Source organism: Bacillus sp. 2205SS5-2, assembly GCF_037024155.1.
Lineage (GTDB): Bacteria > Bacillota > Bacilli > Bacillales > Bacillaceae_K > Bacillus_CI.
Genome location: NZ_JAYKTS010000001.1, coordinates 1 through 57,671 on the forward strand (window position 1 = coordinate 1; position 57,671 = coordinate 57,671).

The following is a 57,671-nucleotide window of genomic DNA, read 5'->3' on the forward strand; positions in this document are numbered from 1 at the left end:
AGCTATCATTTATCTCATTTACAAGACTTCTTTTAATAAATGATCTCCCAATTGATTGGTTATCCGAAATGAGTGTAGTTTTAAAAAACGCCCGGATTTTCTACGGGATTAGTTTGCCTGAAAATGGATAATCAACACGCCTGACCAAAAAGGACACTTTTCTTGTAGAATGATGTTTGCTGACAAACAAACTACAGAAGAGGTGTCCTCATGAAGAAGAATACCACATTTCACAATTTGTTCCAAAAATGGTTTCAGATAAAGAAGTAGCCATCATTCAAGATACCATTGGCTATAAGGATACAGCTCGTAAGCTCGATGTATTAACGCTGATTCATTATTTTCTTTGTGCTTCCATGAATGAGCTTAAAAGTTATCGAGACTGTGCGGATGTAGGCGATAAATATGGGCTGCCTAAAGTTAACCACTCTACGCTTTCAAACAAGGCTGTCCATATGGACTACAAGAATATGAAGAAGTTATTCCAGTTAATCGTGTCTAAATGTAATAGAATGACACGTCGAGCGTTAAAGATACCAAAGGATCTTCTTTTAATAGACTCCACCACGATGACAGTGGGAAAGTTGCGCCATCCTTGGGCCCTTTATCATGGAGAGCGTGCAGGAATCAAATTGCATGTCAGTTATACTCCACTTACGGAAATGCCCCTTCATGTCGTTGAAACGACTGGACTTGTACATGATGGCTTGATGACAGGGTTCTTGCTGTAGACCGCAAAGTAAAGTAGCCATGATGTTGGTTTGAAAGAAAGTTGTACCGTTTATAAAAAAGATGTATCGTTTTGAAGAAAGGCGTACCGTTAATAAAAAAGTTACACCGTTTTACCCCTTCGGACATGGTTGTCTAAAGGGGATTTTTTATAGGGAAAAGAAAAAGAAGATCCTGAATTGAAAACTAGCTTAAGAAGAGACAATAAGTTGTTCCGTTAAAGGGGATAGTTTAACAAGAAAAGCGTTTTTTTGTAGTTCGATCGAAACTGTGCAGGATGATTCAATGATGGGAGGGAATTGTGACGAGGGTTAATCCAAAAGAATTTTCTATTAATGATTTACGTTATATTGTAAGGTCTGCAATAGAAGAGGATGCAAAAAAATTTCTGAAATAAGACTACAGATTGATGGCGAAACAGAAAATTTAGATAGAGAAAAGGGCGAGGCATACATAGATAAATCAGGTTTTAAACAACTAATAAAAGATGATACAGAAAGTACTAGTAATTTATTTTTAGTTGTTGAAGTTAATGAGAGGATTGTAGGTTTTTCCAGATGTGAAGGGAACAAATTGAAAAGGTTTTCTCATAAAGTAGAGTTTGGCGTCTGTGTCTTAACAGAATATTGGGGATATGGAATAGGAAAAAACCTTTTAAAAGAATCTATATATTCGGTAAAAAATATTTAGAATTACATGCACAGCCGATTCATAGTGACTTCTGGCGTTTTATTGATGTGACGAACAAAACCTTGAACAGCTTTACGTATTTTTTGAACAGAATCAAAGAATACATTGTTGATGACAGATGATTTTAACCAACACCAAAGTTCTTCAATCATATTAAGGTTTGGACTGTAAGGAGGAAGGTAGACCAAAGTAAGAAGGTTCTTATGTTGTTCTAAAAACGGTTGGATACGTTTTGCATGATGAATTCTCGCGTTATCTAAAATCATGACAATCTTTTCTCCATTATATTTATCGATTACTTTTTCGAGAAAGGACAGGAATTCCTTGGCCGTATAGCGCTCTTCCTGGATACATAATACCTCTCCTGTCTCGTAATCCAACGTACCAATTAACTTTGTTATTATAGCCTAGTTAAATAAAACGTCTAAATCTCCGCTAACCCTAAGAGCAAACAAGAATCAGATCTTCCATTCGGAACACCAGGAAGATTTGAAGGGAAAGTGGATGTACTGTTGATAGTTTTTGATGAAGAAAAAAGTTCTTTTAAAAAATACCATGGAATTGAGGGAGGAATACTACACGCATTTTTTCTAGAAGACATATACCTCTTTGCAGCTGCCAATTTGCTTTTTATTGAGGATGCATTGGAAATCAAAAAATATTCATGAGATCTCAAGGTGTAAAAGCAAATATGATTAGTTGTGGAATTGAAATAAAATCGTACCGTTTTGAAAAGTCGTACCGTTTATAAAAAAAGTGAGCTGTTTTGAAAAAAGTTTAACCGTTTTGAAGGTGAACATTTAAGCAAACTTTGCTGTATGAAGAGATAGGAAAACTTTTGATCAAACTTTTTTATAAAAATTGTACACTAATTCACAATGAAAGAAGCCATTTTGATCAATCTTTTTTCAAATTGGCTTCTTTTTGTTAGCGATATTATTAAGGAATGTCAGTTGTTTTGATCAAACTTTATTCCAAACCAACAGTTTATCTTACATTTATTGTAATTCTTATGACGGACTAGAGCAGTAACCCTGTGATCGAGCCTTTTAATGAAACTTTATCAAATCGCCAAGTGTTTTAGGTTTCTATCTTATTTTAATTAATATTCATTCAGGATAGTATTATATTGGATATAGTTCAATATTGGATAAAATACAAAGAGTCTGGGACTATAGTATTCAATTCTGAGGAAGATCTAAACAATCATGCAACTATTTGATAGGGTTATATGCGTTCGGATGCTTTTTTTCTTTGGTGGAGAATGCGTCTAGTATGTGGCGCAGTTCCAACAGTACTCTGCCACTATTTTGCTAGAGTATGGGCAAAGTGGAGAACCCCAGGGTGTACAAATTCATAAAATATGAAAAAGGGGGTTTTTCAATATGGGCTTAAAATGCGTCTGTTCTCCTGATGAGAATGGTGGAACCACAGTCAGGCCGATTTTATCAGATTCATTTTGCGGTATTTTTGACTTAGACTGTAATAACCAATTGGACGACGATCGATTTGTATGGAGATCCCGTCAGATGGGGACGACTTTTCCAGTAGCAGGTACAGTAACCATTAAATATGAAGGGGGCTGTGCAAATATATTAACAGTAAATTTGCGATTAAACGGGGATGCAGGAGCGATAGTCGGCACGTTGACCATACCAGAACAGCCAGGGAATAATCTCAATAGTCAATCTATCACAGTACAGAGATTTGATACTTTGGAAATCATCTGTGCAGGGGGCGGTGGGAATACATGCGAAGGCGAGTATTGTCTGAACATCCACTATCCTTCACCATTTGATCTTACTTAGTATTCTCTTAAACTAGTTCAATACATTGATGCAGGAAGAGCAAGATTCTCCTCTTTTCGTATCAATAACTGTGAGAGTCCAATCAAAGATGTAGCAACAATCATCTAGATTTCAGGCTGTTTTTGCAAAGTCTGTGGAATTTCGAATCAGTTGATCATCTATGATATAGCTTTATATCGGGCATCATTTATGAAATGCGGAAGTGGCTGCCCTGCAGCGTCAGGCAAATGAAGAACTCGGAGGTGATGCCTGCATCGCTGGAGGGTTATTCATTTGACCCCGAGCCGCAAGCCACTACATTAGAGATGCTTAAAAAGGCCTTTTTTCATACAAAGAGACATATTTAAAAAAGAAAAGACCGGAGAGGATACAATTGATTCCACTCCGGTCTTTTCTTTTTCATCTCAATACTTAAGTTAGAAGGACTATGCTAATACACGTTTATAAAGAGTGATACAGAATTTCCCACTGCCTCCTGCTGGAACATCAATGGTAAAATCAGTTGGGTTTAGAACAGTTTGCGCCATAGAAAACCCTGGAGGTACGGGCCCAATGGCAACAGCCCCTGGATTTACAGTTCCTGTTGCATCTCCAGGACTGGTTGCAGAGTTAAAAATTTCAAACGTCCCTTCGAAATAATCCCCTAAAGGCGCTTGCCATACAATTTGTGTTTGGCCAGCTTCACCGCCATAAAAGTTCCCGCAAAGCTGCTCCTGGAAAATCTGACCTGGTGGACAGCATGCATCATTAAAACCTTTTGAACCACACATAAAAATCTCTCCTCTTTCATTTAAGTAGCTTGGATAAGCCCTTAATACTAGTAAATGGAGAGCCTTCTATTTTTGACACATATAAATGCGGAAAAAATAGAAATTAATGAAATCATCTAGTTATTTCTTTTAGATGGAAGTGTTCAAGCCGGTGCAGATGAGCCTCTTTCATTCTTTCATGATGACTTACCAGTAATTTAGGGAGAGACTTTAACGAAAACTTCTTATTCTTCTAAATAAACTCTTTTTATACGAAAATGGGTTTTGATGCAGATTTTGACACCAAAAAGCACCCTATCTAAAATGACTACTGAATTTTTTTGGAAAAGTAGACAGAATTCTTTTTTGTAGGTCTATTGTATTTCACCAGCACTTTCATAATTTGTATATTGAAATTGAACATAGTCATAACAATACATAATTCCGCTAGATGCACCGGCACGGAACCAGTTTTTGGATTTTTAAAGACGGATTCGCGTATCAACCGAATGTCCGTAAGTTGCAGAGCCAAGGTTGACAATGAATTATTATTCGCTTTCATGGCGATGAACTTGAAAATGGTACACTGCCATGATCAATAAAAAAACCATAGAAAGTCGGGCATCCCAACAGAAAAAGGGTCCAATCAGAAAAAATTTCTGATTGGACCTCTCTTTTAATTACTTCTGGCTAGTATTATCACAGCCTTTTTTAATTCGATAAGATAAATAGAAAGTTTTAGAGGTTAGGCAAGCTGAAACTCTATGCGCACACTTTCTACTGATAGTCTGTTTGAAAAAAATTAACTACTAACCCTTTCCGATTGCAAATCGGCTAATCTTTGAAATTGAGGTTTCAGCACAGCGTACAGGTCTTTATAAATCGGATACAGATCCTGATACACTTTATGATTTCGATCATTTGGTAAAAAAGATTGATCCATCGGAATGGAACGTTTAATTTGATAAAAAGAGTTCACTTCATTTAAAGCATATAGAGCTGTCCAGCAAGCACCCCAAGCAGAACTTTGATGACTCCTTGGTACTTTTACTTCTTTGCCGAAAATGTCAGCTAGAATTTGCAACCAAAGGGGAGAACGAGCAAATCCACCAGAGGCTAATAGCGTTTGAGACGGACCTCCTAAACGCTCTAATGTTTCGGAAATGGTATAGATATTGTAGATGACTCCTTCTAATCCCGCCCGAATTAAATGTGGTTTTTGGTGTGATTCTGTCAATCCGATATAGCTTCCTCTAGCAAACGCATCCCAATGGGGAGCGCGTTCTCCGTTCAAATATGGAAGAAACAACAAGTCATTTGAGCCTGGCTTTGCTTTGGCCGCTAGTTCAGATAATAGTTCGTACACATCTTTTTCTTGTCTTAGTGCGAGATCGGTTTCTTTTTCTCCTAGGACTGTTTTTAACCAACGGAAAACAATGCCACCGTTATTTGTAGGACCACCCATCACCCACAGGTCTTGGCTAAAGGCATAGCAAAAAATATCTTGATTGGAATCGGTTTGGGGCCTGGAAGTCATTTTACGAATCGCTCCGCTTGTACCAATCGTAATAGCGACGTCACTTTCATCAATTGCTCCGATTCCCAAATTAGCAAGCGGTCCGTCACTACCTCCAATAACAAACGGTAGGTCTAGAGGAATTCCCATTTCTAATGCAATATTTTCTTTCATACCTTGAAAGATTTCCGTAGGCGGAACGGGTTTAGATAATTGCTCCTCTGAGATTCCAGCCAGTGCAAGTGCACTAGGCTCCCACATTAGTTTATGAATATTGAACAAACCAGTAGCGGAAGCAATTGAATAATCAACCACCATTTTTCCAAACCACTTTAATAATATGTATTCTTTAATCGATATAATTTTGGCTGCTTTTTGATATGGTTCATACTTAGTTTCTTTCATCCATAATAATTTGATAAAGGGAGACATTGGATGAATGGGGGTACCTGTTTTTAAGTAAATCGAAAGTCCTTCAGTGTTTTTCATCTTATTAGCTTGTTCGACACTTCTTCCATCCGCCCAAATAATAGAAGGTGTGAGGGGCGTATGATTTGCATCTAACAGAATTAGCGAATGCATCGCGGCTGAGATTCCTACACCAATTAGTGTTCCGTTTGCGAGATTGCTTTTAGAAAGTACGATTTTTATTGCTCTTTTCGCAGCTTGCTCAATCTCATCAGGATCTTGTTCCACCCATCCAGGTTGAGGATGAGAAAGAGGGTATGGAATTTCATGTTCAGTATGAACATTTCCATTCCGATCAAAAATAATCGCTTTCGCACTCGTCGTACCGATATCAAGTCCAAGAATATAGTGTTTTTTCATAATAAATCTCCTTACTTGCATCATTTGAGAATAGTGTTCATAACTCTAAGTTCAACCACTAGTTTTGAGAATAGGCTTTTATCGTAAACATATTGCTATTTAGCCGAAATTCAGATGGAAACCTTCATTTTGGGTGATTCGCAGCAAAGATAAACGGAAAAATTCCCCGAAAAAGAGCTATATCATCGCTTAAAGACTATTCGAAAAGCAACAAACTTTGCGAAAACAACCTAATTAATAGAGATGAAAAATGACGATATTCTAGTTTTAATTAATCCTGTTTTTGTTCGATGAAAGAATTTATCTATTTTTATGTTTATTCACATTTATCTTAGCATAGGGGCTAATAGAGTAATAGTATTCTAGAAGTATGTTCGAAATTTATTTATTTGATTAATGTCCTGAGTGAGCAGAGGATTTCAACGAAGTAAAAAGGAGATGCCCCGATTGAGGCATCTCCTGAATGTAGTATTATTTAGCGAATCGATGATTCCCGATGGTTACCGTTACCTCACGAGAAAAAATCCAAGTGCTTTTAGCTGTAGAAGGGTTATAAAAATAAACAGAACCTCTACCTTGACCACGGAACGCTAAAGCTTCGTTTACAGCTTTCATGTCTTGTGCATCAGCCTGTTCGTTGATTGATCCATTTTTAACAGGTGAAAAGGCATAATAACCACCTGCAGAACGCTCATAGATAACACCCTTAACTGTATTAGGGAATTCAGCAGAATCAACTCGATTTAATAAAACCGTTGCAACAGCGACTTTACCGGCATAAGGTTCACCCTTTGCTTCTGCATGAACAAGCTTTGCCATTAACTCTTTATCAGCTTGAGAGATTGAAGAAGGAATGGTTAAGGTTTCACCAGCATATAGTAAACTTCCAGTTCGATTATTTACTTTTTGTATGCTTGTTTGAGGAACACCATATTGATTCGCAATTTTCCAAAACGACTCTCCACTCTTTACAGTATGGGAAGAAGCTGCACTGGCAGCGTTTGGTACTGATAGCAATCCGAATGTTAAGCCCGCAGTTAGAATGATTTTTTTGAAGTTTTTCATAATGTAGCCTCCTTAGTAGTCTGTGTCTCTACTAAAAATGCTACCAGTTGTAACATAGTTATTCCTTCCCAATTCTTTCCTATGAAACTATGAATCTTGTATTTGCATATGGGTCAAGGAGAAATGAAATGGGTGGGAAAGTTTTCCTGTGAATTTATTTTGGGATATTTTTGTAGGGTTGGTGAAAGCAGGAAGGTTTGTAACAGAGTGATGTTTATATTGTAATCTAGTAATGTATATAATTGACCATGAAATAAATAAAAATTTTAATTTTCAGACAAATGCACCGTTTTCTAGTATAATAATAGAAGAGTAGACAAAAAACAAAAGGAGTTTATCCAAATGCCAACATACAATAAGCTAGTACGCGATAAAATTCCACAGATTATTAAGGAATCAGGAAAATCATGCACTACTTCAGTTCTATCACATGAAGACTATGTCATAGAGCTCAAGAAAAAAAGTAGAGAAGAACTCCAAGAGTACTTAGAAACTCGAGATGAAGTAAGTGCATTAGAAGAACTGGCGGATGTACTAGAAGTATTGTATGCCCTTGCAAATATGCACGGAGCATCGATCGAAGACCTCGAAAAAATTCGACAAGCGAAAGCGGCAGATCGAGGAACGTTTGATCAGAAACTCTTTTTAATGGAGGTCAGAGAATCTGTGTAAAACGAAGGGGTCTTTCCTGAAGGGTTAGAATCAATTCAGATGAAACCCTTTTGATATCGAGGATAAACAGGTTCTAAATGTCAGACATTCAAACTAATAAGTTCATACCCCAATAAGAGGAAATGAACTGAAATAAGGTATATTGTGCTTTTCGTTTAACCAATTAATAATTCTTCAGACATTTTGTGCTTTTTTAAAACTGTAAAAATACAATATCTAATTTTTACAGCCAGTGCAACCAGCTCTTAGTAAGAGGCTCTTTTCCTATCCATTGTGGCTATTTCATCTGATTTTTGATTAAATCACCCATTTCACTGTTGATTTCCATTAAACATAGACGAATCTAGCTTGCAGTGGCTAGGGACTCGGGCATTTGTCAGCCCACTACCGCTTTTCGTGATCTAGCTTGCAGTGAGTACGAAGAATTAAATACCAAAATGCCCTTTTCGCTAAGAAGATGAAAAGGGCATTTAACTTTGTAAAATGAATTATTTTGATAAATCGTTAAATGAAGGCTGTATCAAGTAGCGATTTCCTAGCGGTCGAATGCACTACGTTAATAAACCAAATGGGCAGAGAATTTAATGTGGTTGTTTAGCATTCTTTCTTGTCTCTTTATCATGTCCTGAACCTCTTTGGATCAAATTTGACCTTCGCCTTGTTGAACTTCAAGTAACCGTCATCACATCAAGCCTTTAAAAAAAATGTCGTATAGAAGCTTTTCGATTCAACAATTCTTCGGAAAGTCGAATTGCTTCAGGATTTTGGATGGTTTTTTTGGCTTTTTTGATTCCTTTTTTTAGTTTCATTTTTTATTCTCCTTTGCTATTGTTCTTAATTATAGTGTACGAATTTACAGAATAAGTTGTAACGAACGGAAGGATGGACTTTGCTCCTTCTTAAGTCTGAAATTTACTCAGTCCGATGTTTCAAGCCAGCCCAACATCTCCATATTTCAGTGTTGTGTTTCATGAAAAATAGGTTATTAAGAAACGCACTAATTCCACTATCCTGTCGTTAAAAGAACCAAAACATACAAGAGACCTCGTTTTACCTTATTTTCAGTTATGAATGTAAAGAGACTCGGAGATAATTGTTAAAGTAGTAATAATATAGTCTTTTTATCTCAACTTCATACGTTTAAGGGTGTAAATTACGAAAGATCGTATTGCAGAGTTTGAGGAAGTGAAAAATCTTTTGATGGAGGTAAGTGATGAAAGGGATAAACACAGAAGTAATGGCTACGACCTTGGTCTTGTTTTTTACAATTGGACTGTTATTTTATGTATTTTCATATAGGTTGAAATCTGATGGGAATGTTGAAAAGGAACTAATGCAGCTGGCAACGGAATATACTAAAGACGAATTTCATAGTGAAATAAAAATGAATGAAATAATGCATGATTATATGGGCAACTTTCCTGACTTTGAGTACGCGGTAAAAGCTCATGATGAAGAGGACGGTATCGATTTTTTGATTTATGAGAATAAGAAGAATGAAAAAATAGAAGATACTTATATTGCGAACAAATTCGCGCAGCAATTAAAAGCCACTATTATACCGTTTCTTGAAGAAAAGTTGGGAACCTGGGAGAGATTTTTCATATCATACGACCAAAGAATTGGTTCAACGTTTGAAATCAACGTGAATGAGAAAGTAAACTACACGGAGTTTGCGGCAAAGCCATCAATTTTACTCTTTGTTCCACGAGACGCACAAAAGGGGGATGAAAATATAATGTATGAGATTATTGAATTTTTAAAGAATGGAGCCGGTCTTCATCACGGGCAACTAACCATTGAATTTGGAAAGAATGGTACAGTAAGGAGCAGACAATTTTAGTAAGGATTTTCATTAAACTGATTACGGACCGATCAAAAATTTTCGTTCCGGTAGACATCGGTCACCCGCTCAACCAATATCAAAAAGAACCCTCCGATTGTAGCCAAACTTCACTAGCTACTAAGAAAATAAAATGGGCTTTTTCAAGAAGCCTGATCCATTTTACTCTAATTGTGATTAGATTGATATTTATTCACTTGTTAAGCACATGAAAAAAAGTACCGAACTCGATACTCTTTCTCCTCAGTTGATAATAATTTTGCAATTAAGTAGTCAAAGATTAAAGGCAACCGTATTTTCCAACCGTTTTTCTGTTGATTTCCACCTACAATAATTTCACACATCGTATGGTTTACTTTTTCCTTTAAAATTGAATAAACCCTTTGGCTACTTTGGAGATACATTTCAGATAAAAAAGTGGATGTAGCTTCATGGGTACCAACATCTAAGTGAAATTTTTGAACGAGTGATAAATCGGACTGTTTCATCATAATTCTTTGGCAGCAAAATGACAATATCGCGATCTCGGTTTAGCGCATCAATATGAAGTGTAAGTTTCTGAAGCATTTTATACCACCTCTTGTCCTCAATGGTAACTCAAATTTTTTAAACATGTCGATTCTATCCATTTCCCCTCACCTTGCATAAACTAGAGAAAAGACTGGAACGAGGAGGGACCATGATGGGACCATTTGGAGGATTTAACCCTTTTCAACTGATGAAAGGCATGAATCCACTTAATTTACAATCACAAATGAAGGATATGATGGGTAAAAATATGCCCTTCGATCCAGAAGCAATGTTCGGCAATATGATGAATCCACCACAAAGTGAGCCATTAGAAGAAGCGAAACCCTATAATGTATTTGAAACGCATGATGATGTCTATATCCGCATTCCGATTAATGCAGACGAAATTAATCCTAAAAGCATCAAAGTGTTTTACACTTCAAATAAAGCGACTATAAAAAATTACCCAGAAGAAAATGAACAAGAAATCATCACTCTGCCATGTACGGTGAAACGAACCGGCGGAAAAGCCGCCTATCGCGATGGTATTTTAGAAGTGAGAATGGTCAAAGATTGGGATCATCACTATACAGAAATTGATATTCGGCTGTGAAACGAAACTTTTTATGTCTTCAATCGTTAAATAGGTAGGAAACTAAAATTAAGGGAGTGGTAAATATGTTGTGGTTGATTTTATTTCTGCCATTTGGATTACTATTGTTGTATGCTACTTGGCATGATTTTCGTCAAAAGAAATATAGCGAACAACGAACAGATACTACTAATGAGGACTACTCTTATTCGCAAAGCATGAGCCATTCTGAGCATAATCGTCACGGAGGAGGAGGTTTTGGGAGTGGTGGTGAATCCTAGATTTGGCAAAGAATAAGCTGCGGCTTATTTTTTTTATCCATTTTTCACTTTGGTACCATATCATTAAAACCTAAAAATGAATAATTATTTATGAATAGGTATATGCTTTGGCTTGTTTAGTAACACTATTGAGGTAGCCTGATAGATAGGAGAGATTCTCAAATGGCGAAAGTTGAAGTGAAATGTTCCATCTCAAATTGCACGTTTTGGGGGAGCGGAAATCAATGCAATGCAGAAACGATTCAAGTCGATTTAGACGCTCATGCAAATTTTTCATACGAAATGGCCGTCGAACTTGGTGAGTTTTCACATCAAGATAACGCCGGCACCTCAGCAGAAACCTGCTGTAAAACATTTAATCCGCAAAAATAAACACTCATATTCATGAGTGTTTTTGTATTTTAGTGGATTTCAAACCTACTTTTCGAAGGTGAGAATTGAGATTGTATTCTCTCCAGTATAGCCTGATAAAAGGTAGATATTTATGCATCTTCCGTTTATATTTGAAAGAAATCAATACTAAAGAAAGACTCTATCGATAACAATAATGAATACCAACAATGTAAACGAAAAGAACCTTTCTTATTCAATAAACTTAAAAGAGAAGAGCGATAAAAGTGAATCCAATTATAAAACCGTGTGTAGTGGTTAGAATTATTTTAAGCTGAACAAAATAGATCTTTTTTCAGATCACAATGAAATCTATCCCCAAGTGGTAATCATTTGAAATACTCTCCATTTCCTTTATACTGAAGCTAATCTAAAAAAGGAGTGACAGTATGAATAAATTACAAAACCTACAGAACTATTTAAAAGAAGAACAAGTTCATGTAGCGTTCATTAATTCAAAAGAGAATGTTTTTTACATAAGCAATTTTTACACTGACCCACATGAGCGGTTAGTTGGTATTTTTGTCTTTCCAGAAGTGGAACCTTTCATGATCGTTCCTAGCATGGAAGCAGGACAAGCGAAGGATGCGGGTTGGCCTTATGAAGTGCTAGGTTATCAAGACCATGAAAACCCTTGGGATCTGGTCGACCAAGCGATAAAGAACCGGGAACTAAAAAATGTGACAAAAATAGGATTTGAAAAAGAGACTGTTACTTATGCACGTGGAGAGGCGTTTCAATCGCTGTTTTCAAACACCAATATCGTAAATGTTGAAGATAGATTAAATGATATGCGTGTGTTAAAAAGTGAGGAAGAAGTAGTCATTTTACGTCGTGCAGCTGAGCTTGCTGATTTTGGTGTCGAAGTAGGTGTAGGCGCACTGCAAGAAGGTATCACTGAAATGGAAGTACTCGCAAAAATTGAATACGAATTAAAGAAAAAAGGTGTTCGTCAAATGTCATTTTCAACGATGGTGTTGTTCGGAGAAAAGTCTGGCGAGCCACATGGTAATCCTGGTGAGCGAAAGTTGAAAAAAGGTGACTTTGTTTTATTTGATTTAGGTGTCGTTCTGGATGGGTATTGCTCCGATATAACCCGAACGGTGGCTTTTGGTGAGATCAATGAGAAGCAAAGAGAAATCTATGAGACCGTGTTAGAGGCTCAAATGGCCTCTTTGGCTATTTCAAAACCGGGAACCCGGGTGGGGGATCTCGATATCGCTGCTCGCACTGTAATAGATGAACGAGGATACGGTGACTTATTTCCTCATCGCATTGGTCATGGTTTGGGCATTAATGTGCACGAATACCCATCTATGAGTCATAACAATGATAATGTCATAGCTGAAGGTATGGTGTATACACTTGAGCCAGGTATTTATGATCCAACCATCGGCGGTGTTCGCATAGAAGATGACGTTCTTATCACGAAAGATGGATATGTAACCCTAACCAAATATCCGAAAGAATTACAAATTATTTAAAGACTAATGCAAAAAGGCTTAGAAATTCTTTCTAAGCCTTTTAGGTGTTGGATATAGGCTGCATTTGCTAAGATTATACAGACCGCTATAAAGATGGTTAGTTTTTTTAAAAATAGGCTCTGTTAAAGCCTGTTGTTGATAATTTGATTTGCGGGAACTTATGTTCTGCAATGGATTTATATATATAAGTTGGTGAAGACCGTGAGAGCAACTGAAATTCTAAAAGCTATTCAAAAAAGTGAGTATGCCGTTAGTTCAGAAAGACTCACTGTTTCAGTTGATATAAGATTCTCTTACTGACTTGCAATATCGTTGAACTTTCAATTTCAAACTAGGTTATAGATTTCCGCTCCAGGCACTCGCTTTCCGCGGGGCGGGCGGTGAGCCTCCATGGAAGGTTCCGTTCCAGTGGGTACGGCACCTGGGTCTCACCTGTCACGCTAATCCCGCAGGACATTGAAAGAGCATCTAGAATTCACATCGCACGAAGGAAATGACACGTCATTTTCGAGGAGTCGAGTGCCTTCCGCTCCAATTTTTTAAGTATACAAATTAGTAAAGGCTTATATAAGGTCCTATTTCTCGTAGATTTTCATTCGCATCAAGTCCATAGGTTGAAAGAAATAGACTATCCATCTGTCTCTTAAAGGGGGGATGTACAATCAAAGTTTTACTTCTTTCAATTCATATTCAGAAGGATCATACTTTCCTTTCTCACAAGTAACTCAAACCTATCTTACTTGAGTCTTGGTAACAGTGTCAGCAGTATCTATCAAAATAACGAATCGCTTCCTGAAGTAAATCATAGAAATAATTGAATTTGTCTTCTTTTTTGAACAAAGTTAATCCAATTGGAGTCATGTACCATTTCTGTGAATGATGGTGCGCTATCGGATTTCCATTACGATTCCAAATGTGACTTGATAAGAGTTTTTTAGCTGTGCTAACGGATTCACTACAAGTTCGATAAAATGAAAAACTTTTATTAAAGCGATTAAATAAACTTGTTCATAGTAAACTTCTTCAAGTACTAGACTAGCATTGCTTTCGTCAACAATCTGGACATCTTTTTGGACGTCCTTACAAAATTCTGAGCAAAAGGGATACTCATTTTCAAAAATTAAATTCAGCAGAGAAACATCGATTGCGTGAGTATTTAATTGATGCTCTTACTGGTTCTTCCTCCACTGGTACTGTTCTACAAGAAATCTCTGAGCGTAAGAACAAAGGAGGATACCGTTGTCCTGATTGTGAGTCAGAGCACATTGTTCGGTACGGGAAATATCCACCCATAGTTGATGGTGAGGAAGTTAAAAAACAACGTTATCGAAGTAAGACGTGTAAAATGACATTTTCCTATTAAGGAGGTTCCTAATAAAATGAGGTAACTACTTAAAAAGGGGGATTATATGTATAATTTGCTTGTTGTCTTAACGATAGCTTTAATTGGAATAATACTATATTTAACGATTACAAAAAGGAAGCCGTGGAAATTCATTGTAATAATAATGGTAATAATCATAGGTGTTCTATTACTAATCGGCTTTCGCTTTACTGCATCAAGTGCTTTACCTAATGGTACTAAACAAGTAGAAAGTATAGAAACAATTTACGGGAAAGCAATATTATATGAAGATGTAAATAACCATACATTTGGCTTGGCAAAAATACATCGAAGTATTGGGTTGCTGTATCATTACTCAGGCGGCTCTTCTGACTATATACTTGAAGGGAATGAACCATTCCAAGCTGCTGGTTTTGGAAGTGATGAAGAAGATGGTTTTATGGTTGGAGTTAGAACTGGTAACCCAAATATAAAGTATATTGTGGTTGGTAACCATCTGGAAAATTCAACGCAATCAGACCCTTATAACTTCAATATGGAAACAGTAAAGAAATATCCCGATAGCTACTATGTCAAAGAGATAGTTGATTATCACGCCTTCTTCGTACTAGATGAATATTCTGAGGCAACATGGACAATAAGAGCGCTAGATAAAGATGGTAAGCTAATTGCAGATAAATTATTTGGAACAGGTGAAGCAAGATATATTGAATGGTAAGCATCTAAACTTCTTTTTCTAAAAGTGTAGTGCGAGCTAAAAGCGACAATAATTTAAAACGAAACTTCCAATTATGTGGAAATTTCGCTTTTCTACTTTTATCAACATTAAACTTTAACAGAGCCTAAAAATAAGAGCCTCTCAACTTAATGAAGGATTACAATGTCACTTCTGTCCAATATCAACAATGAATATCAATAAAGCAATACTAATTGAGTTGATATCAGATCTTAGCTAACATATTTGTGGTGGGTTCTTAACCGAGCCACCGTTTTAATCAATTTCATCATACCTATATAACGCCATTAGGAGACAATATATAGTTGAATTTCATCGTCTTCAACTATTTGCTGTCACGATATGGCTAGTTAATGTAATGATGAAATCGACTCCTTCACAATATTTTTAGAAAATCCCCGCTCAAGCATTCTACCAAATCATAATCTCTGCATTTGTTCCAATAAATAGGCTCTACGTTTTTGGATGAATTTTGAGATGTAAGTAGGTTCCTTATCCAAAAGTTCCAGACTTGATTTCACATAAGGGTCTTTTTCAAGATAAGGTCTAATTTGCGCATGAGTGTCTTGAATGATCGGTTCCATATAATCGGTTGTAAAGATATTATTGAGAATGGAGGACATAATTTCCCTATACATTTTTCGATAAGTAGGTACAGCTAGTAGGCGACCTGTTAACGTATTAAACCCTTCAATCCTGACATATTCATGATGCATTATTTTTCCATTCACATCTCGACCCCAAGTGGCATCATAATCCCAGGGAATAATGTGGAATAACCTTGTTTTACGGTTGTAGTACAAGGCGTAGTTATGAACAAAACCGTCAAAATTCTGTAGACAGACGATTCCAGCTAGCCAAGTTAAATAGTCTTGAACATGTAGAGATTGTGAAATCATCTGTTCAAATTCAGCCGGTTTAGTGGAGTTGATTTTATATATAAAATCCTCTAGGGCAACAGCATCCTCCTTAGTACCTATCTTTTGTTCGTAACCAAGCAGAAGGTTTTTCTTAACATCTCCATCGATTTCACTCATTAACGAGAAGTTTGCATCATCATCCACTGCGTAATAAATCGCTCCTTCATCTAAACCTCTTTTATTGAGAAATTGTTCATCTACAGATTCTAATTCCAAGTAAACACCCTCATATTTCGTGTTGATATAAAGAGTGATAAAACGAGTAGCAGGAGACAGGATGCCAAGCTTCTCAAAAAAGTCGAGGGAGAGTTTATTTCTCATCATTGAAGGGTCTTTAAATTCGGCGTTAAGATGTAGTTCTCTAGTACCTTGTACGATTTTTGGTCTACGATATTGGAGATTATACGATTTTTTTTCTAACTCTCGAATATGAGATCCGCGATACACAAAATCAACGTGAACGTTTTTTTTGTTTTTTTTCAATATAGCTGGAACGGGTTCTTCACACCAAATATCTGACCGAAGCTCCTTTAAGTCTGCTGGATGTATCAAGAGGTGATGAGATGTCAAACGATGATCAATCATGGATAACCTCCTATTATAACGACCTTTCTCTTATTTTTATGAAAGAAACGAAAAATTGCCACCTAAACAGGCAGAAATATCCTGAAATATCAGCGTTTGTCACAATCAAAATAGGACATCTCAACGTAAACTATCTCAAGGATAGGCTACAGTTAAAGTAGTTGACTCCGATAACACTGAAAATGGAGGTGTTACGATGAGTAAATATCGTGAAGATGATATTCGTGAAGCAGTTGATGAAATGAAAGAAGGCGGATTTCACTCTTTCTTATATGGTGAACCTCGAGGGAATCGTCGGTCTGAACGCCGTAGTCGGAAATCCGGTCAATCCAAAAGATCTCGAAGTGGTGTGTCTAGAACAGAAAGATCCAAAAAGTCTCGACGTGGTTTTTTCGGTTCTGACAGATCCAAACGGTCATGGAGTGATATTTTAGGGTTTGGTGGTCGAAAGAGAACGAGTGGTGGAGGATTAGGGACCGGACGATCGAAGCGTTCAAAAAGCGGACTACTGGGAACCGGACGTTCAAAACGTTCAAGGAGCGGACTACTGGGAACCGGACGTTCAAAGCGTTCAAGAAGCAGAGGATTTGAAACAGGTCGCTCTCGAAGCTCCGGTCGATCCCATCGATCTGATTTTAGAAGTTGGAAACGAACAAGTGGGAAGCGCAGAAGTTGTGGTTGTGGAAAAAAACGAAGCATTGGCCGTATTTCTCCATCCATGAATGCTAACCGAAAGCGTCCCGTTAGAAAAGACAATGCAAAACGGTATTGGGATGATGGAAACATGTGGAAATACCGAACGAAAATATAATAAAAAAGTGTAGAGGTTTTCTCTACACTTTTACATAAGAAAGAACTAGTTTTGCCATTTTAGCTCACCAGATTGGATGGAGTAATCAATTTCGATCTCAAAATCATGTTTCTCATAAAAGTGAATAAGTCGTTCGACATGGTCCCAATCTCGTTTGGCAATATCGCCTTTAATATCGGTAATGTGAATGGTTTCATCATTCTCAAATTGAGCTTGAATTGAAAAATTCCACTTGCCGGAAAAAGAGGATTCACAGTCTGTCAGCATGATTTTACAACTGTGGTCATCTTGATATGCGTAGACAATCACCTATTTTTCCTGTTTTGTTTGTTCAATCCCAATTATTTCCCATTTTGGTTTTTTCGCGATTTCCTTAACGTTCTCTTGCATCCGAAACAGTTGATATTCTAGCGCTTCTTTTCTTTTTTTAATTGTAGAGGGTCCTTTTCATCCTCCTGTTGAAAAAAAGCACTTCCATCCATCATTTAAGTTAGCAGCCTCCGTTCTTAATTGTTATCTACTCATCTATGTTAAAAGGTTCAATATCAATGCATTCATAAAACGCAATTTAATAGTTTACTGGGTAAGAGTCATTTTTTATAATTGAATTGGCCAATTTCAACCCGTTTGTTGAAAGGTTAATTTGAAAAATTGGCATTAAGATTTTCGAGCGTTAGAATATAATTAACTACCAACTATCATCCTTTTTGTTAGAGGCTGTTTTCGTAAAATTATTTCTTTTCGAATCAGTCTTTTTATCGTGAAAGGGCTTCGTTTCTGGTCATTTTATTGTCAATTCTTGATGGGAATCAACAGCGAATTGGAGGATTTCAGCTGAATTTAGACTAAATAGCTACAATGCATCCGAAATGAGCCTTGTTATAGACAAAGTACAAAGGCATTCACATAATTGTCTTATTTTTCATTGTCACAGCATCCTTTTTTTCAAAATGAGACCTTTAATAAAGGGAATAATGTGATGAATGCAGAAATTAGTCACAACAGGTTTTGAGATGTAAATAGAAGTCTAAATAGTAAAGAAGAAAAAGCGAAGGGAGAATGAATATGCTTGAAAACGTGGATTTAAGTAAAAATATTGAAAGTAAAAAGGAATATAAAAAAGAACTGAAAAAGTATCAATTGAAATTGTTGGGACTACAACGGAAATTAGTGGATCATCAAATAGGCTGTATTTTGGTATTCGAGGGCTGGGATGCGGCTGGAAAAGGGGGAGCGATCAAACGGTTAACTGAAAGTATTGATCCGCGCGGGTTTGAGGTGCACGGAACTAGTGCTCCGACTAGAGAAGAAAAACAATTTCCTTATCTACACCGCTTCTGGACAAGAGTCCCTAGATACGGGAAAATTGGCGTTTTTGATCGCTCATGGTACGGTAGAGTCCTTGTTGAGCGCGTGGAGGACTTTGCCACGGAAGAGGAGTGGAGTTCGGCTTATGAAGAGATTAATCATTTTGAGAAATATCTAGCAAACCGGGATTATATCGTCATGAAGTTTTGGTTTCATATATCAAAAGAAGAGCAACTTGTTCGATTTGAAGAGAGACAAGAAAATCCATTCAAACGCTGGAAAATAACAGAGGAAGACTGGCGTAATCGCGAAAAATGGGATCAATATAACATTGCAGTTGAAGATATGCTCTCGAAAACGTCTACAGACGAAGCCAGGTGGCATGTGATGGAAGCGGAAGATAAACGATATGCCCGTGTTAAGTGTTTGAAATTAATTACGGAGCGAATAGAAGAAGAATGTAAAAAAAGAGGCATTTCGTTGGGAGACCAGGAGTCCATTTAATCAATGGCTGTTTTCGCAAAGTTTGTGGCTCTTTGAACCAATTTAAAAACTGTTAGATAGCTTTGCTTCGGGAGTCTTTTCGTCTATTTTGGATGAATACAAACAACAACAATGAAGGATTGAATTTAAAAACAGTTGATGTAGCAACAATTTATTCGAGAAAAGCCTACTAAACAAAGTGTTAGATAAATGAAAGCGTTATAATCTTTAGATTGTAACGTTTTTTTACATAAGGCTGTTTTCGCAAAGTTTGTGGTTTTTCGAATGAGTTGATCATCTATGATATAGCTTTATTTCGGACATCATTTCGTCTATTATTGATGGAAATCAACAGAGAAATGGAAGATTCAATCAAAAAACCAGAGTGTGCCTCCCGTATAATTATGGATACCCCTACGTCTCATCCCCTAAGTATACTAACATTTCACCGGGGCCACTAAGAAGAAAACAGAGTATTACAAATTACATGTTTTTCATCTCGCAGAAATATGTAAAAAAAATTCTCCGCTTGTCCTACATTTTCAGTAAAATAAAGGCATAGGGGGAGAATACCATGATAAAAACCATTTTTCATTTATTATTGCATCCACGAAAAACTCTGGAAGAAGAATTAGAATATGACACGAAGACAAGTATAGTGATTTTATTGAGTATGGTAACCGGGTTCATGTCTATTTTAATGACAGGAATTATTGAAGGAATTGAAAATGATGTAGGTTCTTTTTTGTTAGTTGCACTGGTTGTTTTTAGTATATTAATTGTTATTCCAGGTATTTATCTAGCAGCTGGGATAGCGCTTCTTATCAGTAAGATTTTTCGGGGAAAGGCACTATACAGTCAAATGATTACATCAATCACACTTTCATTAATGCCAATTATTCTTATGTCTGTTTTTGTGATGGTGATTTTCTATCCGATTTTTGGTAATTCTCTTTTTCAATCATCGTTTTCAAGTACTCATCCCAATTTATTTCTTACTCTTTCGGTCCTAATACAAACCTCTGAAATTTGGAGTTTCCTATTGTTTCTCATTGGTTTTTGTATTGCCAATCAATTTAAACTTCGCTATTTCTTAATTCCATATGCGGGATTGGTCGTGGTTAGCGCGATTGTTCTTAGTTGGTTCTATGGTGGAGAAGTATTACGTAAAAATCAACTTTCTCAATTAGTAGATAAAGGACATACTCAGGAAGCCATTAATTATTTGGATAAAAAGCTTGAAAAAAATAGTGAAAATGTAATCTTATTGCACGAGAAAGGATATTTACTCATCGAAGAAGGGAATCCAGAGGAAGGCTTAGAGTTAATTAATCAAGCGCTAGACCTTGCAACACACGAAGACGTTAAAGATGTTTTGTATAACAACAAAGCGTGGGCTCATAATTTACTAGGAGACTTTGAAGAGGCTCATAAAGCCATTATACATGCGATATCGATACACCCCAATGATGCAGCAGAGTATTTGCATTTAGGGAACGCGCTAGTTGGCCTCGATCGATTACCTGAAGCGATTTCTGCTTTTGAACAGACGTTAGAGCTAGACGCGACCTACAGCCATGCTTTTTATGGGCTCGGGACAGTGTATTTTTATTTAACAGAATATGAGGATGCCATCCTTCAGTTTCAACAATACTTAACATTTGTACCGAAGGATGTAGATGCGTTACTTTTTTTAGCTGATGCCTACGATCTAACCGGTCAATATGAATTAGAAATTAATGTTCTTGATCGTGTTATTGAAATGAATCCGCTTGACGAGTATCCTTTAATATACAAGGGAGATGCCTATCGCTTTATGGGTGATTATGAAAAAGCGATCGCTATTTTTGAAGAAGTGAATCTAACTTTTTCAGACCATCCCGATGCCCATTGGTCATTGGCCGATATTTATGTTATTCAAGGGGATAAGGAAAAAGCTCTAAACCATATTAAAATCATGCTAGAGCTCGATCCTTCTTATATCGACTCTATGAAAAATAACCCGAATTTTAAATCCCTGCTAACTTCACCAGAATTTCAACAAATTGAAAAAGAACTAGAGAAATCGGATTCAGTCGTATAAAGTAGAATAAGATAAAAAACAGTAGCGGAAACGTTGCTGTTTTCTTCTTCCATCTGAAAGAAAGAGGTGTCCCATGAAACTGATCATTGCTGAAAAACCCGATCAAGGAGCGACATTGGCCAAGCCGTTTCCTCATAAAAAGGGACAAGGGTTTATTGAAATCTTACCCAATCAATACTTTCCAAAAGGAGCGTATGTCACGTGGGCAGTGGGCCATCTCCTGCAATTGCAAGCACCTGAAAAATACGACGCCTCCTGGAAAAAATGGACGCTCACAAACTTACCATTAATACCTGAGCGCTTTCAATATGAAGTCACAAAATCTAAATTCAAACAATATCAGGTCGTAAAGTCGCTCTTAAGTCGTTCCCAGGTCACAGAAGTGATTCATGCAGGAGATGCCGGGCGAGAAGGGGAACTGATTGTTCGAAATATCGTGAATCAGTCACGAGTGAAAAAACCGATGAAACGACTGTGGATTAGTTCCTTAACCCCCAAGGCAATCACCGAGGGCTTTCAATCTTTAATCGATGAAAAAGAGACCCTCAGTTTGTTTCATGAAGCGTATGCACGTGCATGTGCTGATTGGGTTGTTGGAATGAATGCATCAAGAGTGTATACATTATTATTGAAAAATAAAGGCATGTCAGATGTGTTTTCAGCTGGTCGCGTGCAAACGCCGACTCTGGCTCTTATTGTGAAACGAGAAAAAGAGATTGAACAATTCAAAAGTGAACCGTTTTGGGAAGTATTGGCAACATTCAATATGGACGGTAAAGCCTATGAAGGCAAATGGCAAAAAGAAGATGATTCTCGTTTAAAAGAGAAGGAAATGGCCGATAAAATCGCCGCTTTTTGCAAGGGAAAACAGGCAGAAGTTGCTAAGGTTGAGAAAGAGCGGAAAGAATACCTGCCGCCTCTTCTTTTTAATTTATCTGCCCTGCAAGCAACGGCGAATAAAGCGTATAAATTTTCACCAAAGAAAACGCTAGACATTACCCAAAAACTTTATCAAAAAGGAATTGTGTCCTATCCACGGTCGGACTCTACCCATGTAACACCTGGAGAAGCGGAAATGTTTCCTGAAATTTTAAACAAAATCGCTCAATTTTCAGCATATAAAGAGTTGTTTCCATTACCAAATGAGTCAATTTTACATAATAAACGTTATGTTAATGAAAAAAAGGTCACTGATCATTACGCCATTATTCCAACTGAGCAAGTAAAGGATCCAAGTAAGCTGTCTCCAGATGAAGAAAAAATCTATGATTTACTGGTGCGGCGTTTAATTGCGGCACACTATGAAGCGTCTATTTTTGATTATTCCACCATTACAACGCTTGTTGAAGGACGCGCTGAATTCATTTCAAAAGGAAAGCAGCAAATTAAAGAGGGTTGGCGGAAGGTGATTTTCCAGCAAGGGGGCGAGAAGGACGTAATTTTGCCGCTTGTGGAAAAAGGCGATTCAGGTAAGGTTTCAGACGTGAAGGTGAAAGAAAGCAAAACGCAACCGCCGAAACGATATACAGAAGGACAACTGATTACGTTAATGAAAACGGCAGGTAAGCACTTGGAAAATGATGAACTTGAAAAAGTATTAAAAAAAACAGAAGGGCTTGGAACCGAAGCGACAAGGGCAGGCATCATAACGATGCTACAAGACCGGAAGTATATCTCCATTAAGAAAAATCAAGTGTTCGCCACGGATAAAGCCAAGGTGCTGATTGAGGCGGTAGGAGACAAAATTTTAGCTTCTGCCGAAATGACTGCGAAATGGGAACAACGACTTCATGAAATTGGTGACGGGAAGGCATCGGCTTTAACGTTTATGGAACAAGTGAAAAAATTATCTGCCAAAATCATTGCCGATGCGGTGGAAGACAGCAACTCTTGGACCTTTGCTGGGATCGATACAGAATCCGTTCAAGGAACGAAAAACAAGTACTCAGTCGGTAAATCGGTCGGTGTTTGTCCATTATGTGGTGGCAAAGTATTAGATAAATCTACCTTCTACGGTTGTAGTGAATATAAAACGAAGAATTGCAAATTTAGCTTTTCTAAAAAAATATTAGGTAAGACGATCTCTCAAACCAATGCGAAAAAATTACTTTCAAAGGGCAAAACAGACACCATCAAAGGTTTCAAAAAGGGAGAGAATGTATTTGATGCTAGGCTTGTTTGGAATGCAGGAGAAAAGAAAACACAATTTGACTTTTCTGGTTCTGAGCAGTCAACAACACCAAAATAGATCGGAGGGGTCATCATCGATAATATATCCTATATCGTTCTTTTAGTACTGAGCTTATCTTATTTCTTTTTTTACAGAAAATACCGAAGCTTCTTAGTACCCTATGTGATTTTTGAAAGTGGATTAATTTTGTGGGTTATTAGTTTATTTATCTTGGAAGATTGGACAGGTATCATTGCTGGCATAATAGCTTTAGTCTTGATTACAATCGGGGTTATTTTAGCTGTTAGACAATTGCTTGTGAGAAGATAATCCTTGAGATATTTCATTAAAATGGTATAAAAGGTTCTTTTCGCAAAGATTGTTGCTTTTGAACCAGTCCAAAAATGTTGCTATAGTTTTGTTCCGGGCATGCTTTCGCCTATTTTTCCTGGAAATCAAAAGTGAAATGGGCGATTTAATGAAAAATCTGATGAAATGGCCACAATGTCTACGAAAAAAGGCATTAAAAAAGAACCATTTTTTCCTTCTGGGGAAGAATGGTTCTTGTGCTTTAATCGATAGGTTAGCTCTTTTTTGGTTTTGGTTTTTCTTGTAGTTAAATTTAACTGGCCGTAAGAACTTCTAAAAATCACTGGATTTGGACTACCTTCTCTCGTTCTTTTTTCGCGAATTTTTTTTGCGTTTGATTTCGTCAACCCTACCACTTCATTTCCGTGTGTATTTAACCCTCACCTACAGATGGGAGTTATGCTGCGTACCTAATTATACAATATTATCATCAAAAGGCGAAAATTCTAACTTGTCAATCGTGAGAGAGACGTCTATAATGTATCACAGATACTATAATTTGTGTCTTAATAACTTATGAATACTATATATAGTACTATAACCGATTTTAAAGGTGTCATTTGAGACTTAATAGGGAATTTGGTGAGAAACCAAAACTGTCCCCGCAACTGTAAGTGTGTACGAAATAAGCAGATCCACTGTCACGATGAGATGGGAAGGGCTTAGAGTAGGCGAACACACGAGTCAGGAGACCTGCCTTTTGAAATACGTATTATCTTCTTCGGGAATTGAGAAGGTAGGACGATGGTATATTTGGTAGGTTTTTTGATAGCTTATCATCATATCGACGTTCTAACCCATCCTCCTGAGTGATGGGTTTTTTAATTGGTTCGTTTTCTTTTTTTGATTATTTCCCTTTTTATATATTGGGAAATTGCATGTTTTAAATACGTGATCAGGAGAGTAGGAAACTAGTAAGATAAAAATTCAACTCAGATCTTGTGAGCCCGAAGAGCTAGTGTTCTATAAAATGGAGGAAAATTCAATGGAAAACATCGTAAGCACCGACCAGTCTAGGACGATTCAAACAAGGATCGTATTGCCACCAGATACCAATCATTTAGACAGTATTTTTGGAGGAAAGGTATTAGCTTATATTGATGAAGTCGCTGCCCTAGCAGCAATGAAACATAGTCGATGTCTTGTGGTGACGGCGTCGATTGATTCCGTACATTTTTTGTCGTCAGCAAAGGTAGGCGATATATTAACCCTTGAGGGATATGTCGTGTCAACCGGAAGAACATCGATGGAGGTGTATGTAAAGGTAGAGAGTGAGGACCTGTTAACAGGTCAGAAAGCTATCACAACAACTTCCTTCTTAACGATGGTTGCAATGGATTCAAACAGCATACCGACAGAAGTTCCCAGAGTACTCCCTCAGACCTTAGAGGAGGAAAAACGGTTTGAAGAGGCCCAGCTTAGGAAGAAAATTCGCAAGCAAAATCAGAAAATGACGAAAGGGGAATGAGTATGATTACCAATATTTATCCTGATAAAGAAATATATATGGACTACCTACATTCGCTTGAAAAAAGGTTTCCTCAGCTATCAATCACCGAATTGAGTGAGAAGGTTTTAACGAACATTAACGATTCTGATCATACGTCCTTTTATGATCTTGTTATTCTCGGAGCGCTCGAACGCTTAACGTCAATCGAACCAGACTGGACATTTGTGGCAGCGAAGGCGTACCTAGATCGATTGTACGAACAAGCCTTGGAACACAGACAAATAGGTCAACCTTATGAATCATTTTTTGAATTGATTTCTTCATTAACGGCTCAAGGAATCTATCATGAATCCCTACTTACTTCCTATTCCAAAGAAGAAATCCAGGAGTTAGGACAGCTTCTATCACCAGAAAAAGATCTTCTATTTAACTATATTGGCCTGGTGACATTAAGTGAACGATATTTAGCATCTTCCCACAATGGAGCGACAATGGAGCTTCCTCAGGAGCGATTTATGATTATTGCGATGGACTTGATGAAACTTGAGCCTTCATCCAAACGAATTGCTCTTGTAGCAGAATCATATTGGGCGATGTCGAATTTATATATGACAGTTGCAACACCAACCTTAGCAAATGCTGGAAAAAATCATGGACAATTATCGAGTTGTTTTATTGATACGGTCGATGATTCACTCCGCAGCATATATGACACGAATACAGATATTGCCACATTAAGTAAAAATGGAGGCGGAATCGGGGTCTATTTAGGGAAAATCCGTAGCCGTGGAAGCAGTATTAAGGGCTTTAAAAACATCAGTTCAGGGGTGATTCCGTGGATGAAGCAACTCAATAATACTGCGGTTGCAGTAGACCAACTTGGACAGAGACAGGGGGCAATTGCGGTTTATTTAGATGTTTGGCATAAAGATATTTTCTCATTTTTAGATACCCGTCTAAATAACGGTGACGAACGCCAACGAACGCATGATTTGTTTACGGGAGTCTGTCTTCCAGATGTGTTCATGGAAATGGTGGAGAAACGTGAAAATTGGTATTTATTCGATCCTCATGAAGTGAGTGAAACGATGGGATTTTCGTTAGAGGATTATTTTGATGAAAAGCCAGGATCTGGGGAGTTTTCAGACCGCTATTGGAGTTGTGTTCAGAATACGGCAATATCAAAGGAAATGGTTCCTGCGATTGAGTTGTTCAAACGAATTATGATTTCACAACTCGAAACCGGTACTCCCTATATGTTCTACCGAGATACAGTAAATCGTCTCAACGCTAATCACCACGAAGGGATGATTTATTGTGCCAACCTATGCACTGAAATTACGCAAAATATGAGTCCGACCATTCTTGCTGAGGAATACATTCAAGACGGAAATATTGTTAGTGTGAAAAAGCCAGGTGATTTTGTGGTGTGCAATTTATCCTCACTATCGTTGGCAGTAACCATCCGTGATGATGTTTTAGAACGCTTGATTCCCATTCAAGTTCGCATGCTCGATAATGTGATAGACGTTAATAAAATTCCGCTTCCACAAGCGCAGTTAACGAACCAAAAATACCGTGGAATCGGACTGGGCACATTTGGCTGGCATCATTTCCTTGCCTTAAACGGGGTGAAGTGGGAGAGTGAGGAAGCGATTACTGAATGTGATGAAATCTATGAAAATATCGCTTATTTAACGATTAAAGCAAGTATGAATCTTGCGAAAGAAAAAGGAGCTTATCCCGCTTATGTCGGAAGCGATTGGCATACGGGCACTTATTTTGAAAAACGGGGATATAGAGGAGAAAAATGGGGTGAGTTAAAGGAAGAGGTGCAATCATTCGGAATTCGGAATGGTTATTTGCTTGCGATTGCCCCTAATTCATCGACCGCATTAATAGCTGGATCCACAGCAAGCATCGATCCCATCTTTCGGAAGGAATATTCTGAGGAAAAGAAAGATTATAAGATTCCCGTTACAGCTCCTGACTTAACACCTGAAACCTCATGGTATTACGTTAACGCTTATCGAGTTGATCAGCATTGGAGCATTAAACAAAATGAGAAGAGACAGAAACATATCGATCAATCAATATCGTTTAATTTCTATATTTCTAATGATATTAAAGCGAAAGATCTACTAAACTTACATCTTGATGCATGGCGTTCAGGATTGAAAACAACCTATTATACAAGGTCAACTTCAGGTCAAACTGTTGATGAATGTGAAAGCTGTCATAGCTAAGGAGGGGTAATATGGAAGAGATAAAAAGAAGAGTACTAATGGATACTGATGCGCCCAATCGTAGTACTAGCATTTTAAACGGAAGCAGTTCGAATGTATTAAATTGGGATGATGTTCGTTATAACTGGGCGTATCCGAAATATAAACGAATGTTAGCGAATTTCTGGACGCCATTTGAAATCAATATGAGCAAAGACATAAAACAATTTCCTAGTTTGAGTGAAAAAGAGCAAACATCCTTTTTGAAAATCATTGGTTTATTGGCCTTACTGGATAGTATTCAAACCGATTTTGCCGGAAAAGTCGCTGACTATTTGACAGACTCAAGTTTGAATGCTTTGATGATCATTCTTGCACAGCAAGAAGTAATTCATAATCATTCTTATAGTTATGTACTATCAAGTATCGTGGATAAAACGAAACAAGAAGAGGTGTTTCAATATTGGCGAAACGAACCTACCCTTCAAAAAAGAAATGCTTTTATTACCAGCGGATATGAGGCGTTTATTGATCATCCTTCAGTCGATACCTTTCTTCGAGCAATCATTATGGATGTAATATTAGAAGGTTTGTTTTTTTATAGTGGATTCGCCTTTTTTTATAATTTGGCCCGAAATCAAAAAATGGTCGCTACGAGCACGATGATTAATTACATCAATCGTGATGAACAAATTCATGTCGGTTTGTTCGAAAAAATCTTCAAAGAAGTGCTCGCTGAATACCCAGAATCTGATACTGAACATTTCCAGCAATACGGTACAGAAACCTTTCGCGAAGCCGCCTTATTAGAAATAGAATGGGGCAAAGAAGTGATTGGGGATGAATTCCAAGGAATTCTTTCTTCAGAAGTTGAAGAATATATAAAATTCATGGCAAATAAACGAGCTCAACAGCTTGGTTTTCAACCACCTTTTGAAGGACATCGAACCAACCCGCTTCGTTGGATCATTGCCTATCAAGAAGTAGATTTAGGCAAAACTGACTTTTTCGAGCAAAAATCTAGACAATACACCAAAACATCGGCTGCTAATGGGTTTGATGAATTGTAAAGGCTCTTTTCGCAAACTGTCGATCTTGGCACAAAAAAAACAGGCAGTAAGGGGCTTTCGATTGATTTCCTCCTTTTCATTTAGTATTGAAGAGTTTTTCATTAGGAAAGAGCACGAAGACATAGAAGTCAAAGGTTTTGTTGCTATTTGAAAATCCACAATCTTTTTTATAGGCTCTATTCACAGACTTTGTTGCTCTAGCATATAAAAACCGATGGAAACACACTTCTCTTTCCTCATTTCGATTTAAAAATAATTCGAAAAGATGTTCGAAGTCACTCTTCATCACGAAATAAGGACCAATTCGAAAATCCACAATTTTTGCGAAAACAGCCTTGTTAAAAAAACATTGTAAATGAGAAAAGCCGGAGAGAATACTATCTTTCCGGCTTTTCTCATATTCTTTTCTTGGAAAATTGGGGATAAGAAAGGGGCTACTGCTTTATTTAACAATAGCTTTTACATTTTGAACAAAGATTGATCAAAATGTAGGGGGAGTATTTTTCTCTGCAATAGCATTTTATAAAAAAATTGATAATTTCGGTAAGCGAATCGCTAAAGAAATCCCCCAATTGCGAATTTGACAGCCCACTACGTGAAGCAACAAACTTTGCGGAAAAGCCATTATAAAAAATACAATTTCTTTAATTTTTCAACTTCAAAGTCATCTGATAAATCAATAAAATATTCTGCTTGCCATGATTGAGTCCTAGTAGCATTTGTATTCAATTCTGTTTCCCAATTTGGATAAACTCTAATTGCCATTTTCCCTTTTTGCTTGGGACTTTTCAATATTCCATATTTGAGAAGCACTTTTTTAGGGAAAATAAATTGCCCTCGCCTCTCGTTGTCTATGACAGATACGATTAATTTCTCTGGTGAACTCTCATAGCTATAAGCTTGATTGATTCCCTTAGAATTTTTCTCCCAAAATGCAACAAAATATCCCTTCTTTTTAGGAGTTAATTTAGCAAGTCTACTTCTGTAAACGTGTTTATTTATTATTAAAAGTAAGCCCTCATATTCACTATTTTGAACTTCTCTTTTTAGAACAAAGGTCTCTATACTTCCAACCTCGTTCATAATATTTCTGAACAAACTTTCAGATTTCATTTTAACCCCATTCTCCTATAGATCATTTTTCTTAGACTAACAAATACCGATAGATTAATATTTTTATTATACAAAGAAGTAATTAAAGATAGCAAAAAATCAGTTTCACTCCATTTTTTAAACGACATTCTTCGCAACTTTATTACAAATGATCAATCTTTATTTTAAATTGTCAAACTCTGTATTAAATGATCAATCTTTTTTATAAAACTACACCAGTTGAAGTGGTTTTAGTTGGGGCATTTGCCTGCCGTCCCTGGGCAGCCACTTTCGCTTTTCTTTGTCCAGCTGCAGTGGCTTGCGGCTCGGGGTCAAATGAATAACCCTCCAGTGATGCAGGCATCACTTCCGAGTTCTTCATTTGCCTGACGCCGCAGAGCAGCCACTTTCGCTTTTCGTGATCCAGCTGCAGTGGCTAGGGACTCGGGCATTTGTCAGCCCCCTACGTGAAGCAGGCTTCACTTCGTGTTCTGCCAGATGCCTGCCGTCCCTGGGCAGCCACTTTCGCTTTTCTTTGTCTTTCGAACTTTTTTTGTTTTTTTTCATATAATACCTTATCTTTCGGGTTCTTAGTAAGTGACGTTGAGGAGCGAGGTGTATGCGGAATTTTCTTCTTGCAATTGTTTTATTTTTATGTGGTTTTGCTGTGTACATGCTTTTGGTTTTTTTTTATTGGAGTGATTGGAATCAGACGAAAGTGATTGCACACCGGGGTGCTTCTGGGTATGCGCCTGAAAACACTCTAGCTGCGTTCGATTTAGCTGTAGAAATGAAGGCAGACTACATTGAATTTGATTTGCAAATGAGCAAAGATGGTGAACTTGTAGTGATTCATGATGATTCAATCGATCGAACAACGGATGGTTCAGGAAGGATTGGGGATCTAACATATGAAGAAATCCTTCAATTTGATGCAGGAAGCTGGTTTCATTTACAATTTTCTGGTCAAAAGGTTCCTAGCTTAACTCAGGTTCTTGAGCGATACGCAGGTGAAATCGGGCTATTAATCGAATTGAAAGAACCGGACCGCTATGAAGATATTGAATTAAAGTTAGCAGATGCGTTAGAAGTATACCTAGATATCGAGGCAGAGCGCCATCCAATTGTCGTTCAATCCTTCGACCTGCCTTCACTTTTATTGTTTCATGAATACTCACCACGAGTTCCAGTTGGAATTGTCATAACTGACTCTACCTTTGAAGGTGAGGAACAATTAACAGAATATGCGGAGTATGTGGATTTTGTGAGCCCCAAAAAATCAGTATTAAATGATCGTTTCATAAAAAAAACGAAGATGCTCGATCTAGAGTTGTATCCTTGGACAGTGAAGAATCAAGAAGTCTTTCAGTGGGTGTATCAAATAAAAGTAAACGGTATCATTACAGATTTTCCGAATTACGAGCAAAAATCTCCGTTACAGCAAAATACTATTATTGTAGGACTCCTAATTCTCCTAGTTCTCCCTTTAGGAATGACAATTACACTTAGCATACTGCTCTCCAAAGGAAATACCTTAATTACTAAACTAATGAAATTCTGTTTGAAGCCTTAAAACGATTTGGAAATTATTACTTTATTAAGTGAGATGTCAATGCTGTAGAGAGAAACGAGTCAATACACTCATAGTTCTTGATGGAGGGAATTGTCCAAAACGTCATCCGAGATTATATCATTTTATGCCTATCATGATCATCTATCTAGGGCCCAAATCGCATGAACTTTGAAAAAAACTAACATCCTCTATCAAAGAAATTGAACAAAGACAAGAGGTGTTTTATTTTAATAGGGATCGTTTTAAATGAGGTACACTAGGTCGTGATATCAGCGGTAAAATGTTAATAGTATTGGGAAAAGGACTACGTGAGATTGTTGTTGAGAAAAATGGTTTTTTTGGCTCGGATTGGAAGGGACGATTTTGCGGCGTTTTTAGTCGGTGATTCAATTGTTGAGAAAAGCAATTCGGTTGCCAGAGCCAGTCATACTATGTTGAAAGAGAACTTTCTATTTCAAAATTATGAATTATTCTAAACGACGAGAATAGAGGGATTGGTCTATCTTCCCAAGAGACGAAGCGGATCTGCATCTATTGATGAAACACGTCGACATCGCAATCATTTACAGCAAAAGAACAAGGTACAAATATATTTCGTTATTATTCTTCTTGAATGCAATATGACTCCGATAAAATTGATAAATCCTTTATTAATGAGATTAAGATTGATAGAAGCACAGATGAGATTTAAATATGTAGTATAAATTTATCCAAGGAGCTGACACTTGAAGTGGTTGCAGAAGGGCTAGTAACCAAGGGCCAACTCCATTTTTTAGAAGTATTAGCTTGTTATCAAATGGTTTTTTTCGTATCCATTGGGCTATTTCATCTAATTTTTGATTAAATCTTTTATTTCACTATTGAATTCCATTAAAAATAAACGAAAAGTGTTTACTCTCAATACATAATGAACAATCAGATTAGGATAATATGGTGATTAAGTTAAAGAGCTAACCAAACTGATGCGATCCACAATGGTTTGATTAGCTTTTTTGTTAGAATATAGGAATTTCCAAATAGCATTTTTAGGTTCATCGTGTTTAATATTGGGGTTTACGCACATAATATGCGTAATACATATTTCATTTTATAAGGGTGAATATTTTGACTACAGAAATTATTTTATGGGGAGTATTAATACTTCCATGGTTTACTTTGTTTCTATTACCTCAATCGGAAGTAAGGCGGTATATGCCCGTTGCCATTTTCGCATCAAATATTATGATCTTGTATAATATCTTCGCCTTTCATCAAAAGCATTGGACTATTAATATTTCAATCATTCCCGTGCTAAAACCATTATTTGTTTCGGGAGTTTTAGGTGGGTTTTTAATCGTCACTATATGGATTTTCCACTTTTCATATGGGAACTTAAAAAAGTATATTCTGGTGAATATTGTTGCTGATTTTTTATTTTCCGTATTTCCCTTTCATTATTGGTTTCAAAATATTTTAGGGGTGTACGATTTAGTGAATATATCAAAATGGGAGCGCTGGGTGTTGTTTGTGTTATTTTCCTTTGTTCTCTACCTTTTCCAAAAATGGTTGGAAGGAAACAAACTGAAAGATACCTGAGAGAAGGTTTGGATTAGTAAATAGAACTACCATCCAATCTTGGTAGTTCTATTCATAAGCAAAGGCTCATTCAGAATGATTGGTTATTTCAGTTACAAAGAAAAAACAACCAATAAGGTTTTTTGTGTTTTTTTTTAACTTTTTGTCTAAAATTGAAAAACTTTTCGTTTGGAAAAGAACACGACGTCATACCAGAAAAAAATTTATCCCTATGCGAATAAGTAGTTCAGTTTTTGTGAAGAAACATTAGAATTAGCATATTAATTTTAAGACCAAATCGCATAGTGATATGGTCTTTTATATTTGCTGATATAATGTTTATGCTGAAATAAGCATTAGCTATTCTAAGAACATTATATAATTTTTCTGAAACATACAAATCGGCAGATGGAAAGAAACTCACCCCTGCACAACGATTAGGTATTACAGATGAAGCATTTGAATTAAAAAATATTATCTATATGAGGTAGGTTCTTCTAAAATTTCCAGACGAACTTTTTCATTTTTTAAAGGAATATTGTGAATTTATGTTAAAATAAGCCAAAGACTTTTATAAAGGCTTTTTTTGCAAAGATTGTAGCTTTTCGAAATAGCTTTTATTCGTGATGAGGAATGACATCGGGTATCTTTTCGCATTTTTTTTAACTCGAAATGAGGATAGGTAAGAGTGGTTCCATCCGTTTTTCTTGCTAGAGCAACAATGTATGCGTAAAGAGTCTTAATAAATGAAGGAGAGACATGATGAAATTTGTTCTAGTATTTGGACCTCAAGCGGTTGGTAAAATGACAGTTGGACAAGAATTAGCAAAAATAACAGGTTTAAAACTCTTTCATAATCATATGACGATTGATTTGGTTAGTAATTTCTTTGACTACGGTACTAAAGAAGGAAAGAGATTAGTCGGTATGTTTCGTCAAGAGATATTTGAAGAAGTGTCAAAGAGCAGTTTGGGTGGAATGATTTTCACTTATGTGTGGGCATTTAATATGCAAGATGACTGGGATTATGTTAATCAAGTCTCTCAATTGTTCGAGTCCAGGGGAGGGACTGTTTACTTTGTGGAGCTTGAGGCTGATTTGGAAGAAAGACTTGAGCGAAATAAAAGTTCTAATAGACTTGAACATAAGCCATCAAAAAGGGATATTGAATGGTCTGAAGGTGATTTGAAAAAGTCGATGGAGCAATACAGATTGAATTCTTTTGAGGGTGAAATTAAATATTCAAACTATATCAAAGTAAACAATACAAACTTGAGTGCCGATGAGGTAGCCGAGATAATCAAAGAGAAATTCCAATTATAGTATAGAAAAAACGCTTGGATGCCCAAGCGTTTTTTGATGGTAAATTTACTGCTAATTTAGTTGTTATTCGATATAACTTTTGGACTATTGATTTGAATTTTCTCCACATTATCTGAACTACTTACTATGAGAAAACATCCCTATTAAAAGGCTGTTTATGCTGATTTGTTTCAATCTATATTCCTTTAAAAACGGATTCGAGACATTCATTTGTCTATTTTTGAACGACTTCCATTCCAAATATGAGAAGGCGATCAATAATTAAATCAATTTGCAACCATTCAGGATTAGAGATCATCATGTTATTTTATGTCCATCCCTAGTACTTACTTAGTTCATTTTTCATCTTTGACAGAGTTATCCCTTCAATTTACAATAAGGAATGCATAAATTTATGAAGAAGTCGAGGGTATGTATGAAAAAATGGTGGATGATAATAGGACAAATGGCTTTTCTGTCTGGATTATATGAATTTGGAGTGTTTCTTGTTCAACACTTTTCGCTTCCCATTCCTGGAAATGTATTAGGAATGGTTCTTTTGCTTTTGTTGTTAGCAGCAGGGGTTGTTAAAGTAGAATGGATTGAAGAAACTTGCACGCTATTGTTGAAGCATATGGCCTTCTTTTTTGTACCAATTTCCGTTGGGATCATGACCTTAGGTGGATTGATTAAACAAAGCGGTTCAATTTTACTGTTAATTTTACTTTTTAGTACTAGTATCGGTTTAATTGCTACGGGTGCTTCATCCCAATATGTTGCACGAAAAAAAGAGGAGGTTCGTCATGGCTAATTTACTCATGACGATATTTACTTTATGTCTCACAGTTTTGGCGTATTGGTTATCGATTGAATTAGCCAAAAAATATCGATATCCCTTTACGACACCGCTTTTTTTAAGCACGCTTATAATTATCGGCCTCTTTATGGTGATGGATATTTCATATCAAGATTACAGCACTGCGAACACACTTCTAACATACTTGTTAGGTCCTGCTACGGTCGCCTTGGCTCTCCCTATATACAAAAATAGAAAAATAATCATTACTTATTTTCGACCTGCTTTGGTCGGAATACTAGTGGGTAGTTTGGTCACAATTAGTTCGGCGATATTTTTAGCTCATATATTACATTTAGGAAATGAAATAGAGTTATCACTAAGCTTAAAATCTATCACGACGCCTGTAGCAGTTGAAGTTGCCGAAGTGATTGGGGCAAATATTTCATTATCAGCGGCCTTTGTTGTGGTAACCGGAATTCTTGGTGCAATGTTTGGGCCTTGGTTACTTACGAAAGCAAAAGTGATTCACCCTGTGTCACGTGGGCTAGCTCTTGGAGTGATTTCCCACGGAATAGGAACCTCAGAAGCGGTAAAAGAAGGACAGCTTGAAGGGGCGGTTGCTGGAAGTGCCATGGGAGTCACATCACTGTTACTTTCTTTAGTTTTGCCCATGTTATTATAAGGTTTTTTAATAAGTAAAATGTTTATTGTGAACAATTTTTCGAGTGCTTGTTCATTCATTGACAATGGATAGACTTATGGACGAAAACAGGAATTAATGTCCTATTTCGTAGTATATTGGTTGTGTTTATTACTATAAGTGAGGAGAAACCCGCCTACTTTAACACCGAAACTCACGAATAAGGAAATCTGTAGTATACTATGTACAGAAAATACTCTAGAAAAGGTTGATTAGATGATTGTACAAACAGAAGAACAATTAGAAAAGTTAAAGAAAATCGGTAAAATCGTTGCCACAATTCGAGATGAAATGAGATCAGAAACGAAACCAGGTATCACAACAAAAGCATTAGACGATATCGGTGGACGATTGTTTGAAGAATACGGAGCGATTTCAGGACCAAAAGGAGAATATGATTTTCCGGGGTATACATGTATTTCAGTAAATGAAGAAGTTGCTCATGGAATACCGAGTGATCGGGTGATAAAAGATGGCGATTTAGTTAATATTGACGTATCGGGATCCTTTGATGGCTATTTTGCTGATACAGGTATTTCGTTTGTCGTTGGTGAGAATGAGGATTTATCGAGGCTGTGTGAAGCAACTGAAAGAGTGTTTCAGCACGCTGTAAAAAAAGCGAAAGCTGGTTCAAAGAAAAATGGAATTGGAAAAGCCGTTTCAGCCGCAGCAAAAAAAGAGGGCTATACTGTCATTATGAATTTAACCGGCCACGGAATTGGAAAGTCCTTACACGAAGCACCGGATCATATTTTGAATTACTATGATGCATGGGATAATTCGCTCTTACAGGAAGGCCTAGTGATTGCTTTTGAACCGTTTGTTTCATCAGGTGCAGAAGAAATTATTGAGTCTGGTGATGGATGGACTCTTGTAACAGAAGACAAAAGTTATGTTGCCCAAATTGAACATACCATTGTGATCACAAAAGACGAACCGATTTTGTTAACGAAATAGAAAAAGCGAGAAGATCTTCAGAGATTTTCTCGCTTTTTTAATGAATAGAAACCTTCTATACATTTACCTCTACTGAACTTTTCATATACTGTGAGTATCTAAAAATAGTACATCATAGTTTACAATCACTCAATTAAAGGTAAAGACTAAGGAGGATACATAGTATCAAAAAGCGAGCTAGGAAGAATTAATTATCTAAGAAGGTTGAAAATCGCCTTTATTGAAAGGGGGGTACTCTTGGAACAATTAGCTGATTGGATTGAACATTATAATGTTTGGGACCTTGTTTTAAGTGTGAGCGTATTGGTAGTGATTTTTATCATTCGCATTGCATTACTATGGAGTTTACGAAAAGCTGGCATTCACCAAAAAGCACTAAAGAGTTTATTGAATTGGGTTACTTTTTACGCAATTTTATTGTTCTTCTTGTTTTATTATAGTGATTCCGCCTGGATTCAAAGTGAATGGATTAAATTTGGGAAGATTCACATTACTCCATCACTTATTATTATAGCCGTGTTAATTGTTTCGCTAGCTTATCGTTTGTCAAAGTTATTAACTGAAGCTCTTTTACCTTCTTTGTATAGCCGGTATTCGGTAAATAAAGGTTTGCAATATACGTTAAGTCGGATGGTTCATTATGTCATTATGGTGACTGCATTTTTAATGAGTTTATCGACTGTTGGGATTAATTTGAGCGCGTTGACCGTCTTTGCGGGGTTAATATCAGTTGGAATCGGGTTCGGATTGCAAAACATTGCATCGAATTTTATCTCGGGAATCATTCTCTTATTTGAGCGTCAGATTGAAGTAGGAGACAGAATTATTATTAATGATATCATCGGAGATGTTCAGCAAATAAAGATGAGAGCAACCATAGTGAAGACACTTACAAATGAGCATATCATCGTACCAAACTCCTATTTTTTAGAAGAACAAGTTGTCAATCGTTCGTATAGTGATTCACGATTGAAAATGGTGATACCTTTTGGCGTTGCTTATGGGACGGATGTGGAAGCATTACGCAAACTTCTCGAAGACCTTGTCCGAGAAGAATCCGAGAAGCGTGTGTCGGTATTGACCAAGCCGGCTCCATATGTCAATTTTATTGAATTTGGTGATTCGTCATTAAACTTTGAATTATTTGTATGGATCTCGAATCCGTATGATTATGTTATGTTGCGAAGTGAATTTTATTATAAAATTTATCATTTATTGAATGAGCATAATATTGAAATTCCATTTCCACAAAGAGATGTTAATATTAAAAATGGTTATAGTGAGCAAGAAAGCTCTTAGTACCCAACTAAGGGCCTTCTGTATTTTAGGTTCACTTTATATAGATTTTTGCAACTTAGTCATAGGTCCACTGCATTCTTCTTTTTTTCAGGTCATTCACATCAAAAACACCGCGAAAAAAGCCTTTATTAAAATGGTCTGAAAGAAGATAAAGGAGAAATGATAATAAGATTTTTACTTGCTCATGGGTGGGCAGGAAGATGGAGAAACAGTATTTGTCCTAATAATCACTATGATTGTTCTGCCTATGAAGTACTCGTTGTTCCCAGAGGTCTAGCAATTATTATGTTTGGCGAATTAAAGGAAAAATTGCTCGGGGTTACTAACGAGGAAGTGATGATGTTTCTGTCAGGATTGGGCTTCAATTGATTAAAGTGAGTGAAGCTTTTGAAATGATTAGTTCTTCTAAAAGGATAAAAATTGGACCAATATGTGAGGATAAGATCAATTCATCCGTGAACATTGCCAAGGTACTACTTCCGCTAGAAGATCCAATACTTGTGACAGGGGTGTTTTATTATAAGGCTGTTTTCGCAAAGATTGTGGCTTTTCGAATAAAAAGGAATCCCTTGACTTGTATGATTTCGTGCTCTTTTCCTAATGAAAAATTCTTCATTTCTAGATTAAAAAGAAGAAATCAATCGAAAAAACCCTACTGCCTGTTTTTTCTTTGTGTCAAGAGCAACAATGTATACGAAAAGAGCATATTATAAGAATGAAAAAAATAATGAAAAAGCAAAACGTTAGCTGCATGTGAAGGTCTCATTTCGAAGTCTCTCTGCTTAGAGTGGCAGATTAACTTCTTTCATATTCTACACTTAAATTAAAAGGTATTATTTATAATAATGAAAAATGAAACTGGGGGAATAGCTTTGAAAAAAATTGTGATCGCTCCTGACTCGTTTAAAGGGTCCTTGACAAGTTTTGAAGCAGTTGAGGCTATATCAAAAGGTATTCAAGACATTGAACCAAACGTAAAGCTTGTTAATTTCCCTATGTCAGACGGTGGAGAGGGCTTTTTACAGTGTTTACACTTATACGACAGGACATTTGTGCAGGTAGATGTCCCAGTGAAAAATTTATATGGGAAAAAGACAGTTAGTCCTATTCTATGGAATGAAGCACAAAAAATCGCTTGTATTGAGTCAGCAAGAATATTAGGTCTTAACTTAGTGAAAGAGGAAGATCGAGACCCTATGAACGCTTCATCTCAAGGTATTGGAGAACTTATTCTTCATTGCAAAGATTTGGGAGCAGAAAAAATCATAATAGCTTTAGGTGGGACAGGTACAATTGACGGTGGAATAGGCTGTTTAGCTGCGCTTGGAGTACAGTTTTTCGATGCATTAAACAACAAGCTCCCCCCCTTGCCTGCCTCTCTTGGCAAAATTGACTCTGTATCATTCAAATATGTGAAATCTGATCTACTTCGACTCAACCTTGTTTTAGCGGCGGACGTAACGGCTGTTCTACTTGGTTCAAATGGTGCTGTGAAGGGATATGGTCCTCAAAAGGGCTTGAAATCCGATGAAATTCCTCAATTAGAAGTGGGAATGAATCACTTTGCAAACCATCTCAATGCGGTGAGTGGCAAAGGTATTCATTTGATCGAGGGAACAGGAGCGGCTGGAGGTTTAGGCTACAGTCTTGCGGCTTGTTTTCAAGCAACATTTATTAGTGGAACATCTCTATTATTTAAGTATTCTCAAATATCTACGGCCATCAAAGAAGCAGATTTAGTGATTACTGGTGAAGGAACATTTGATGATCAAACTATTCAAGGAAAACTGCCTTGGAAAATCATTCAACTCTCCAATCAATTTAATGTACCCGTTTGGGTGTTTGCGGGAACAGTTGTCGAGGTAGATAGACCACAGGATGCACTTAAAAAAGCGAACGTCTATTCAATTCGAACGAAACACATGACAAAGCAAGAATCGATGTATCAGGCACCTGATTTATTAAGACAAAAAGTAGCTATCCAATTAAAGAAAAATCCAAGCTTAAGGGTTAATGGTTGGAAGGAGAATACTGAAGGATAGTTACTTATGAGATATAAATTATCAACTTTTCTAGACAAAGAAAATAAAAAGATGACAATTGAATTCCTCGACAATCTATACAGCAGCGGTGTAGGTGGTTATATGACTCCAGTGAATGTAATATCGAGGAAATTAAGGATTGGATCAGCAAGTTTATTAAAGGTTAGATGATTTTATCTTAGGTAAGGCTGTTCACGGATTGTTTATGACATTTCGTTTCAGTTCATTTTCTAAGATATAGCTTTACCTCAGGTAGCATTTCGTCTATTTTTGACGGGTATCAACGAATTAAGTGCACCGGTCATGATGGTTTCTCGGACGATTGGTGTATTACCATTAGTTTATGGAATTGATACAGCTCGCATTAAGTCTAAACACAAGATCAAGCAGCATTTCTAAAATTTGATTCGCTAATCATTGATTTATCTGAAGTTGCGATCATTGAAACAATGGTCACAAATGAGATATTTCAACTAACTGAATCACAAAAATGATTGGGTATTCATGCATCCTAATCGGAATGTGTCCAGAAATTGCATTTACTAGTATTCATTTGTACTTTTTTATCAAGCGATTTATTCAATTGAGCTACACTCAGAGAAGAGGGTTATAAATGATTAATGGAAAAATTTTCAAAAATACACCACATTATTAATATCTGAATATTTTAAATATATTTATTTTTTGTGTTGGATTTTATCGTAATTTGTCTAATAAATAATGATCGATAATTGCACTTGTAGCAAGGAGAATGCGCTTTCTTTATTTCAATAGAATGATTTTAGAAACATAGGTCAAAATAAGGTTGGAGAAGTAATAACAACGATTAATCCTTGTAAAAAGTATAAAAAATTTGGTATGGTAGGTATTGTGTCCTTTACATAGTGAGAGATAATTCTCAATGAATACTCAGATTCCCATGTGCATTAACACATCCCATTCCATCAACAATTGAATAATGAAAGGGGAAACATATGAAAAAGATAAGTAGCGTTTTTTGGATTACACTCGGAATTGTTGTAGCAGCCGTATTATTTGGCGTATTAGCTCCAACAGTTTTTGAGACGGCAACAAGCGAAATGCAGGGCTTCATCACACAAACATTTGGGTGGTATTATTTAATCTTAGTCTCAGTTTTTGTTATATTTTGTATATTTTTAATTTTTAGTCCGATTGGTACGATTCGACTTGGGAAACCGGATGATCGGCCTGAATTTTCTAACGCAACTTGGTTTGCGATGTTATTTAGTGCAGGTATGGGAATAGGACTAGTATTCTGGGGAGCGGCTGAGCCGATTTATCATTTTACTTCTCCACCAACAGCAGAGGCATTATCAGATAAAGCCTTAAAAGATGCAATGAGATATACCTTCTTTCATTGGGGGGTTCATGCGTGGGCCATCTATGCGATTGTCGCTCTCGCACTTGGCTACTTTAAATTCCGAAAGGGTGCACCAGGGTTAATTTCTTCTACGCTATCACCGCTCTTTGGAGATAAGGTCAAGGGACCTCTTGGAACAGTGATTGATGTTTTAGCTGTATTCGCAACGGTAGTAGGGGTTGCAACGACACTTGGTTTTGGTGCCAAGCAAATAAATGGTGGTTTATCTTATTTATTCGGTATTGAAATTAATTTTACGTACCAACTAATCATCATTGGGGTTGTTACCGTTCTATTTATGATTTCTGCTTGGTCTGGATTAGGTAAAGGAATTAAGTATTTAAGTAATACTAATTTAGTTCTTGCAGTTGTTTTATTACTGTTAATGTTTATTATTGGACCATCCTTGTTTATCTTGAATTTGTTTACAGATACATTAGGATCTTACATTCAAAACATTATTCAGATGAGTTTCCGAATTGCTCCGTTAGATGAAGCAAATCGTAACTGGATTAACGGATGGACTATTTTCTATTGGGCTTGGTGGATTTCTTGGTCTCCATTTGTGGGAATATTTATTGCTCGAGTATCGAAAGGCCGAACGATTCGTGAATTTATTATTGGCGTTCTGTTAATGCCAGCATTTGTTAGCTTTATCTGGTTTGCTGTTTTCGGTTCAACGGCCATGGATGTTCAACAAGCTGGTGCAATTGATTTAGCTGCTCTAAAGCCAGAAGAAATATTATTTGCTGTATTTAGTCAATTCCAATATAGTACGGTAATTACCATCATCGCGATCGTGTTAATTAGTACATTCTTTATTACGTCAGCAGATTCTGCAACGTTTGTATTAGGAATGCAAACAACATACGGATCTTTGACACCACCTGCGAACGTTAAATTAACGTGGGGAGTGGCTCAGTCATTAGTTGCAGTTATCTTGCTTTACAGTGGGGGGCTACAAGCGCTCCAAAATGCCTTAATTGTCGCAGCTTTTCCATTTTCCATTATCATGTTATTGATGATGATTTCATTGTATAAAGCATTGATGATTGAGAAAAAGGAACTAGGCTTATATTTAAAGCCAAAACCTAAGAAAAAAGTTTAAAGAAGGAACTCGGCATTTGCCGAGTTTTTTTCTTTAATGATGACTCTTTTCGTATACATTGTGGCGATTTCACCTGATTTTGAATAATTCTCCCACATTTCACGTTGATTCCCAACGAATATTGACGGATCCAGCTGCAGTGGCTAGGGACTCGGGCATTTGTCAGACCACTACGTGAAGCAGGCTTCACTGCGTGTTCTGCCAGATGCCTGCCGTCCCTGAGCAGCCACTTCCGCTTTTCGTAAATGATGCCCGAAACAAAGCTTTATCATAGATAATAAACTGATACGAAAAGCCATAGTCTTTGCGAAAACAGCCTTAATGAATGGTGTCACATTAAATGTTACATTTCGAATAGGAAAAGTTGCAATACCCCAAAAAACTAGCCAGTATTTTTCCAATGTGTCAAGAGCAAGAAATTTTACAATAAAATCAATTTAATAAATTAATGCAGAGTATTTATTTGTTCTAATCTGTAAATGCCCACCCACTTTTTCAGTCCTTGCATATATTACATAGTGAACGACCTAATGGAGGTGAAGTTTTCATGTATGGTTATGGTGGATATGGCTACGGTGGCGGCTGTGGATACGGCGGTGGCGGTTATGCTGGTGGATTTGCGTTAATCGTAGTATTGTTTATTCTATTAATTATCGTTGGTGCAGCTTTCGTTTACTAAGAATACAGAAAAAGGGGTACAATGGAAGTAATTCGATTGTATCCTTTTTTTTAAAAAGTAAGAAATAAATCATAGTAAAACTTCTGTTAGGTCTAGCTTCAGGCGTTTCAACTGTTGGTAAAAGAAGGCCCATTTCGTATTAGTTGTTCCCAATTGATCTAACTATTGGTTAGATTCTCTATGTTTTTGTTGATTCACATCAATCGGAGACGAAATGAAACATCAAAACAAGGCTATCTTACTGTTAATTAATTGGTACGAAAAGCAACAATCTTTGCGAATTCAGCCTATCAGAAAGTTAGGTAAAGTAAAGGTGGACAAGCATGAAAAAAAAACAGAAGAAACAACATCTATCCTATTTGATAATAGGCTTAATTCCAGTAGTGATATTTTCTTTATATTATGTGAATAATAACCAAACCCTGAAAAATGTAAATGTTCAAGATTCAGAAACGAAAAATTTTATTGATGAAATTCCTGGTGAATTTATACCGATCTATCAGGCTGCTGAAGAAGAATACGGGGTCCAATGGACATTATTAGCAGCTCATCACCGCGTTGAAACCCGCTTCTCCAAAATGGAAGTGATGGTATCTCCAGTTGGAGCAATTGGTCCGATGCAGTTTATGCCTTGTACATTCGTCGGGTGGGGACATCCTACTTGTGATGGGCTCGGTGGAGGGGACATCACAGATCAAGAACTAACTAACCCGGATAGAATTAAAGAATTCGGTGGGTACGGAGTCGATGCAAATGGAGACGGGATAGCAGATCCGTGGGATATAGAAGATGCTATTTTTACTGCAGCGAAGTATTTGGCACGTAACGGAGCAAGTGAAGGTGAAGTTGAGAAAGCAGTGTTTGCTTACAATCACAGCGATGAATATGTGGAATCGGTTATGTTTTATTTGAATAAATATGAGAAAAGTTTAGAAGAGGATAGTGTGCCGACGACGGTTTGGTGAAGGAAGTCCAATGTCTTTTTTTACAATTGCTTGATTTCGCAAAAATCGTTGCTTTTTGAATCAGTATATAAGAAGATAGATGACTTTGCTTCGGGGCATCATCTCGTCTATTTTTGATGAAAATAAACAACATCATGCTGAATGAAATTTAAAATTTAATGAAATAGCAACTATGCATGTGTAAAGAGTCATACCAAACTTAATAAATGCAACATCACATCTACAATCTAAAAAGGAGCCTATCAATATAGGCTCCTTTTTAGATTATTTAATTAGGTAGCTTTTCTCATAGACTTCATAATCAAACTTAAAATGAATACAAAGATGATCGCACCAATTAGAGCAGGAACAATTGCAATACCCGCAAGGTCTGGTCCCATATTCCCAAAGATTAAACCACCTAACCATGCTCCGATGATACCCGCAATAATATTACCAATAATTCCACCTGGTACATCTTTACCTAATATTAATCCAGCTAACCAACCAATGATTCCACCAACAATTAAGTATAATATAAACGACATATTATTTTCCTCCTTGACTTTTTATTATTATCGTGTGTCTACTTATTAATTAACCATTTTAGATCAAAGCTAAACCTATCTAATAAAATCATTTATTGAATGAGGTCAATATGGTACATTGAATGAGAATTAATCATGATTGTAAAGGTGTGTTATCGTAATGAACAAAGTAGTTATTTTCTTACTCGTGGGGATTCTCACAGGGTGTGGAATAATTGATGTCGAAGAAAAAGCAACATCAACAAGTGTTATAACATCTGATTTCGAAAAAGAAGAAGTCGAGCTGGTTCGATCAATTGATGGCGATACAATTAAAGTAAGCTATCGTGGTGATGAAGAAAATATTCGACTCCTCTTAATTGATACTCCTGAAACGAATCACCCTCAGCTTGGTGTACAGCCTTTTGGGCAAGAAGCAAAAGAGTTCACCATGGATTTAGTCGAAAACGCCGACATGCTTGAACTTGAATTCGATATCGGCCAAAAAAGAGACAAATATCAACGATTATTAGCTTATGTATACGCTGATGGAGTAATGGTGCAGGAGCTTTTGGTGAGAGAAGGGTTAGCGAGAGTTGCTTATGTGTATCCACCGAATACGAGGTATGTAGACCAATTAAAAGGACTTCAAGAGCATGCACAAGGGTCCGCTCTTGGAATTTGGTCAGTGGAAAACTATGCCACTTCTGAAGGATTTGATAAAGAGGTCCTTGAACCGAAACAGGAAGAAAAGCGTGTAGATGGTTGTCAAATAAAAGGTAATATCAATTCCAAGGGTGAGCGAATATACCATACTGAACAATCTAGATGGTATGAACAAACGGATCCCGAGGTTTGGTTTTGTAATGAAAAAGAAGCTCAAGAAGCAGGGTTTAGGGCACCACTTTGAGATTCCCGTAAATCATTGAATTAAAAAAATCATATATCCAAGATTGAGAAGAAATTCTTCGAAATGATGAGGATATAAAAAAACACGCTCAGTCATATAACGGGTTTACTTCAGAGGTGCAAACGAATAAATATCAAAGCAAAACACACTGGATTTCACAATGAAATTCACAGTGCGTTTTTATTGTTATATCAACGATTCCTTAAGTATTGGGGTACAGCCAACATTTCGGAAATTTTGTTCGCTAAGTGAATTTCAACCCAAAAAAAGTCGAATTCCTGTATGCTAAGGAACCGACTTTTTTAGATTGTCCTTGTTCAACTAAAACTACCCGATAAGACGTCCCCTCTGCGACATAGTGGACAAAATCCTAATATCAATAACATTTTTCCTGTGATTAGTCATTAAAAACCCACGCTTTAAACTCCTTATTGGGTATTTTTGCATATCCCCCCGAAAAGGTTTATTAAGAAAAAAGCAACCCTTGTTTTCAATAAAAGTTGCTATAGGGATTTACTCTGTATGGGCTGTTAAAGACTCGCTTCGTATTCTATTACTCTTCGATAAAATGTGTTCCGTTTCATTCCGTCACGCTTCTTGGCTTCTACAGCAGTTATCTTCTGTTGTTTCCATTCTTGATAAACAGATGGAAAGGCTTCAGTCATCTTAATTTTTACTTCTACCATACTTTAATCCATTGCTAATTGCAGCTATTCCCCGTCTTTTTGTTTGCTAAAGCAACAAAGTGTGCGAAAAGAGCTTAAATCAAAGAGGAATCCAGTTCAATCCTTTACAACGAAATTTGTAAATGGAAATATGGCTGTTTTGGATAAGCACATTAAATTACTGAAGTTAGGTCTTGTTCGTTTTACTAAAAGTCGTGAAGTGGAAGGTAGAGTAATCCACGCAACCATTAGACGTAATCCTTCAGGTAAATACTTCATTTCAATTTTAGCTGAAACAGAAGTTGAACCACTTGAAAAGACAGGTTCAGCAATCGGTGTTGATGTTGGATTGAAAGACTTTACCACGCTTTCAGATGGAACGGTGTATGCTGATCCAAACCTCTTTCGTACATGAGAAGAAAAATTAGCAAAAGCTCAACGTATCCTTTCAAGACGACAGATTTATAAAAAAAATAGAATTTTAATGTGATCTTTCATTGTAGACATGTATTTAAAGAATGATTTAAAAATGACTAAGAATTCAAAGTCGCTAGCCATCATATTCCATAATCACGCGCTTTTGTGGAATAACTCATTTTTCTCAATACAAAAAGCCAAAAAGGACGCTCTCTTATTTTTAAAAAAGCGACCTTTTCTCCATGTGTCCGGTGATACAGTAAGATAGATTACTTCAAAATGACTGAAAAACTTTATCAATAATTTTTTTCTCCTCTACACTTAACGTTGAAAGAGGTTCCAGGCAGACACCAGCCTGTATATTTTGTTTTTCTAAGAGATATTTAATTGGGCGAAGTGTTCCCATTTCTAATATGGAGTTCATGTAAGGTGAAATTTCAGTAAAATACTTTTTCCCTTCTTCTTTACCAGATTGAACAGCTGCAACTCCTCCATATAAGCGTAAATCATTTTTTGTTTCTTTTTTCACTGCATGAAACAATGAAGCACGTTCCTCGATTGTCATAGAATGTTGTTCACCAGTACTTCCACTTATTAATAACGAAGGAACATCATGCTTTTTATAATAGTCAATTAGTGAGGGAATACCTTCTAAATAAAGCTCTCCATTTTTAGAAAAGGGAGTAATCATTGCAATACTAAATGGGACAAATGGATTTTTCATTTATCTAACTCCTTAATAATATATACGTTTAATTATAGAAAACAGTTAAACTACATTTATTTTTTTATCTTTTTCATTGCATCTGCAAGTTGATGGGATTCTAAATCTTGTTCTGCATATAAGTTGTGAATAACATTTTTATAGTCCTCTTCACTACGATTTTGACTTAGTTTATATGCAGCTTGAATTTCTTGTACTTTTATCCTGAAGCCTACAATGCCCCTTAGTTCTGCTTCTAATAAATCAGGAGAAATTTTTTCCCATAATATCGGATTTTCACGATGACTCTCATATTTATACAGCATGTTTGTAAGTGACTTTTTTAATTCATCTTGACTTAATAACTCTCCCTTTCCGTATATGTGTACAGCCTGATAGTTCCATGTAGGAACATTTTCATGACTGTACCAAGAGGATGATACGTAGGCATGCGGCCCCTGATATATAGCTAAAGCTTCTTGTGATTCCTTAAATGTTCTCCATTGCGGGTTTCCATAAGCCATGTGTCCTGTTATATAATAATCATCCTTTTCACCTTTTTCTAAAAGTAAGGGAATATGAGTAGCAATTGTTCTACCCCGTTTTGTGGTAACAATAGTACCAAATGAATTTTTTTGAATAAACTCTTCAATTTCCTTTACAGAGCTAACTTTAAAATATTTAGGAATAAACATAAAAAATCTCCTTTCACCTTACATATAAATTTTGAAATATAACAGGTAACTTCCTCGAACCTAAAACGTTTGTCATAGATATTTGATATAAAATATTGTATTATACAAACTGACATATAAAAAGGTACAATTTTTAATAAATACACATGTCAAAGAGGTATTTAAATGAAAAATATTATTTTTGCTTTCAAGGATGACTTACCTAAATACAAACAAATCTATGAGCAATTTAAATTATTAATTGAGCAAGGAAAACTGGACGCTAATGAACAATTGCCTTCTATCCGTGAATTGGCACACTCTCTTCAAGTGAGTCGAAATACGACATTAATGGCCTATGAACAACTGGTAGCTGAGGGATACATTCGAGGAGAAGGGAGGAAAGGTTATTTTATAAATGAATTAGAGACCCTTTCATTTCAAGAAAAGTTAAGTTCTCATTATAAAAAGCCACCAGAATCATTGAACCCCATTCTTATTGATTTTCGAGCAGGGGCTGTAGACCAAGAACATTTTCCTTTAAAAATTTGGCGAAGAATGTCTAATCAAGTATTAACGTTACCCGAGAGCTTTCAATATGGAGAACCTTTTGGTGAAGTATGCCTACGAGAACAAATTGCTACGTACTTGCTCCAATCTAGAGGGGTGAAAATAGATGCATATTCTATTATTATTTGCAGTAGTACCCAACAAATGCTTATTAATCTTGGATATATACTGAAAGATGATTTTCTAAGTATTATAGTGGAGAATCCAGGGTACGACGGGGCTAGAGAATCCTTTAAATTTCATCAATTTTCCTTTGAAACTTTACCCGTGCATGAAACAGGTGCTGACCTTTTACAATTAGAACTAATGAAATCGAGGTTAATCTATGTAACACCTTCTCATCACAGTCCATATGGAGTAAGTATGCCAATTCAACAACGGCATACGCTTATTCAATGGATTAACAAAATGAAAGGATATATTATTGAGGACGATTATGATAGTGAATTTCGTTATACACAACAACCATTCCCAGCTCTTGCCTCCATTGACTCAGCAAGAGTCATTTATTTAGGAAATTTCTCAAAATCCTTTCTTCCGGGAATTCGTTTAAGTTATATGGTATTACCACAGCCACTTTTAAATCGATATAAAAAGCAGTTTCTGCATTTCGAGAGTACCACTTCGATTCTTAGCCAATTCACAATGGCTAAATTTATGGAAAGTGGAGAATGGAATCGTCATATTAAACGTATGCGTCTCGTTTACAAACAAAAAATGCAACATTTAGTCTCCGAATTAAAAAAACAATTTGATCAAAATATCTCTATTATTGGCGAGCAATCCGGTCTATACTTGTTAGTCAAAGTGAACTCAGAACGTTCAGAAGAATGGTTAATTCAACAGGCTTCTCTTTATGGAGTTAAGGTGTATCCTACTTCAATCTATTTCGTTAACAACAATACTGATACCCCTATTATTAAACTTGGCTTTACTAGCCTATCTTTTGAAGATATCCAACTTGGTGTGAAGCTCTTAAAAAGGGCTTGGTCATAAAAAAACACCCCTTAATCGATGGTTATTTAACAAACGGGTAGTTTAACCGAAAATTAGCATAATATCGATAACAAAAAGGGGGAGGACCTTGAAAAAATTTAATTCTGTAGTACTGACTTGTTTACTTTTTCTTATTAGTGGTTACTATATTTCCGATTATAATAAGTTACCAATGGAGATGGTGGCTTTTAATAGTTGGCTCTTTTCGCATACTTTATTGCTGTAGGATACAAAAAAGGATGGAAACACTAATTTCATTCCTCATTCCGTGTTAAAAATGATGTGAAAAGATTCCCGAATTCAATCTTCATCACGAATTGAGAACTATTTCGAAAAGCCACAATCTTTGCGAAAACAGCCTAATAGTTTAACGAATGAAGAAATGAATAAAATTCCTGTCTCTCCTAAGGATTCTATTGTAGGTAAAGTGGTTGTAAATGAAGAACTAGCGAATCAAATAGGAGATACATACATTGGTGAAACTGTATATGTAGTAACCTTTAACCATACCGAAGACAACAATAATGGGAAATTGGTTGTTTATATTAGTAAAAACAAAGGTACAGTAATCGGAAAAGGATATGAAGAGAGAGAGTAAAGTTTATTACAGATTCGGGCGCTTTAATTGAATAATGCAAAGCTAGGGAATAAAAAATACCGACTTATCGAGAGTCGGTATGTTTTGTGCGATTTACTTTGTGAATTACCAAATATTTTATCGGTGATTACATGAGAGATTTAATATGATATTTGTCTGTATGCACTTCACAAGTAAACCCGTTATCAGTCATAGCGTGTTTTTTTACGGCTCATTTCGTATACATTGTGGCTATATCATAGATATTAAACTGATACGAAAAGCCACAATCTTTGCGAAAATAGCCTCTTTTACATAGAAATGTGAATATAGATAGGGACGAGGAAAAGATCCTACTTCAGTGTGTATTACTTCGGTAAAGTTGTAGTCGCCTCAGGCAAAATACTTCCACTGTTTTAGTGTAACGCTTTTTTTAAAGTCTCGATGTTTCTTCTCATAAGCGTGAAATAGTCATCTTGGTTTTGAACATCTTCATCTGTTAATACTGATAAGTTGTGGAGGTGAAGAGGTTTTGCCCCAATTTCATTTTGAATCACTTCCGAAATTTTGGATGAAACATTTTGTTCGAATATAACGTATTGAATATTATGTTCTTTTGCCAGTTTAATGAGCTCGGTTAGTTCTTTTTGTGAAGGCTCATTAGAAGGAGAAAGGCCTGATACAGCGATTTGCTCGATTCCATACCGTTGTTCCCAGTAACCGTATGCTGCATGAGAAACAAGGATTTCTTTCGAGTTACTTGAATCAATAGCCGCTTGAAATTCTTCATCTATTAAAAGTAATTCTGTCTTAATGCTTTCTAGGTTGGTTTCAAACGTAGTCCTTTGCTCAGGCATTAATGTGGCAAAAGCTTCGGTGATTTGTTCGGCCATTTCAATCGCAAATAATGGATCTAACCAAACATGAGGATCTTGATCGCTTTCATTCTCATGCTCACCTTCGTCGTGAGGGGAGTGAGTTTCATGCTCTTCGGTTTCTAACCTGTGAGCGGTTTCAATTAAGGTGACATCATTATCAGTTAATGAATCAGCCATTTCAGCAGCGTAGGTTTCTAGTTCGTCCGATGTATAAAGAAACACATCAGCGTCCGCAATATCTTGCATCTGTCTTAACGATGGTTCGAAGGTATGCGCATCGGCTCCAAGCGGGATGACCGACTCCACCGAAACGTATTCCCCGCCAATTTTTTCAGCAAACGATTTAAGTGGATACATGGTAGAATAAACGGTTAAGCTCCCATCAATCTTCTTAATGTTTTTTACATCCTCGCTGCTCGAACATGCACCTAGCAAGATGATAACCGATAAGAACGGCAATAAATTCAGTATTTTTTTCAATGAAAATCCTCCTATTTATAAAACGAATTAAATCCAATTGACCTTGTAAAAAGGCTGTTTTCGCAAGGATTGTGGCTTTTTGTATTAGTTATCATCTATGATATAGCTCTATTTCGGGTATCATTTCGTCTGTTTTTGATGATGAAATAGAGGATTTAGTCAAAAACCAGATGAAATAGCCACAATGAATACGAAATAAGGCTTCTGAGATAGAAAATAACCAAAAAAAATATAAAACGTAATAGTTCCGATTTAATTCTATCATGTTATAATTAGTTGTCAATCAAAAAAGCAAGCCTAATAGGATATGTGGTAAAGAGTATTATAGAATGGCAACAAACTTTTCAAAAACAGCCTGATCTAAAATAGAATAGTCAGTAGTGAAGAATGAAAATAGCGAAACAATATAGGAGGAAATATGGGAATATATCGTTGTGAAAATTGTAGACAGAAATTTACTTATTTTGAAATAATGAAAAATATTTGGGGATTGTCAAGAAAGATTACCTGTAGAGAGTGTGGAAGTAGCTATCGCTTAGCCAATAAGTCGAGATTCATCATGATGCTATTTTTTTTCTTGCCACTAGCGATATTTCGTATTAATGTCCCGGATTTAGCAATGATTTGGACGATTACAGGAATGATGACCCTTGGGATAGGTGTCTCTTTCATTATTCCATTTTTCATGAAATACGAAAGGTTATAAGAAAGATAGATTCCAACTCTAAAAAAATCAATTTCTTTTTGTTTTCTATTAATGAGAGGCTCTTTTCGTGATCTAGCTACAGTGGCTTGAGGCTCGGGTCAAATGAATAACCCTCCAGTGATGCAGGCATCACCTCCGAGTTCTTCATTTGCCTGACGCCGCAGGGCGAGCCACTTTCGCTTTTCGTGATCCAGCTACAGTGGCTTGCGGCTCGGGGTCAAATGAATAACCCTCCAGTGATGCAGGCATCACCTCCGAGTTCTTCATTTGCCTGACGCCGCAGGGCGAGCCACTTTCGCTTTTCGTGAATGATGACCGAATTAAAGCTATATCGTAGATGATCAACTGATTCGAAAAGCCACAATCTTTGCGAAAACATCCTTATGAAAAGACCGACATTATATCTTGGGTGTGAATGGGAATAATGGAATATTAACAAAGCCTGGACTAAAAAAATTTTTTAGGCTATTCCCCTAATATCGCTGTATTTCGTAGAAGGATATAAACTACTAAAAAGCAGTTAGGGTGCGCCTTTTCGTATATCCTGGTTCAGACTACCGGCTAAATAAAGGCGCGAATTGACGATCAGATTCTATAGCAGTCAGTATTATGGAAGAAAAAAATTTAATTCATCTGTGCAAATTTCATAATGTCTCTAACTAATCCATATCATGCCAACATATAGGTGAAGCCGGGTTGATTCACCTATATATTGGATCCAACTGGTGATATATAGGTATTATGAAATTGATTAATCTGAAAAAAAAAATTAAAGGTAGTAAAACTTTTGACTTCATTAAGACTAGATTGTTATCCACTTAAACAAAATGTAAAAGATCATCAGAATAAAGAGTAAAAAAATAATATTGTAGCCATTGAACTGACCGTTCGGTCGTACTATAATTAAGGTGTAGTACATAGCCAAAGGAAAATTCGGATTATAGGAGAGATTCACTGTATGGTGGAAAAAAAACGAGATATGAAATCAATTTTCAAAAAGTTGCGTCATGTCGGTTTAAAAGTGGAGTTAACTATCCCAAGAAGCAAACTCTCAAGTTATTCAACTAAGGAAAAAAACTATAAACACACGGTCTTACACTTTAGGCACTGACAAAAGGCGGTAGTCACGGTGAACGATAAAAAGCAGGTAATCCTCTCAATAGCTATGAAGTTATTCGCACAAAAAGGTTTTCATTCTACGTCTATGAAGGAAATTGCCGAAGCTTGTGGATTAGGGAAAAGCTCACTTTACAATTATTTTAACTCGAAAGATGAAATTATTATTTTCATTTTTCAGCATCATTACGGCCTGCTGTTTGATAAAATCAAACAATTAGACCAAAACACATCACTGTCACCGAAGCGTCGTTTTGTTCAGCATATCGAGATTCAACTTGAAGGTTTTTTCGTGCATAAAGATTTTATGCGGATGCAAATGCGTGAGCAAATCATTCGAGAAAATGAGGAAATACAACACTATTTGTTTAAAATAAGAGCCGAAATCTTAAATTGGAATGCCAATCGAATTCTTTCAATTTATGGTGAAAAGGTGGAGCCATTTGTGTACGACACCGCAACTCTTCTAAATGGTATGATCAAGGAATATTTATTTTATATGATTATTGATGAAAAGCCATTGGTTATTGAAGAGGTTGCTAATTTTCTTGTAAAACGAGTTGACAGCATTGTCGAGGGCTATTCAATAGCAGAAAAGCCAATCCTTCAATCTTCTTTGTTAACGGATCTGATTGAAGTGGGAATGGAAAGTCGAATCCAGGCCATTCATTCCTTACGAAAACAGTGGAAGCATGTGGAGAATGTTCTGTTAGAATCTTTGAATGAAGGCGAGCTTCTTCCGGAAGTTGAATCTGCGATAGAAACCATTCAAAGTGAGCTGAACCGCGAAAAACCAACGAAGATTGTACTCCAAAGCCTATTACTGTATTTTGGCACGATGATTAGCATGAGATTAGAAAATGAGCTTCAAAAAATGCAAGACACCATCGATAAATATTTATAACCAGACCAAGTCCTTGGTCTGGTTTTTGCATTGGTGATTCAACGGCTTGACTAATTCTTATCTTTTTCATAAAAAGCACCCCTATTTTCTTAGCATAAAGATAGGTTCTCTATAAACTCTTTTAGTAGACATGAATACGAAATCAGCTATAGAAAAAGAGGGACCATTACTGTTAGGAGAGGACACAATGTTTTCATCATTAATTAAGCGAGCGACCGGATTCATTGGCAAGCTACTACAACAAATGATATAGTAAATGAGCTCAATTCTTTCTCGAATTCAGCTTTCTTTGTGCAAAAAAGGACGTGATGAAGATGAAAACGATACTCTCTATGGTAAAAGAATGGCAAAAAGCGCTTGCTGTTGAAATTTTCCATTTAAAAAAATATGGCAGTACGAAATATCGAATTGAACATGGTCGAAGTGTGACAAGTGAGGGTTCCTATTCCTATTACTTTGATACGCCATTTGAGCTAACGATTCCGGTTGGTTCCCTGGTTCGAGTCGAATGGGGCAAAATGTCTGTATCCGCCAAAGTTCTTTCATCTGAAGGAAAAGGGATTATTCTTTCTTTTGATAGCTTTCTTGGAAATTTGATCTCTGAGGCAGTTCTAATGCATGATCCGTGGGAACTATTAGATCAATTGTCAGAGCGACTAGAAGAATGTAAGGAAAGCAAAAAAAAGCTGGCAAGAATGAAGCGATTATTAGAACCGACAATGGAAGATCAAACTCCACATGAAAAAGTGAAAAGCCCGGTACATGAATTAATACTACGAAGTAAATACAATCCAATAACATATGTATGGGGTCCTCCGGGTACAGGGAAGACCTACACATTAGCTCGAGTTGCCGCCAATAAATATTTTAAACAGCAAAAAGTACTTATTCTCTCGCATAGTAATTCAGCGGTAGATGTGCTGATGAACGAAATTGCCTCTTTTATTGAAAATAAGAAAAAGTGGCAAGAAGGGGATGTCGTTCGATACGGAAGCAGAGTGAGTTCAGCAGTAGCATCTCATGAGTCCTTATCAACAGATAAGCTCATTGAAAAACGGTTTCCAGTGCTTTTTGAAAAAAAAGAGAGTTTATCTCTGCAGCGGAGATCGTTAAAAAAGGATTTGTCTTCCTCCTTCAGTAATCGTGATACTGAGGCTCTTTTAGGTATCGAAGGAAGATATGCTTCGTTATTAGAAAAGGTGAAGCAACGGGAATCTCAGTTGGTAAAAGAAGCGAGCGTGATTGGTGTGACATTAGCTAAAGCTGCTACTGATCCACTTATTTACGAAAAGCAATATGATGTCGTTATTGTAGACGAGGCGAGTATGGCCTATGTCCCGCAAGCGGCATTCGCCGCTTCACTCGGAAAGAGGGTAATTGTGTGTGGAGATTTTAAACAATTACCACCAATTGCCTCGTCTAGACATGAACTTGTGGCTCACTGGCTTCAAGAAGATGTCTTTCATCGCTCGGGGGTCATAGAATCGCTAAATACTGGAGCCCTTCATCCACATTTATTCCTGCTAAAAGAACAAAGAAGAATGCATCCAGAGATCTCAGCCTTTACAAATTCTGAAATCTATCATTCCTTAGTAGGTGACCATGCAAGTGTCAGAGACAATCGTCAAGTCATCGCAGATCGAGCTCCGTTTTCGAGCCAAGCCTCTGTGCTCCTTGATACAAGTGGGTGTGGTCTCAATTGCATGAAAGAAAAAAATAGCCATTCGCGAATAAATATTTGGTCAGCCCTTTTGTCAGTCCAATTAGTAAAAGAGGCTTTTGACGGCGGTTCGAGATCGATTGGCTACGTCACTCCTTACCGGGCGCAAGCTCAGTTGGAGTCCCTATTGATACAGGATTTGTTAAGCAAGGAACTACTCCAAGCGGATATTATCGCGGCGACAGTTCATCGTTTCCAAGGAAGTGAACGTGAAGTAATGGTGTTTGATACCGTCGATAGTTTTCCGGAACAGCGAGCAGGCATGTTACTGATTGGGAAAAATAGCGAGCGTTTACTCAACGTTGCCATAACCCGAACAAAAGGAAAATTCATTCACGTAGCCGATACACACTTCCTCCGTGAACATGTTTACAGTCGGACGACGCTTAAGAAGCTTTATCAGCATCAAATCGAAAGAAATCAACTCGTAACAACGAGCCAAATCGGTACTTGGATTCAGCATCACCATCCTGATCTTCAGTGGATGCACGCCAAAAAACTACATCTATTAAAAGAAGATCTTCTGAATGCAACTTCTTCGATTATCATTTCAATGCCAAATGTAACCACTTTGTCTCAAGAGTTAATCCAAATCATTGAAGAAAGACGCTCACAATTGGTTGTGACCATTTTTTCAGTTGAATCTATGCAGAAGGAGGCAAGGGAGGTTGAAGGGAAAAGAAGTGTGCCCTTCCCTTACATCATCATTGACCAAAAAATTCTCTGGGTAGGCTCCTTTTTTGAAAACATGCAAAATATTCGTCCACCTTTGATTGCAGCTCGCCTTCATTCGCAAAACTTTATTCAACATTTTATGACGACAATCTTGCCGTAAAAACGGAATGGCCGTTACGTTAAAGAGTATCAGAAGAAAGTATTCTACACACAACCAAATCAATCCGAATAGGAAAAAATTAAAAGGCTGTTTTCGCAAAGTTTGTTGCTTTTCGTACCAGTCTATAAACGTTGATATAGCTTTGTTTCGGGCATCATTTCGTCTATTTTTAATTGAGATTAAAAAAGTAATTAAATCTAAAGGTTCACTCCTGGGAGGGGTAACTTTGAAAATTTACTATGGTGAACAGGGAGGTATTTTAGACAAATATGAAGAGTTTTACCCAAAGTATTCTAGGGATGATTATTATTTTGAAGGAGAGAATTTCCCTGATTATTTTGATATTGTTTGGAAGGGTGATAAAAAGGCTACAGTTAACATTATTAGTGAGAATGAAAGTGGAGAAGCTTTTGTAGCAGATACTATATAGAAATTGATATAACAAAATAAAGAGAAGAATGTAACGATTCTCTCCCCATTAGAAAGTTAATATGCGTTCATTCTTCTTCTTCTCTTATTTTAGTTAAAATAACATCTGTAAATGCTGTGGCCATATCTTTCCCTTCTTGTGGACTATATATAAAGGGCCCAAAAGCAGCTATAAACAGGACTCTTTGAGCTGAAATAATAGGCTCAAGACTATTGAATAAATTCTCAGCCTGTTCATATAGAATTTCTATACTGTTTGCAAACCTATTTTGGAGAAATAGCCTATTTTACTTGTTATGTATCCGGGAGTAAGTGAAAGAACAATATTATTGTCTTTCAAATAGATTGTCTTTATATCGATTCTGCCAGAAAAAGACGAATTTCTTGAATTAGGATTTGCCTATATTGCGTGAAAGAACCAA

At 36.7% G+C, this 57,671-nt stretch carries 52 protein-coding genes, 4 pseudogenes and 1 riboswitch; of the genes and pseudogenes, 40 read left to right on the top strand and 16 right to left on the bottom strand.

Annotation, left to right across the window (positions count from 1 at the left end; translation table 11 throughout):
* Window positions 1-176: 176 nt before the first annotated feature.
* Window positions 177-731 carry a hypothetical protein gene (locus U8D43_RS00005; RefSeq protein ID WP_335868883.1) on the top strand — a complete coding sequence of 185 codons (555 nt, stop codon included), beginning with the start codon at window positions 177-179 and terminating at the stop codon, window positions 729-731.
* A gap of 299 nt (window positions 732-1,030) precedes the next feature.
* Window positions 1,031-1,398, top strand: a pseudogene (locus tag U8D43_RS00010) (GNAT family N-acetyltransferase); the annotation flags it as partial.
* Window positions 1,399-1,421: 23 nt separating this feature from the next.
* Here the strand turns inward: U8D43_RS00010 and U8D43_RS00015 are convergent.
* A pseudogene (locus U8D43_RS00015) lies at window positions 1,422-1,814 on the bottom strand (IS630 family transposase); the annotation flags it as partial.
* 117 nt (window positions 1,815-1,931) lie between these two features.
* Between U8D43_RS00015 and U8D43_RS00020 the strand changes: the two are divergent.
* Both U8D43_RS00020 and U8D43_RS00025 read left to right on the top strand, forming a co-directional pair.
* Complete coding sequence (locus U8D43_RS00020; protein ID WP_335868884.1) at window positions 1,932-2,087, top strand: hypothetical protein; 156 nt, start codon at window positions 1,932-1,934, stop codon at window positions 2,085-2,087.
* Between the two features lie 717 nt (window positions 2,088-2,804).
* A complete protein-coding gene (locus U8D43_RS00025; RefSeq protein WP_335868885.1) occupies window positions 2,805-3,227 on the top strand; it encodes a DUF3992 domain-containing protein in 423 nt (140 codons plus the stop codon).
* Between the two features lie 425 nt (window positions 3,228-3,652).
* Here the strand turns inward: U8D43_RS00025 and U8D43_RS00030 are convergent, their stop codons facing one another.
* The 3 genes from U8D43_RS00030 to U8D43_RS00040 all read right to left on the bottom strand — a co-directional run bounded on the left by U8D43_RS00030 (window position 3,653) and on the right by U8D43_RS00040 (window position 7,385).
* Window positions 3,653-3,997, bottom strand: coding sequence for an S-Ena type endospore appendage (locus U8D43_RS00030; protein ID WP_335868886.1), 345 nt, complete (start codon window positions 3,995-3,997; stop codon window positions 3,653-3,655).
* Between the two features lie 781 nt (window positions 3,998-4,778).
* Window positions 4,779-6,320: a gluconokinase gene (locus U8D43_RS00035; RefSeq protein WP_335868887.1), complete on the bottom strand. Its 1,542-nt coding sequence runs from the start codon at window positions 6,318-6,320 to the stop codon at window positions 4,779-4,781.
* Between the two features lie 471 nt (window positions 6,321-6,791).
* The gene (locus U8D43_RS00040) at window positions 6,792-7,385 is read right to left on the bottom strand and encodes a cell wall hydrolase (protein WP_335868888.1); all 594 of its coding nucleotides are present in this window, start codon (window positions 7,383-7,385) and stop codon (window positions 6,792-6,794) included.
* A gap of 342 nt (window positions 7,386-7,727) precedes the next feature.
* Between U8D43_RS00040 and U8D43_RS00045 the strand changes: the two genes are divergently transcribed.
* Window positions 7,728-8,057, top strand: a complete 330-nt coding sequence (locus U8D43_RS00045) for a nucleoside triphosphate pyrophosphohydrolase (protein ID WP_335868889.1) — start codon at window positions 7,728-7,730, stop codon at window positions 8,055-8,057.
* A gap of 1,213 nt (window positions 8,058-9,270) precedes the next feature.
* Window positions 9,271-9,900 (top strand): hypothetical protein, encoded by a 630-nt coding sequence (locus U8D43_RS00050; RefSeq protein WP_335868890.1) that lies wholly within the window; start codon window positions 9,271-9,273, stop codon window positions 9,898-9,900.
* Between the two features lie 200 nt (window positions 9,901-10,100).
* Here U8D43_RS00050 and U8D43_RS00055 read toward each other — a convergent pair whose 3' ends face one another.
* Window positions 10,101-10,388, bottom strand: coding sequence for a hypothetical protein (locus U8D43_RS00055; RefSeq protein WP_335868891.1), 288 nt, complete (start codon window positions 10,386-10,388; stop codon window positions 10,101-10,103).
* Between the two features lie 194 nt (window positions 10,389-10,582).
* On the opposite strand from U8D43_RS00055, the gene U8D43_RS00060 reads away from it, so the two are divergent.
* The 6 genes and pseudogenes from U8D43_RS00060 (at window position 10,583) to U8D43_RS00085 (ending at window position 15,220) form a co-directional block, all read left to right on the top strand.
* A complete protein-coding gene (locus tag U8D43_RS00060; RefSeq protein ID WP_335868892.1) occupies window positions 10,583-11,023 on the top strand; it encodes an Hsp20/alpha crystallin family protein in 441 nt (146 codons plus the stop codon).
* A 65-nt stretch (window positions 11,024-11,088) separates the two neighbouring features.
* A complete protein-coding gene (locus tag U8D43_RS00065) occupies window positions 11,089-11,283 on the top strand; it encodes a hypothetical protein (protein ID WP_335868893.1) in 195 nt (64 codons plus the stop codon).
* 162 nt (window positions 11,284-11,445) lie between these two features.
* Window positions 11,446-11,655 carry a DUF1540 domain-containing protein gene (locus U8D43_RS00070; RefSeq protein ID WP_335868894.1) on the top strand — a complete coding sequence of 70 codons (210 nt, stop codon included), beginning with the start codon at window positions 11,446-11,448 and terminating at the stop codon, window positions 11,653-11,655.
* A gap of 407 nt (window positions 11,656-12,062) precedes the next feature.
* Window positions 12,063-13,157 (top strand): M24 family metallopeptidase, encoded by a 1,095-nt coding sequence (locus U8D43_RS00075; RefSeq protein ID WP_335868896.1) that lies wholly within the window; start codon window positions 12,063-12,065, stop codon window positions 13,155-13,157.
* A 1,087-nt stretch (window positions 13,158-14,244) separates the two neighbouring features.
* Window positions 14,245-14,514, top strand: a pseudogene (locus U8D43_RS00080) (IS1595 family transposase); the annotation flags it as partial.
* 52 nt (window positions 14,515-14,566) lie between these two features.
* On the top strand, window positions 14,567-15,220 hold the full coding sequence (locus tag U8D43_RS00085; protein ID WP_335868897.1) for a hypothetical protein: 654 nt from the start codon (window positions 14,567-14,569) through the stop codon (window positions 15,218-15,220).
* Window positions 15,221-15,657: 437 nt separating this feature from the next.
* Here U8D43_RS00085 and U8D43_RS00090 read toward each other — a convergent pair whose 3' ends face one another.
* Window positions 15,658-16,743 (bottom strand): CotH kinase family protein, encoded by a 1,086-nt coding sequence (locus U8D43_RS00090; protein ID WP_335868898.1) that lies wholly within the window; start codon window positions 16,741-16,743, stop codon window positions 15,658-15,660.
* 196 nt (window positions 16,744-16,939) lie between these two features.
* On the opposite strand from U8D43_RS00090, the gene U8D43_RS00095 reads away from it, so the two are divergent.
* Window positions 16,940-17,554 (top strand): CotG/ExsB N-terminal domain-containing protein, encoded by a 615-nt coding sequence (locus U8D43_RS00095; RefSeq protein ID WP_335868899.1) that lies wholly within the window; start codon window positions 16,940-16,942, stop codon window positions 17,552-17,554.
* Between the two features lie 45 nt (window positions 17,555-17,599).
* Here U8D43_RS00095 and U8D43_RS00100 read toward each other — a convergent pair whose 3' ends face one another.
* Window positions 17,600-17,863 (bottom strand): hypothetical protein, encoded by a 264-nt coding sequence (locus U8D43_RS00100; RefSeq protein ID WP_335868900.1) that lies wholly within the window; start codon window positions 17,861-17,863, stop codon window positions 17,600-17,602.
* Between the two features lie 756 nt (window positions 17,864-18,619).
* Between U8D43_RS00100 and U8D43_RS00105 the strand changes: the two genes are divergently transcribed.
* From U8D43_RS00105 to U8D43_RS00120, 4 genes are all read left to right on the top strand, one after another.
* Window positions 18,620-19,366, top strand: coding sequence for a polyphosphate kinase 2 family protein (locus tag U8D43_RS00105; protein ID WP_335868902.1), 747 nt, complete (start codon window positions 18,620-18,622; stop codon window positions 19,364-19,366).
* A 553-nt stretch (window positions 19,367-19,919) separates the two neighbouring features.
* Window positions 19,920-21,428, top strand: coding sequence for a tetratricopeptide repeat protein (locus tag U8D43_RS00110; protein WP_335868903.1), 1,509 nt, complete (start codon window positions 19,920-19,922; stop codon window positions 21,426-21,428).
* Window positions 21,429-21,501: 73 nt separating this feature from the next.
* Window positions 21,502-23,676 carry a DNA topoisomerase III gene (locus U8D43_RS00115; protein ID WP_335868904.1) on the top strand — a complete coding sequence of 725 codons (2,175 nt, stop codon included), beginning with the start codon at window positions 21,502-21,504 and terminating at the stop codon, window positions 23,674-23,676.
* 129 nt (window positions 23,677-23,805) lie between these two features.
* The gene (locus U8D43_RS00120) at window positions 23,806-23,928 is read left to right on the top strand and encodes a hypothetical protein (protein WP_335868905.1); all 123 of its coding nucleotides are present in this window, start codon (window positions 23,806-23,808) and stop codon (window positions 23,926-23,928) included.
* Window positions 23,929-24,053: 125 nt separating this feature from the next.
* On the opposite strand, the gene brfA is transcribed toward U8D43_RS00120, so the two are convergent.
* A complete protein-coding gene (brfA, locus tag U8D43_RS21140) occupies window positions 24,054-24,323 on the bottom strand; it encodes a ribosome rescue factor BrfA (RefSeq protein WP_503626680.1) in 270 nt (89 codons plus the stop codon).
* A gap of 178 nt (window positions 24,324-24,501) precedes the next feature.
* A riboswitch (cobalamin riboswitch) is annotated at window positions 24,502-24,682 on the top strand.
* A gap of 270 nt (window positions 24,683-24,952) precedes the next feature.
* Here brfA and U8D43_RS00125 point away from each other — a divergent pair.
* From U8D43_RS00125 to U8D43_RS00135, 3 genes are read left to right on the top strand one after another with little or no spacing between them, the layout of a single operon-like run.
* Window positions 24,953-25,435 carry an acyl-CoA thioesterase gene (locus U8D43_RS00125; RefSeq protein WP_335868906.1) on the top strand — a complete coding sequence of 161 codons (483 nt, stop codon included), beginning with the start codon at window positions 24,953-24,955 and terminating at the stop codon, window positions 25,433-25,435.
* A gap of 2 nt (window positions 25,436-25,437) precedes the next feature.
* Window positions 25,438-27,663, top strand: a complete 2,226-nt coding sequence (locus U8D43_RS00130; RefSeq protein ID WP_335868907.1) for a ribonucleoside-diphosphate reductase subunit alpha — start codon at window positions 25,438-25,440, stop codon at window positions 27,661-27,663.
* Between the two features lie 11 nt (window positions 27,664-27,674).
* On the top strand, window positions 27,675-28,712 hold the full coding sequence (locus tag U8D43_RS00135) for a ribonucleotide-diphosphate reductase subunit beta (protein WP_335868908.1): 1,038 nt from the start codon (window positions 27,675-27,677) through the stop codon (window positions 28,710-28,712).
* Window positions 28,713-29,336: 624 nt separating this feature from the next.
* On the opposite strand, the gene U8D43_RS00140 is transcribed toward U8D43_RS00135, so the two are convergent.
* Window positions 29,337-29,825 carry a MepB family protein gene (locus U8D43_RS00140; protein WP_335868909.1) on the bottom strand — a complete coding sequence of 163 codons (489 nt, stop codon included), beginning with the start codon at window positions 29,823-29,825 and terminating at the stop codon, window positions 29,337-29,339.
* A 202-nt stretch (window positions 29,826-30,027) separates the two neighbouring features.
* Window positions 30,028-30,186: a hypothetical protein gene (locus U8D43_RS00145; RefSeq protein ID WP_335868910.1), complete on the bottom strand. Its 159-nt coding sequence runs from the start codon at window positions 30,184-30,186 to the stop codon at window positions 30,028-30,030.
* Between the two features lie 237 nt (window positions 30,187-30,423).
* On the opposite strand from U8D43_RS00145, the gene U8D43_RS00150 reads away from it, so the two are divergent.
* The 12 genes from U8D43_RS00150 (at window position 30,424) to U8D43_RS00205 (ending at window position 44,163) form a co-directional block, all read left to right on the top strand.
* Window positions 30,424-31,377, top strand: a complete 954-nt coding sequence (locus U8D43_RS00150; RefSeq protein ID WP_335868911.1) for a glycerophosphodiester phosphodiesterase — start codon at window positions 30,424-30,426, stop codon at window positions 31,375-31,377.
* 1,104 nt (window positions 31,378-32,481) lie between these two features.
* Window positions 32,482-32,952, top strand: a complete 471-nt coding sequence (locus tag U8D43_RS00155) for a hypothetical protein (RefSeq protein ID WP_335868912.1) — start codon at window positions 32,482-32,484, stop codon at window positions 32,950-32,952.
* A 741-nt stretch (window positions 32,953-33,693) separates the two neighbouring features.
* Entirely contained in the window at window positions 33,694-34,254 is a 561-nt protein-coding gene (locus U8D43_RS00160; protein ID WP_335868913.1) for an ATP-binding protein, read from the top strand.
* 415 nt (window positions 34,255-34,669) lie between these two features.
* Window positions 34,670-35,044, top strand: coding sequence for a CidA/LrgA family protein (locus U8D43_RS00165; protein ID WP_335868914.1), 375 nt, complete (start codon window positions 34,670-34,672; stop codon window positions 35,042-35,044).
* Window positions 35,037-35,714 carry an LrgB family protein gene (locus U8D43_RS00170; protein ID WP_335868915.1) on the top strand — a complete coding sequence of 226 codons (678 nt, stop codon included), beginning with the start codon at window positions 35,037-35,039 and terminating at the stop codon, window positions 35,712-35,714. Before U8D43_RS00165 ends, U8D43_RS00170 begins: the two co-directional genes overlap by 8 nt.
* A gap of 234 nt (window positions 35,715-35,948) precedes the next feature.
* Complete coding sequence (gene map, locus U8D43_RS00175) at window positions 35,949-36,689, top strand: type I methionyl aminopeptidase (protein WP_335868916.1); 741 nt, start codon at window positions 35,949-35,951, stop codon at window positions 36,687-36,689.
* A gap of 237 nt (window positions 36,690-36,926) precedes the next feature.
* Window positions 36,927-37,988, top strand: a complete 1,062-nt coding sequence (locus tag U8D43_RS00180) for a mechanosensitive ion channel family protein (RefSeq protein ID WP_335868917.1) — start codon at window positions 36,927-36,929, stop codon at window positions 37,986-37,988.
* Between the two features lie 159 nt (window positions 37,989-38,147).
* Entirely contained in the window at window positions 38,148-38,357 is a 210-nt protein-coding gene (locus U8D43_RS00185; protein ID WP_335868918.1) for a hypothetical protein, read from the top strand.
* 503 nt (window positions 38,358-38,860) lie between these two features.
* A complete protein-coding gene (locus U8D43_RS00190) occupies window positions 38,861-40,030 on the top strand; it encodes a glycerate kinase (RefSeq protein WP_335868919.1) in 1,170 nt (389 codons plus the stop codon).
* A gap of 974 nt (window positions 40,031-41,004) precedes the next feature.
* Window positions 41,005-42,519 carry a glycine betaine uptake BCCT transporter gene (locus U8D43_RS00195; protein WP_335868920.1) on the top strand — a complete coding sequence of 505 codons (1,515 nt, stop codon included), beginning with the start codon at window positions 41,005-41,007 and terminating at the stop codon, window positions 42,517-42,519.
* A gap of 547 nt (window positions 42,520-43,066) precedes the next feature.
* Window positions 43,067-43,198, top strand: a complete 132-nt coding sequence (locus tag U8D43_RS00200; protein WP_335868921.1) for a YjcZ family sporulation protein — start codon at window positions 43,067-43,069, stop codon at window positions 43,196-43,198.
* A gap of 323 nt (window positions 43,199-43,521) precedes the next feature.
* On the top strand, window positions 43,522-44,163 hold the full coding sequence (locus U8D43_RS00205; protein WP_335868922.1) for a lytic transglycosylase domain-containing protein: 642 nt from the start codon (window positions 43,522-43,524) through the stop codon (window positions 44,161-44,163).
* 272 nt (window positions 44,164-44,435) lie between these two features.
* Here U8D43_RS00205 and U8D43_RS00210 read toward each other — a convergent pair whose 3' ends face one another.
* The gene (locus U8D43_RS00210) at window positions 44,436-44,690 is read right to left on the bottom strand and encodes a GlsB/YeaQ/YmgE family stress response membrane protein (protein WP_335868923.1); all 255 of its coding nucleotides are present in this window, start codon (window positions 44,688-44,690) and stop codon (window positions 44,436-44,438) included.
* Between the two features lie 160 nt (window positions 44,691-44,850).
* Here U8D43_RS00210 and U8D43_RS00215 point away from each other — a divergent pair, with 160 nt between their 5' ends.
* Window positions 44,851-45,579: a thermonuclease family protein gene (locus U8D43_RS00215; protein WP_335868924.1), complete on the top strand. Its 729-nt coding sequence runs from the start codon at window positions 44,851-44,853 to the stop codon at window positions 45,577-45,579.
* 530 nt (window positions 45,580-46,109) lie between these two features.
* Here the strand turns inward: U8D43_RS00215 and U8D43_RS00220 are convergent.
* Complete coding sequence (locus U8D43_RS00220) at window positions 46,110-46,265, bottom strand: hypothetical protein (RefSeq protein ID WP_335868925.1); 156 nt, start codon at window positions 46,263-46,265, stop codon at window positions 46,110-46,112.
* Between the two features lie 73 nt (window positions 46,266-46,338).
* On the opposite strand from U8D43_RS00220, the pseudogene U8D43_RS00225 reads away from it, so the two are divergent.
* Window positions 46,339-46,656: pseudogene (locus tag U8D43_RS00225) on the top strand (IS200/IS605 family element RNA-guided endonuclease TnpB); the annotation flags it as partial.
* Between the two features lie 279 nt (window positions 46,657-46,935).
* On the opposite strand, the gene U8D43_RS00230 reads toward U8D43_RS00225, so the two are convergent.
* Entirely contained in the window at window positions 46,936-47,385 is a 450-nt protein-coding gene (locus U8D43_RS00230) for a dihydrodipicolinate synthase family protein (protein ID WP_335868927.1), read from the bottom strand.
* Window positions 47,386-47,441: 56 nt separating this feature from the next.
* Window positions 47,442-48,059, bottom strand: a complete 618-nt coding sequence (locus U8D43_RS00235) for an FMN-binding negative transcriptional regulator (RefSeq protein WP_335868928.1) — start codon at window positions 48,057-48,059, stop codon at window positions 47,442-47,444.
* Window positions 48,060-48,224: 165 nt separating this feature from the next.
* On the opposite strand from U8D43_RS00235, the gene pdxR reads away from it, so the two are divergent.
* The gene (gene pdxR / locus U8D43_RS00240; RefSeq protein ID WP_335868929.1) at window positions 48,225-49,604 is read left to right on the top strand and encodes a MocR-like pyridoxine biosynthesis transcription factor PdxR; all 1,380 of its coding nucleotides are present in this window, start codon (window positions 48,225-48,227) and stop codon (window positions 49,602-49,604) included.
* A gap of 346 nt (window positions 49,605-49,950) precedes the next feature.
* The gene (locus tag U8D43_RS00245) at window positions 49,951-50,202 is read left to right on the top strand and encodes a hypothetical protein (RefSeq protein ID WP_335868930.1); all 252 of its coding nucleotides are present in this window, start codon (window positions 49,951-49,953) and stop codon (window positions 50,200-50,202) included.
* A 395-nt stretch (window positions 50,203-50,597) separates the two neighbouring features.
* On the opposite strand, the gene U8D43_RS00250 is transcribed toward U8D43_RS00245, so the two are convergent.
* Window positions 50,598-51,539, bottom strand: a complete 942-nt coding sequence (locus tag U8D43_RS00250; protein WP_335868932.1) for a metal ABC transporter solute-binding protein, Zn/Mn family — start codon at window positions 51,537-51,539, stop codon at window positions 50,598-50,600.
* A gap of 418 nt (window positions 51,540-51,957) precedes the next feature.
* Between U8D43_RS00250 and U8D43_RS00255 the strand changes: the two genes are divergently transcribed.
* On the top strand, window positions 51,958-52,245 hold the full coding sequence (locus U8D43_RS00255) for a TIGR04104 family putative zinc finger protein (RefSeq protein WP_335868933.1): 288 nt from the start codon (window positions 51,958-51,960) through the stop codon (window positions 52,243-52,245).
* 144 nt (window positions 52,246-52,389) lie between these two features.
* Here the strand turns inward: U8D43_RS00255 and U8D43_RS00260 are convergent, their stop codons facing one another.
* On the bottom strand, window positions 52,390-52,512 hold the full coding sequence (locus U8D43_RS00260; RefSeq protein ID WP_335868934.1) for a hypothetical protein: 123 nt from the start codon (window positions 52,510-52,512) through the stop codon (window positions 52,390-52,392).
* A gap of 862 nt (window positions 52,513-53,374) precedes the next feature.
* Here U8D43_RS00260 and U8D43_RS00265 point away from each other — a divergent pair.
* The 3 genes from U8D43_RS00265 (at window position 53,375) to U8D43_RS00275 (ending at window position 57,250) form a co-directional block, all read left to right on the top strand.
* Window positions 53,375-54,265 carry a TetR/AcrR family transcriptional regulator gene (locus tag U8D43_RS00265; RefSeq protein ID WP_335868935.1) on the top strand — a complete coding sequence of 297 codons (891 nt, stop codon included), beginning with the start codon at window positions 53,375-53,377 and terminating at the stop codon, window positions 54,263-54,265.
* A 314-nt stretch (window positions 54,266-54,579) separates the two neighbouring features.
* On the top strand, window positions 54,580-56,820 hold the full coding sequence (locus U8D43_RS00270; protein ID WP_335868936.1) for an AAA domain-containing protein: 2,241 nt from the start codon (window positions 54,580-54,582) through the stop codon (window positions 56,818-56,820).
* Window positions 56,821-57,046: 226 nt separating this feature from the next.
* On the top strand, window positions 57,047-57,250 hold the full coding sequence (locus U8D43_RS00275; protein ID WP_335868937.1) for a hypothetical protein: 204 nt from the start codon (window positions 57,047-57,049) through the stop codon (window positions 57,248-57,250).
* Window positions 57,251-57,671: the final 421 nt, after the last annotated feature.

Excerpts from the sequence above, each read along its gene's own strand:
- U8D43_RS00130 (WP_335868907.1), top strand. The coding sequence starts at position 25,438 with ATGATTACCAATATTTATCCTGATAAAGAAATATATATGGACTACCTA.
- U8D43_RS00140 (WP_335868909.1), bottom strand. The coding sequence starts at position 29,825 with ATGAAATCTGAAAGTTTGTTCAGAAATATTATGAACGAGGTTGGAAGT.
- map (WP_335868916.1), top strand. The coding sequence starts at position 35,949 with ATGATTGTACAAACAGAAGAACAATTAGAAAAGTTAAAGAAAATCGGT.
- U8D43_RS00200 (WP_335868921.1), top strand. The coding sequence starts at position 43,067 with ATGTATGGTTATGGTGGATATGGCTACGGTGGCGGCTGTGGATACGGC.
- U8D43_RS00075 (WP_335868896.1), top strand. The coding sequence starts at position 12,063 with ATGAATAAATTACAAAACCTACAGAACTATTTAAAAGAAGAACAAGTT.
- U8D43_RS00110 (WP_335868903.1), top strand. The coding sequence starts at position 19,920 with ATGATAAAAACCATTTTTCATTTATTATTGCATCCACGAAAAACTCTG.
- U8D43_RS00215 (WP_335868924.1), top strand. The coding sequence starts at position 44,851 with ATGAACAAAGTAGTTATTTTCTTACTCGTGGGGATTCTCACAGGGTGT.
- U8D43_RS00185 (WP_335868918.1), top strand. The coding sequence starts at position 38,148 with ATGATAATAAGATTTTTACTTGCTCATGGGTGGGCAGGAAGATGGAGA.
- U8D43_RS00090 (WP_335868898.1), bottom strand. The coding sequence starts at position 16,743 with ATGATTGATCATCGTTTGACATCTCATCACCTCTTGATACATCCAGCA.
- U8D43_RS00205 (WP_335868922.1), top strand. The coding sequence starts at position 43,522 with ATGAAAAAAAAACAGAAGAAACAACATCTATCCTATTTGATAATAGGC.
- pdxR (WP_335868929.1), top strand. The coding sequence starts at position 48,225 with ATGAAAAATATTATTTTTGCTTTCAAGGATGACTTACCTAAATACAAA.
- U8D43_RS00070 (WP_335868894.1), top strand. The coding sequence starts at position 11,446 with ATGGCGAAAGTTGAAGTGAAATGTTCCATCTCAAATTGCACGTTTTGG.
- U8D43_RS00150 (WP_335868911.1), top strand. The coding sequence starts at position 30,424 with ATGCGGAATTTTCTTCTTGCAATTGTTTTATTTTTATGTGGTTTTGCT.
- U8D43_RS00030 (WP_335868886.1), bottom strand. The coding sequence starts at position 3,997 with ATGTGTGGTTCAAAAGGTTTTAATGATGCATGCTGTCCACCAGGTCAG.
- U8D43_RS00095 (WP_335868899.1), top strand. The coding sequence starts at position 16,940 with ATGAGTAAATATCGTGAAGATGATATTCGTGAAGCAGTTGATGAAATG.
- U8D43_RS00045 (WP_335868889.1), top strand. The coding sequence starts at position 7,728 with ATGCCAACATACAATAAGCTAGTACGCGATAAAATTCCACAGATTATT.
- U8D43_RS00105 (WP_335868902.1), top strand. The coding sequence starts at position 18,620 with ATGCTTGAAAACGTGGATTTAAGTAAAAATATTGAAAGTAAAAAGGAA.
- U8D43_RS00255 (WP_335868933.1), top strand. The coding sequence starts at position 51,958 with ATGGGAATATATCGTTGTGAAAATTGTAGACAGAAATTTACTTATTTT.
- U8D43_RS00145 (WP_335868910.1), bottom strand. The coding sequence starts at position 30,186 with ATGAAGAACTCGGAAGTGATGCCTGCATCACTGGAGGGTTATTCATTT.
- U8D43_RS00085 (WP_335868897.1), top strand. The coding sequence starts at position 14,567 with ATGTATAATTTGCTTGTTGTCTTAACGATAGCTTTAATTGGAATAATA.
- U8D43_RS00160 (WP_335868913.1), top strand. The coding sequence starts at position 33,694 with ATGAAATTTGTTCTAGTATTTGGACCTCAAGCGGTTGGTAAAATGACA.
- U8D43_RS00035 (WP_335868887.1), bottom strand. The coding sequence starts at position 6,320 with ATGAAAAAACACTATATTCTTGGACTTGATATCGGTACGACGAGTGCG.
- U8D43_RS00235 (WP_335868928.1), bottom strand. The coding sequence starts at position 48,059 with ATGTTTATTCCTAAATATTTTAAAGTTAGCTCTGTAAAGGAAATTGAA.
- U8D43_RS00125 (WP_335868906.1), top strand. The coding sequence starts at position 24,953 with ATGGAAAACATCGTAAGCACCGACCAGTCTAGGACGATTCAAACAAGG.
- U8D43_RS00230 (WP_335868927.1), bottom strand. The coding sequence starts at position 47,385 with ATGAAAAATCCATTTGTCCCATTTAGTATTGCAATGATTACTCCCTTT.
- U8D43_RS00050 (WP_335868890.1), top strand. The coding sequence starts at position 9,271 with ATGAAAGGGATAAACACAGAAGTAATGGCTACGACCTTGGTCTTGTTT.
- U8D43_RS00210 (WP_335868923.1), bottom strand. The coding sequence starts at position 44,690 with ATGTCGTTTATATTATACTTAATTGTTGGTGGAATCATTGGTTGGTTA.
- U8D43_RS00135 (WP_335868908.1), top strand. The coding sequence starts at position 27,675 with ATGGAAGAGATAAAAAGAAGAGTACTAATGGATACTGATGCGCCCAAT.
- U8D43_RS00170 (WP_335868915.1), top strand. The coding sequence starts at position 35,037 with ATGGCTAATTTACTCATGACGATATTTACTTTATGTCTCACAGTTTTG.
- U8D43_RS00165 (WP_335868914.1), top strand. The coding sequence starts at position 34,670 with ATGAAAAAATGGTGGATGATAATAGGACAAATGGCTTTTCTGTCTGGA.
- U8D43_RS00065 (WP_335868893.1), top strand. The coding sequence starts at position 11,089 with ATGTTGTGGTTGATTTTATTTCTGCCATTTGGATTACTATTGTTGTAT.
- U8D43_RS00055 (WP_335868891.1), bottom strand. The coding sequence starts at position 10,388 with ATGAAACAGTCCGATTTATCACTCGTTCAAAAATTTCACTTAGATGTT.
- U8D43_RS00270 (WP_335868936.1), top strand. The coding sequence starts at position 54,580 with ATGAAAACGATACTCTCTATGGTAAAAGAATGGCAAAAAGCGCTTGCT.
- U8D43_RS00195 (WP_335868920.1), top strand. The coding sequence starts at position 41,005 with ATGAAAAAGATAAGTAGCGTTTTTTGGATTACACTCGGAATTGTTGTA.
- U8D43_RS00115 (WP_335868904.1), top strand. The coding sequence starts at position 21,502 with ATGAAACTGATCATTGCTGAAAAACCCGATCAAGGAGCGACATTGGCC.
- U8D43_RS00220 (WP_335868925.1), bottom strand. The coding sequence starts at position 46,265 with ATGGTAGAAGTAAAAATTAAGATGACTGAAGCCTTTCCATCTGTTTAT.
- U8D43_RS00060 (WP_335868892.1), top strand. The coding sequence starts at position 10,583 with ATGGGACCATTTGGAGGATTTAACCCTTTTCAACTGATGAAAGGCATG.
- U8D43_RS00025 (WP_335868885.1), top strand. The coding sequence starts at position 2,805 with ATGGGCTTAAAATGCGTCTGTTCTCCTGATGAGAATGGTGGAACCACA.
- U8D43_RS00040 (WP_335868888.1), bottom strand. The coding sequence starts at position 7,385 with ATGAAAAACTTCAAAAAAATCATTCTAACTGCGGGCTTAACATTCGGA.
- U8D43_RS00260 (WP_335868934.1), bottom strand. The coding sequence starts at position 52,512 with ATGAAGAACTCGGAGGTGATGCCTGCATCACTGGAGGGTTATTCATTT.